Source organism: Streptococcus sanguinis (genome assembly GCF_001078705.1).
GTDB lineage: Bacteria > Bacillota > Bacilli > Lactobacillales > Streptococcaceae > Streptococcus > Streptococcus sanguinis_D.
This window is the reverse complement of record NZ_CDMW01000001.1, coordinates 2,074,626-2,132,296: the sequence shown is the minus strand read 5'-3', so window position 1 is coordinate 2,132,296 and position 57,671 is coordinate 2,074,626. Positions and strand designations below refer to the sequence as shown.

Below are 57,671 nucleotides of genomic sequence, written 5' to 3'. Positions count from 1 at the left end.
TCTCCTGCGGATATGTGGACCTATCTCTTTCAAAATCCTGCCCAAAGCCAGGAAGAATGGTCTCAGTTGCTAGATCAGATGCTGGCGGCACAGGATCGTTTTCACTATGCCATTGTGGACAAGGAGAGCGGCAAGGCTCTAGGAACTTTTGCCTTGATGAGGATTGATCGAAATAACCGCGTTATCGAAGTGGGAGCTGTGACCTATTCGCCTGAGCTGAAGCGCACCAGACTGGCTACTGAAGCCCAGTACTTATTGGCCCGCTATGTCTTTGAAGAGCTGGAGTATCGCCGCTATGAATGGAAATGCGATGCCCTTAATCAGCCGTCGAGGCGGGCAGCAGAGCGGCTTGGTTTCACCTACGAAGGCAGGTTTCGTCAGGCTCTTGTCTATAAGGGGCGCAACCGAGACACTGACTGGCTATCTATGATTGACAAGGATTGGCCGGCCGTCAAGAGTCGTCTAGAAAAATGGCTAAGCCCAGACAATTTCGACGAAAAGGGCCAGCAAATAAAAGCCTTATCTGATTTTTAAAATAAAAAACAATAATACTCTTTGAAAATGAAATTCAAACGGATGCTTAGTTTGCTCTTTGATTTTCATTGAGAAACAACAAAAATCTCCCAAGAATGGAGGAAGATTGTGAGTCAAGGAAAGATTATCAAAGTTTCTGGTCCTCTGGTGCTGGCATCAGGGATGCAGGAAGCGAATATTCAGGATATCTGCCGGGTTGGCGATTTGGGGCTAATCGGTGAAATTATTGAAATGCGGCGGGACCAAGCTTCTATTCAGGTTTATGAAGAAACTTCTGGCTTGGGTCCGGGAGAGCTGGTCATCACGACTGGGAGTCCTCTTTCCGTTGAACTGGGGCCAGGTCTGATTTCCCAGATGTTTGACGGGATTCAGCGGCCTTTGGAGCGTTTCCAGACCATCACGGAGAGCGACTTCCTCGTCCGCGGTGTCCAATTGCCAAATCTAGACCGGGAGACTAAGTGGGATTTTGTTCCAAGTCTGTCTGTCGGAGATGCGGTTGAGGCTGGGGATATTCTGGGAACGGTGCAGGAGACCAATCTGGTGGAGCACCGCATCATGGTGCCGGTCGGTGTCAGTGGACGTTTGACCAATATCTCGGCTGGCAGTTTCACTGTCGAAGAGACTGTTTACGAGATTGAGCAGGCGGACGGGTCTGTCTTTAAAGGGACTCTAATGCAAAAATGGCCGGTCCGTCGTGGGCGTCCTTTTACTCAGAAGCTGATTCCGGTTGAGCCTTTGGTGACAGGTCAGCGGGTTATTGACACCTTCTTCCCCGTGACCAAGGGCGGAGCAGCAGCTGTACCAGGGCCATTTGGAGCTGGTAAGACTGTCGTTCAGCACCAAGTGGCCAAGTTTGCCAATGTTGACATCGTTATCTATGTCGGCTGCGGAGAGCGTGGCAATGAGATGACCGACGTACTTAATGAATTTCCAGAACTGATTGACCCGACGACAGGCCAGTCCATCATGCAACGGACGGTGCTGATTGCCAACACCTCCAATATGCCGGTGGCGGCCCGGGAAGCATCGATTTACACAGGGATTACGATCGCAGAATACTTCCGCGACATGGGTTATTCTGTAGCCATTATGGCGGACTCCACTTCTCGCTGGGCAGAAGCTCTGCGGGAAATGTCCGGCCGTCTGGAAGAAATGCCGGGTGACGAAGGCTATCCAGCCTATCTTGGTAGCCGGATTGCTGAGTATTACGAGCGGGCTGGTCGGGTCAAGACACTTGGTTCAACTGCGCGTGAAGGCTCTATTACTGCTATCGGGGCCGTATCACCTCCGGGTGGAGATATTTCTGAGCCGGTGACGCAAAATACCCTGCGGATTGTCAAGGTTTTCTGGGGCTTAGATGCACAGCTGGCTCAACGCCGGCATTTCCCAGCTATCAACTGGCTGAGCTCTTACTCGCTCTATCTAGACGAAGTGGGAGCATATATCGACCAGCATGAGAAGATTGCTTGGGCAGAAAAGGTCACCAAGGCCATGAATATCCTGCAAAAGGAAAGCGAACTGCAGGAAATCGTGCGTTTGGTGGGCTTGGATTCCTTGTCTGAGAAGGACCGGCTGACTATGAATGCAGCCAAGATGATTCGCGAGGACTATCTGCAACAGAATGCCTTTGATGATGTGGACACCTATACTTCTTTCAAAAAGCAGGTGGCTTTATTGAGCAATATCCTGACCTTCGATGCGGAGGCCAATGGGGCCTTAGAGCTGGGGGCTTATTTCCGGGAAATCATGGAAGGAACGGTGGAGCTGCGTGACCGAATTGCCCGCAGCAAGTTTATCCATGAAGACCAGCTGGAAAAAATTCAAGCTCTCAGTCAGACTATCGAGGAAACCCTGCACCAGATTCTTGCCCAAGGAGGACTAGACAATGAGCGTCATTAAAGAATACCGCACCGTCAGTGAAGTTGTCGGCCCTCTGATGATTGTCGATCAAGTCGCTGGTGTGCATTTCAATGAATTGGTAGAAATCCAGCTGCATGACGGTAGCAAGCGCCAGGGCCAGGTTCTGGAAGTCCAAGAAGACAAGGCTATGGTTCAGCTTTTTGAGGGATCTAGCGGTATCAATCTGGAAAAAGCCAAGGTCCGCTTTACTGGCCGTCCGCTAGAGCTGCCAGTGTCAGAAGACATGGTGGGCCGGATTTTCAATGGCATGGGCAAGCCAATTGATGGCGGCCCAGCTATTTTGCCAGAAAAATATCTGGATATTGACGGTCAAGCTATCAATCCAGTAGCTCGCGACTATCCGGATGAATTTATCCAGACCGGTATTTCGGCCATCGACCACCTCAATACCTTGGTTCGGGGACAAAAATTGCCAGTATTTTCTGGCTCTGGTCTGCCCCACAAGGAATTAGCAGCTCAAATCGCCCGTCAGGCGACCGTGCTTAACTCCGATGAAAACTTCGCCGTGGTCTTTGCTGCCATGGGGATTACCTTTGAAGAAGCCGAGTTCTTCATGAATGACCTCCGGGAGACGGGAGCCATTGATCGCTCAGTGCTCTTTATCAATCTGGCTAATGATCCGGCTATCGAACGGATTGCGACGCCGCGAATTGCCCTGACAGCAGCCGAGTACCTAGCTTATGAAAAGGACATGCACGTTCTGGTCATCATGACCGACATGACCAACTATTGCGAAGCCCTGCGGGAAGTTTCCGCAGCTCGTCGTGAGGTGCCGGGCCGCCGTGGGTATCCGGGCTATCTCTATACTAACCTGTCCACCCTCTATGAGCGGGCTGGTCGTCTGGTCGGAAAGAAAGGCTCGGTGACACAGATTCCAATCCTGTCTATGCCAGAGGATGATATTACCCATCCAATTCCAGACTTGACGGGTTATATTACAGAGGGGCAGATTATCCTTTCACGCGATCTTTACAACAGCGGCTATCGTCCGCCCATCAATGTCCTGCCATCTCTGTCTCGTCTCAAGGACAAGGGATCGGGTGAGGGCAAGACCAGAGGTGACCATGCCGCAACTATGAACCAGCTATTTGCCGCCTATGCGCAAGGCAAGCAGGCTAAGGAGTTGGCTGTCGTTCTGGGGGAATCCGCCCTGTCCGAAACGGACAAGCTCTATGTACGCTTTACCGACCGCTTCGAGCAGGAATACATCAATCAAGGTTTCCAGACCAACCGAACCATCGAGGAAAGCTTGGATCTGGGCTGGGAACTCCTGTCCATCTTGCCAAGAACAGAGCTTAAGCGGATCAAGGACGATATGATTGACCAATACCTGCCGCAGACCAAGGAGGAAGAAAGATGACACGACTCAATGTCAAGCCGACTCGGATGGAGCTGAATAACTTAAAAGCCCGTCTCAAAACGGCTGTCCGTGGGCATAAACTGCTCAAGGACAAGCGGGATGAGCTGATGCGGCGCTTCATTGAGTCTGTCCGTGAGAACAATCAGCTTCGCCAAAAGGTCGAATCCGCTCTGGTCGGTCACCTGCAGGACTTTGTCATGGCCAAGGCGCTGGAAAGCGACCTCATGGTCGAGGAGATTTTCGCTGTGCCCATGCGGGAGGTCAATCTGCATGTGGAAACAGAGAATATCATGAGTGTGCGCGTGCCCAAGATGCACGCCCATATTGACAATCCCTACGGTGATGACGAGGGAGACGTGGTTTATAGCTATGTGGCTTCTAACAGTCAAATGGATGAAACCATTGAAAGTATGAGCGATTTGCTTCCTGACCTGTTGCGACTGGCTGAGATTGAGAAAAGCTGCCAGCTCATGGCAGATGAAATCGAGAAAACCCGCCGTCGGGTCAACGGACTAGAGTATGCTACCATCCCTGACCTCAAAGAAACCATCTACTACATCGAAATGAAGCTGGAAGAAGCCGAACGAGCCAGCCTCGTCCGAATGATGAAGGTGAAGTAAGATACTAAGACCGTTAAGAGCTCCCAGCAAAAATAGAAAAATAGACGAAGAGGCGTTAGCCTCTAGGAGATTTTGTCTTTTTTGCTAAGAGCTTAGGTCGGGTTCAGTTTAGCAAAATACAAAAAAATAAAGAAAACTGAATAAAAAAGTAGGAACTGGACGATGGATTCGATGAATCCTACTCTAGTTCTTTTTTTTTTCGAGTTTTTAGCCGAAGCTCAATTTAGCTGTGCTAACAAGAATAGATATATTTACAGCAAAAATAGACGAAGAAGCGACAGCTTCTAGGAGATTTTCTCTTTTTTGCCAGGAGTTTAGGTCGGGTTTAATGTAGAATACAAAGGGCTTAAATAAGACCAAAATAGAAAGAAATAAGAACCTCTCTAAAGGGGTTCTTTTGCTGATTGCTCATTTTTAAATGTTACAAACAAATCTCCATATTACAGAGGGCAGACAGTTCTGTTAAATAGGTCGAAAAAGGCTTTTTTCTTAGAAGATTTATGGTAAGATGGTTTTTGTATCATGAATGATTAGGAAGGTGCATTTTGCATATGAAAATGAATAAGAAATTACTTTTGGCTTCAACTGTTGCTTTGTCAGCATTGCCTTTGTTGACAACGCGAGCTGAGGAGCAGCCACAAAACTGGACTGCCAGAACAGTTGAGCAAATTAAAGCGGATATTACGAGTAATGAAAACCAACAAACGTACACTGTTCAATATGGAGACACTTTAGGAAATATCGCTCAAGCGATGAACATTGATCTTGTTGACTTGGCTAAAATCAACCAAATTGCCAATGCTGACTTGATTTTCCCAGGTACTGTTTTGACTATTACAACAAATGGGCACAACGAAATTACCTCTGTAGAAATCCAAAGCTACCAAGCAGGAAATAATGCAGGTTTGGTAACGGAAGATTATACAGCAAGTGAGATTTTTGGTACTGAACAAGCCGCTCCAGCGGCACCGGCTCAAGCAGCAGAAACTCCAGCTCCGGCTATTGAGGAAGCTGTTGCAGCTCCAGCAGACCAAACACCAGCGCCTGTTGAAGAAGCTCCTGCACCAGTAGCAGAAGTTGCAAGTGAAGCAGCCCCAGCTGCGGAAGCAAATGCAGCCGCTCCTGTAGAGGCAGCGCCACAGCCAGTAATTGCTGCAAGTCCAGCAGCTCCAGCAGAGGCGGCTCCAGCAGCGACTGAATTAGGCCAAGACCAAGTTAGTCAAGCAACTGCCGCTGTTGAGCCAACAACTTACAATGCTCCAGCTGTAACAGACGCAGCTAGCGTGACAACTAACAATCCTGCTAATGAAGGTCTTCAGCCACAAACTGCAGCTCTGAAAGAAGAAATAGCAGCTAAATATGGAATTACAGAATTCAGTCTCTATCGTCCAGGTGATAGTGGTGACCATGGTAAGGGCTTGGCAGCTGACTTTATCGTTGGTGAGAATACTGAGTTAGGAAATCAGGTTGCAGCTGATGTTACTTCTAACATGACCGGAAGAGGAATTTCTTATGTTATCTGGCAACAGAAATTCTATGCACCATTTGATAGCATTTACGGTCCAGCCAATACTTGGAACCAAATGCCAGACCGTGGTAGTGTGACTGAAAACCATTACGACCACGTGCATGTATCTATGAATGAATAAATAAGACAATTAAAAGCCCAGAAATGGGCTTTTTCTTATATTCTCTGTGAAAAAGCGAGAATTTTCTGATAAATTTTGGTATAATAAAACGAACTACAGATAAAGGAAAAGAAAGAATGACTTTAGTTTATCAATCAACACGCGATGAAAAGAATAGAGTAACAGCTAGCCAGGCTATTTTGCAAGGTTTGGCAACAGACGGAGGCCTTTTTACACCCATTACCTATCCGCAGGTCGATTTGGATTTTGCCAAGCTCAAAGACGCTTCTTATCAGGAAGTAGCCAAGCTAGTTTTATCTGCCTTTTTGGATGATTTTTCTGAAGCGGAGCTGGACCACTGTATCACCCATGCCTACGACAGCAAGTTTGATGATGCAGCGATTGCTCCCTTGGTCAAGCTGGATGGTCAGTATAATCTAGAGCTTTTCCACGGAGCGACCATTGCCTTCAAGGACATGGCTTTGTCCATCCTGCCTCACTTGATGACGACAGCAGCTAAAAAGCACGGCTTGGAAAACAAAATTGTTATTTTGACGGCGACGTCTGGCGACACAGGCAAGGCCGCTATGGCAGGCTTTGCGGATGTTCCAGGAACTGAAATCATCGTCTTTTATCCCAAAGATGGTGTCAGCAAGGTCCAAGAGCTGCAAATGACGACGCAGACGGGTGCCAATACGCATGTGGTTGCCATTGACGGTAACTTTGACGATGCCCAGACCAATGTCAAGCGCATGTTTAACGACCCAGACCTACGAGCTCGTCTCTTGGAGCACAAACTCCAGTTTTCATCAGCTAACTCTATGAATATCGGCCGTTTGGTGCCTCAGATTGTTTACTATGTCTATGCTTATGCTCAGCTGGTGAAGACGGGAGAAATCACAGCAGGAGACAAGGTCAACTTTACCGTTCCGACTGGGAACTTTGGGAATATCCTAGCGGCCTACTATGCCAAGCAAATCGGTCTGCCGGTTGGCAAGCTAATCTGCGCATCAAATGAAAACAATGTCCTGACAGACTTCTTCAAGACTCAGGTTTATGATAAGAAGCGGAGCTTCAAGGTGACGTCTAGTCCGTCCATGGATATTCTGGTTTCCTCTAACCTGGAGCGTCTGATTTTCCATCTGTCTGGTAACAGCTCTGAGAAAACAGCTGCTTTGATGGCGGCTCTGAATGAGCATGGACAGTATGAACTGACGGACTTTGACGCTGAGATTTTAGAGCTCTTTGCGGCTGACTATGCGACAGAAGAAGAAACAGCAGCTGAAATCAAGCGGGTCTATCAGGCCTCTGACTACATCGAAGACCCTCATACGGCTGTCGCGTCTGCTGTCTATCAAAAATATCTGGCAGAGACAGGGGATCAGCGCAAGACTGTTATCGCGTCTACCGCTAGTCCCTATAAATTCCCAGTTGTAGCCGTTGAAGCTGTGACTGGCCAAACAAGCCTTAGTGATTTTGAGGCTTTGGACCAACTGCACGAACTTTCTGGCGTAGCCCTTCCACCAGCTGTGGACGGCTTAGAAACAGCCCCAGTACATCACAAAACGACGGTCGCTGCAGACCAAATGCAGGCAGCAGTCGAAGATTATTTGGGATTATAAAAAACAAAAACATCAGCTTATTCATTGGCTGATGTTTTATAATCTATTTCAACACAATCAATTGCTTGCCAGCTAGGCTATAACTGTCAGCTAGAGGTGCGATTGGTTTTTGGGCATCAATGGCTGGGTATTGGAGATGCAATCTTTGCTTGTTTTTGTTTTCGTAGACAGCCTCTTGGCTGCTAAAGTTGATGACGATGTTCATGCTCGCTTTGCTGTCTTGGATTTTGTACTCCAATAAACTGTCTGTCAGCCAGTTGACCTGACAAGCTTGCTTGATAGCGGCGCTGGTCTTTAGATGCAGCAGCGGATGTGCCCTGCGAAAGGCAATCAGATTTTTAAGAAAAGCAATATCCTCTGTGTAATGCAGGGAGCGCAGCCAGTCTAGTTTATTGATCTCGTCAGGCATATTGTAGGTGTTGTCAATCAGATTCTTAGTCCGGAAAAATTCCTGACCGCTGTGGATAAAGGGAACACCTTGAGCCAGCAGGACGAGTTGGAGAGCCAGCCGCGAATTGGCCAGCCGATCCCGTAGAGTGATAGCAGGGTTGACGATGTCAAAGTAATCAAAAATCGTTGCATTGTCATGGCACTCGACATAATTAATAGCCTGCTGGGGCGCTATGAAGTGAGCCTCGCCTTTTAGACCGATATTGGCTGTCAGGACATTCTCAATCTGACTGGCAGGAGTCTTGCTCTCGATTTGCCTGCCTTGGGCGATGGTCTGCTTGAGACTGTCACGGAAATGATCGCTGAAAAACCCATAATCCGGAAGCTGGGCAGCATTGTACTGATGAGCCAAACGTTCACTTGCCAGCCCAGTATCCATCTGCCAGCCTTCGCCGTAGAGGTAGATATTAGGATAGAGCGTCTTTAGCTCGTTGGCTATCTGCTGCATGGTTTGGATATCTAAAATTCCCATCAGATCAAAGCGGAAACCGTCAAAGCCATAGAGGCTGACCCATTGTTTGACCGACTGCTTGATATAGCGGCGGGCCATGGCCTTCTCACTGGCTACATCATTGCCGCAGAAGGTCCCGTTGGTCCGATAGCCCATGTCATTGAGTCGGAAAAAATAGCCGGGCACAATTTTTTCAAAAGCATAGCTGTTGGCATCATAGACATGATTGTAGACCACGTCCATGATGACGCTGATATCAGCATTGTGGAAGGCAGTAATGGCCGCCTGTAGCTCTAAGATGCGGGCATAAGGGTCTCGCGGATCGCTGGTAAAACTGCCATCTGGGACATTATATTGGACAGGATCGTAGCCCCAGTTGTAGACGAGCTCTGGATGCTTTTCATCAACGCTGCCAAAGTCATAGACAGGCATAAGTTGCACGTGGCTGATGCCTAGCTCTTTCAGATAGTCCAAACCGAACTTCTGGCCGTGGACGACTGGTGATTCGCTCAGCGAGGCAAACTTCCCAGGATAGGAGAAGCCAGCTTCTTTCTGCATAGAGAAATCGCGGACGCTCATTTCATAAATGACGGCTTCTGTCGGATCCAACTGTGTTTTTGCTCGTTTGATTGGCTTTTTAATCTTGTCTAGATCGATGACATAGCTGTTGCCCGAATTGACATCTGAGGCTAGGGCGTAGGGATCGTGGACTTCCACCCACTTGCCATTGATCTTATGGAGATAAGAATAGGAGGCTCCCTCTAAATCTCCTTCAATCCGAGTATGCCAGACTCCCCTATCCAGACGTTTGAGATGGTGAACCTGGTCTTTCAGATGCAGGAGGACTTTTTCGGAAATGGGTGCCCAGAGTCTGAAGTCGGTGGCTTGGGGGCTGTACTGAGCTCCCAAATCGTCGCCTGCATAGTCAAAAATCTCATCGAAAATAGGCTTTTTCACGATATGGCGGTACTGCAGGTCGGTATGGTTGCGGTCTTGATCATAGACCTTGTAGGACTGCGTCAAGTCAATGGGCTCATTAGCTGACACGGTGTAGATAATCCGCTCTTCCTGATTGTTGATATTTTTGATAGTTAAAGGGCTGGAGCTGTGCTTGTCTTCCAGTGTAAAGTGGATGGAATAGGCATCAAAGCTTTTTTCCAGTTCGATGGTGATGATGTTTTCGTCATCTAAATAGGCTTGAAAAATACGAAAGGCCATGTTTTTCCTCTTTCTTTGTCGGTTTCTCTTCGGGTAATTGCTTTTAGTTCAGGCTCTGCCCTGGGTTGGGACAAGGCCGATATGTGAAGCGTTGATAAATGAGCAAAAGCACTCGGATTAGTGAGTGCTGATGCTATGCGGAATCAGCTGTCGATAGCAGATTTGCTTGTCTTCTTTATTGTCCTTGATGATTTGGAAGAGGGTCCGGAAAGACTCTTTACCAAGCTCGAGGGCATTGATATCGATATAGGCATCCACATCAATGCGCGGTTTGATAGAATCAAAGGTGATAATGGGAATCTGGTAGTCCTGATCTTTGAGATAGTGCAGGGCTCCTTCTGCTACCAAGGTATCAGAGGTTACGATAGCTTCAATCTCATCCAGCGGCAGCTCCTCCATAATCTTGTAACTGTTGTCTTCCAGAAGGAAACCGAAAGCAAATTTGATAATGCGATCATCCAAAGGTCGGTCTGCTTCATTTAGGGCTTGCTTGTAGCCTGTGTAACGATCTTGGGAAACGACCAGCTCCTTATTCCCGGCCAGAAAGGCGATTTTCCGATAGCCCTTGTCAAGGAAGTATCTGGTCGCGTCATAGCCGGCCTTAATATTGTCATTGTCCACCAGAGAGATGAAAGGTGAGACAGCTTTCCCAAGGATAAGGAAGGGGAAGTTGTTTCTGACTGCAAAGTCGACCAAAGGATCGTCCTGCTTAGAATAAAGGAAGATCAGTCCGTCTACTCGCTTTCCTAAAATCATCTGCTTCATATTTTCCAAGCGGTGCTCTTCATCTTGCCCGGTGCTGATCTGGATGGCATAGTCATAGTCAGAAGCAATCTGAGAAATCCCCCGCAACACAGTTGGGAAAAAAGGGTTTTGATAGAAGACATCTGAGTCGTCCGGCAGGACCAAGCCGATGACCTGGCTGGACTGGCTGACCAGACTTCTGGCATTGAGGTTGGGATGATAGTCCAGCTCCTTCATAGCAGCACGGACCCGTTTTTTAGTTTCTTCACTGATGGTTGATTTGTTTTGCACGACGCGGGTCACAGTAGAGGGCGACACGCCTGCTAGTTTTGCGACTTCTTTGATAGTAACTCGCATAAAAACCTCCTAAAGGCCTGCATTTGCTGGAAATCCTTGATATATCATCAACTATTTTAAATCTAGTAGTAGAAGCACTTGCTTTCTATGAGTCATGCAAACCTATGCCCAAAATGGTTCTTATAACCAGTGATTTTGCTTAACTATGATGGTCGAAAAAACAAGTATAAAGCAGTTTCTCAGTAAACGCAAACGTTTTCTGTTTGTAAGAACATTTTAACACAAAAAGAGAACGCTTGCAAGAAGAGAAAAACGGCAAATAATTGGGGCTGTAAGAGAGTCCTAAAAGAGCATTATATCCATTAACCAATAAATTGAAAAAAATCTCAAAAACCCCTTGCACTAAAAAAAAAAATAGGTTATAATCAAGTCGACGCAAACGTTTGCATTAAGTAAAAATGAAAAGGCGTAGAGGAAAAAATAACGAGGTGACAAAATGAAAAAACGTCAAAGCGGCGTGCTCATGCACATTTCATCCCTTCCGGGCAAGTACGGTATCGGATCTTTTGGCCAAAGTGCTTATGATTTTGTAGACTTCTTGGTTCGCACCAAGCAGCGCTATTGGCAGATTTTGCCACTGGGAACGACCAGTTATGGTGATTCTCCTTATCAGTCTTTCTCTGCTTTCGCAGGGAACACCTACTTTATCGATTTTGATATTCTGATAGAAGAAGGTTTGCTGAACGAGGCAGATGTCAAGGGAGCTGATTTTGGAGATGATCCTAGAAAAGTGGATTATGCAAAGATTTTCGATGCTCGTCGTCCAATCATGGAAAAAGCAGTTGCTCGCTTCTTGAAAGCAGACGATCTGTCTGACTATGAGAGCTTTGTGGAGCAAAATGCAGCTTGGCTGGAAGTTTTCGCTGAGTACATGGCTATCAAGGAGCATTTTGATAATCTAGCTTGGACAGAGTGGCCGGATGAAGCGATCCGTCGCCGTGACGCTGCTAGTCTCGCTTCTTATCGTGAGAAGCTGGCTGACAAGCTGACCTACCATCGTGTAACTCAGTATCTCTTCTTTAAGCAGTGGTTAAGATTAAAAGCCTATGCTAATGAACATCATATCGAGATTGTCGGTGATATGCCAATCTATGTGGCAGCTGACAGTGCTGATGTGTGGGCGCAGCCTCACTTCTTTAAGACAGATGCTGTTGGCAAGCCAACTTGTGTGGCAGGATGTCCGCCAGATGAATTTTCAGAAACTGGCCAGCTTTGGGGCAATCCTATCTATGACTGGGAAGCTATGGATAAGGATGGTTATGCTTGGTGGATTGAGCGCCTGCGTGAAAGCTTCAAGATTTACGACATTGTCCGTATTGACCACTTCCGCGGCTTTGAGTCTTACTGGGAAGTACCTGCTGGTTCAGAAACTTCTGCTTCTGGTAAGTGGGTCAAAGGTCCTGACTACAAACTTTTTGCAGCGGTTAAGGAAGCCTTGGGTGATTTGAATATCATCGCAGAAGACCTAGGCTTTATGACGGATGAAGTGATCGAGCTGCGTGAGCGCACTGGTTTCCCAGGAATGAAGATCTTGCAATTTGCCTTCAATCCTGATGATGAAAGCATCGATAGCCCGCATCTGGCGCCAAACAACTCAGTCATGTATACCGGAACCCATGATAACAATACTGTTCTGGGCTGGTACAAGGATGAGATTGACGACGCTACTCGCCAGTACATGGCTCAGTACACTAACCGTAAGGAGTACGAAACAGTACCCCATGCAATGCTACGCACAATCTTTGCTTCAGTCAGCTTTATGGCCGTTGCGACCATGCAAGACCTGCTGGAATTAGACAGTGCAGCACGGATGAACTATCCATCCACAATTGGTGGCAACTGGACTTGGCGGATGACAGTTGAAGAGCTGAATCCAATCGTCGAAGGTGAGCTTTACAGCTTGACCAAGACTTACCGTCGGATGAATACCGATTTAATTAACGAATAAAGAACAGCCGAATCAGGCTTGAAGGGATTAATCATGTCAAACTTACAAACTTATATCAAAAATACTTATTCAAAAAATCTTGCTGATTGCAGCAACGAAGAACTCTACCTGGCTCTTTTGAACTACACTAAATTAGCCAGCGCTCAAAAGCCAGTCAACACTGGTAAGAAAAAACTCTACTACATCTCAGCTGAGTTCCTGATTGGTAAACTCTTGTCTAACAACTTGATCAACCTTGGACTTTACGACGATGTGAAGCAAGAGTTGGCAGATGCTGGCAAGGACTTGATCGAGGTAGAAGAAGTTGAGTTGGAGCCGTCTCTGGGTAACGGAGGCTTGGGTCGTTTGGCTGCCTGCTTCTTGGATTCTATTGCGACCTTGGGTCTCAATGGTGATGGTGTAGGACTGAACTACCACTTTGGTCTCTTCCAACAGGTTTTGAAAAACAACGAACAGACAACTATTCCTAACTTCTGGCTGACTGAGCAAAACTGGTTGGTTCGCTCTAGCCGCAGCTACCAAGTGCCATTTGCTCACTTCACTTTGACATCTACTCTTTACGATATTGATGTGCCTGGTTACAAGACAGAAACTAAGAACCGTCTTCGTCTCTTTGATTTGGACTCAGTGGATGCGGATATCATCACAGACGGTATTGACTTTGATAAGACAGATATTGCTCGCAACTTGACCCTCTTCCTCTATCCAGACGATAGTGACAAGCAAGGGGAATTGCTCCGTATCTTCCAGCAGTACTTTATGGTTTCAAATGGTGCTCAGCTGATTATTGACGAAGCCATTGAAAAAGGCAGCAACTTGCATGACTTGGCAGACTATGCTGTCATCCAAATCAATGATACCCACCCATCTCTGGTTATCCCAGAAATGATTCGTCTCTTGACAGAACGTGGTTTGGATCTGGATGAAGCAATTGCCATCGTACAGAAGATGACTGCTTATACGAACCACACGATTCTGGCAGAAGCTCTTGAAAAATGGCCTCTGGAATTCTTGAAAGAAGTAGTACCGCATCTGGTGCCAATCATCAAAGAGCTTGACAAGCGCGTGAAAGCTAAATACGCAGGTCCAGCAGTGCAAATCATTGATGAGGACGATCGTGTGCACATGGCGCACATGGATATCCACTACGGATACAGTGTAAATGGTGTTGCTGCTCTGCATACAGAAATCCTGAAAAATTCTGAGCTTAAAGCCTTCTACGATATCTACCCTGAAAAATTCAATAACAAGACCAACGGTATTACTTTCCGCCGCTGGCTCATGCATGCCAACCCACGCCTGTCTCATTATTTGGATGAGTTGCTGGGCCGAGACTGGCACCATGATGCAACTAAGCTCGAAGGCTTGTTGGAATTCACTGGCGCTGCAAATGTCAAAGAAAAATTGGAAGGTATCAAGGCTCATAACAAGCGTAAATTGGCTCGTCACTTGAAGGAAGCACAAGGCGTGGAAATCAATCCAGAATCTATCTTTGATATCCAAATCAAGCGTCTGCATGAGTACAAGCGCCAACAAATGAACGCTCTCTACGTTATCCACAAGTATCTGGACATCAAGGCTGGTAACATCCCTGCTCGTCCAATCACTGTCTTCTTCGGTGGTAAGGCTGCTCCTGCTTACACAATTGCACAGGACATCATCCACCTCATCCTTTGCTTGTCAGAAGTGATTGCTAATGACCCTCAAGTGGCTCCACACCTGCAAGTAGTTATGGTAGAAAACTACAATGTTACAGCGTCTAGCTTCTTGATTGCAGCTGGTGATATTTCTGAGCAGATTTCCTTGGCTTCTAAGGAAGCATCTGGTACTGGTAACATGAAGTTCATGCTTAACGGTGCTTTGACTCTTGGTACTATGGACGGAGCGAATGTTGAGATTGCAGAGTTGGTCGGCGAAGACAACATCTACATCTTCGGTGAAGATTCTGAGACTGTTATCGACCTCTACGCAAAATCTGCTTACAAGTCTAGTGAGTACTATGCGCGCGAAGCTATCAAGCCATTGGTTGACTTTATCGTCAGCGATGAAGTATTAGCAATCGGTAAAGCTGAACGCTTGGAACGTCTTTACAATGAACTGTTCAGCAAGGACTGGTTCATGACCCTGCTGGATCTGGAAGACTATATCCAAGTGAAAGAGCGCATGCTGGCGGATTACGAAAACCGCGATGCTTGGATGGACAAAGTCATCGTCAATATCGCCAAAGCTGGCTTCTTCTCATCTGACCGTACTATCGCTCAATACGAAGAAGAAGTATGGCACTTGAACAGCTAATATTCTTTGAATTTAAAAAGCCGAGACAGTAGTGTTTCGGCTTTGATTTTTGAATAAAATATGTGGATAGAGAATTAGCTATTGTGTGGGTTTCTGAAAAGGCGAAAGCCTCTTGGTCTTGTCAGCTTTTTCTTTTCGGTGTATAATAAGTGAAAATATTTCTTTACAGGAGGCGTTCATGAAAAAGAAACCAATTTATCTTTATATTTTGCTGGGCTTGTCAACCGTGGGAACCTTGTGGGGGCTTTTGGGGAAGTTCACTTCTTCTGATGCTGGAGTGAAAAGCATTCTTAAGCAGATAGAAGAACCAGCAAAATCGCAGTATGCCACTTATTTTAGCAAGAGTGCAGAAGTGGCGAATTCGCTAGCCAATAATTTCTTTTTTTACGGGCACATCGTTCTCTTAATATTGGCTATTTTCTTCCTTTTTAGGAAAGATATATTTAAGGCCAATCTTATCTACATTGCCGATGTTCTTGTGGGCTTGATTTCGACAGCCTATGCTTATGTGGTATCAAAGGGAATTATAGCTTCTTCTTTCTCGGACTCAACTCTTCTTTCGGCACAGATGACGGGGTTGAATTTCTCCATCCTCCTTTCAGTAGTCATTAGCCTAATCTTCCTTTCCATCGTCGTCTTTAAGCTAATCCAGCAGCAAAAAGAGGCTGAAAAAGCGGAACTAGCTGCAAAGGAATAAGATTTGACAAATAACAGATAAGTGCTTACAATTTTAAGAAGCAATATCTGTTATTTTTTAGAATGGAGAGTAAAATGACAAAGGTTTCCTTGGTTTACATCAGCTTGAGCGGCAATACAGAGAGTTTTGTCCGACGGCTGACAGACTATTTGCTGGAGCAGCATCTAAGCCTAGAGGTAGAGAAGATTCATATCAAAGACTTGGTAAGGGAAGGGCAGCCCTTTTTTGAAATGGACAATCCTTTTATCGCTTTTCTGCCGACTTATCTGGAGGGTGGCAATGGTGTCGACAATGGCGATGTAGAAATTCTGACAACTGATGTTGGAGACTTTATTGCCTATGGTCAGAATGCCAGCAAGTGTCTGGGTGTCATTGGCAGTGGCAATCGTAACTTTAACAACCAATACTGTCTGACAGCCAAGCAATATTCAGAGCGCTTCGGATTTCCGGTTTTGGCTGATTTTGAAATGCGTGGCATGTTGGGAGACATTAAGAAGGTTGCAGGAATTATTGAGGATCTCTATCACATTGAAAAAAACGAAAACCAGTGAGGTTTTCGTTTTTTGATGTTCTAAATCAAGCTTACATCTTTTCTGGGGCTTCTACTCCCAGCAAACGCAGAGCTTCTTTGAGGACAACAGCTGTTGAGTAGCTGAGAGCCAAACGGCTGTCGCGCTCAGGGCTTTCATCCAGAATCCGAGTGTGCGCATAGTATTTGTTAAAGGCTTGAGCCAGACTGATAGCGTATTTGGCAATCAGAGATGGCTCATAGTTATCAGCAGCACGCTTGACAACACGACCGAAGTCTTGGAGCAGCTTGATAATTTCCCAGCTTTCTGGATCGTTTAGGCTGTAAGTAGCCTCTGCATCTGGCTGGAAGTTAGCCTTGCGCAGGATAGACTGGATACGAGCATAGGCATACTGGATGTAAGGACCTGTTTCTCCCTCGAAAGAAACCATAGCTTCCAGATCAAAATCGTAACCATTGCGGCGGTCGGTTTTGAGGTCGTAGAACTTAACTGCTCCTACCCCAACTGCACGAGCAACAGCGTCCTTGTTTTCCAAATCTGGGTTTTTAGCTTCAATCTGACTTTTTGCCCGGCTGATAGCTTCCAGCAGAGTTGGTTCGAGGAGGATGATGTTTCCTTTACGTGTAGACAGTTTTTGACGGTTCTTAGTCACCAGACCGAAGTCAACGTGAATCATGTCATCGCTCCAGTCAAAGCCCATCTTTTTCAGAACGGCCTTGAGCTGTCTGAAGTGGTTGGCCTGCTCTTGACCTACAACATAGACATTTTTGACAAAGTTGTAAGTGCGGGCCCGGTAGATGGCTGTAGCGATATCTCGTGTGATGTAGAGGGTAGCACCGTCTGATTTTTTAATCATAGCAGGCGGAAGGTTGAAGTCTTCCAGGTCTACAATGCTAGCTCCTTTTGACTCCTGTAAAAGCCCTTTTTCTTCGAGGATTTGAATCCCTTCGTCCATCTTGTCATTGTAGAAAGCTTCACCGTTTAGGCTGTCAAATTCGACACCTAGGAGTTCGTAGATACGGTTGAATTCTGTCAGACTTTCATCGCGGAACCATTGCCAGAGCTCAGTTGCTTCTGGGTCGCCATCTTCCAGCTTCTTGAACCAAAGGCGGCCTTCTTCATCCAGAGATGGGTCGTTTTCAATCTCGGCATTGATACGCACGTAAAGTTTGAGGAGCTCGTCGATAGGGTTAGCTTCAACAGCTTCCTGGCTTCCCCACTTCTTATAAGCTACCATCAAGAGGCCAAACTGTTTGCCCCAATCTCCCAAGTGGTTGATTTTGATGGTGTTGTAGCCAATCTTGCGGAAGATGTTGGAAAGAGCGTCACCGATAACAGTAGAGCGCAAGTGGCCGACTGAGAAAGGCTTGGCAATGTTTGGACTGGACAGGTCGATGGTGATATTCTGATTATTTCCTTCGTTTTGCTGGCCATAGTCAGCTCCGTCTTTGATGACTTCTTTGATAACTTGGCCAGAAATTTCAGCTTTGCTGAGGAAAAAGTTGACATAAGGACCAGTCGCAACGACTTTGTCAAAATGCGCCGTGTCAATCTTTTCAGCGATGTCAGCAGCGATGATTTGAGGAGCTTTGCGCTCAGTCTTTGCCAGAGAAAAGGCTGGGAAGGCGATATCGCCAAGTTCAGAGCTCTTTGGCTGCTCCAATAAATTTAAAATAGCGTCTTGATCAAGGCTGTCAATAACCTTGGCCAATTCGCCGGCAATCAACTGTTTGTTATCCATATTTGCTCCTTTGTGTCTTTTGTTATTATTTTATCACATTTTTCAAGGAATCTTCAATTTTTTTGGGAATAATTTTTGGGCTAATAGGAATTTTTCTGATATAATAAGAGGGATAAGAACCTGTATTTATAGATGGGCTTTCCATCTGAATGCTTCCTTGCCTGTCACTCTTCGTTAAAGTTTTTTGTTTATTCTCAGTATTCCTGCAAATCTTTGCCTAGATTGATGGAGAAGCAGTCTTTCATCAGATGGAGTATTCTTATATGAATGCAGCTTCTAATTATTCAATAATGAGGTAAAAATGAGAAAGAATGACCGTCATCAGTTAGTCAAAACGATGATTAAAGAAGAAAAGCTAGGAACGCAAAAGGAGATTCAGGATCGTCTGGAAGCGCAAGGGATTTATGTGACGCAGACTACCCTGTCGCGTGACCTCCGTGAAATTGGCCTGACCAAGGTTAAGAAGAAGGGGCTGACTTATTATGTTTTGGCGCATGAGACCGAAGAGATTGACTTGATAGAGTTTTTAGCCAAGCATGTGGAGAGTGTAGCCAGGGCGGAGTTTAGTCTGGTTCTTCGTACTGAGCTGGGCGAGGCAACAGTGCTGGCCAATGTCGTGGATAGCTCGCTGGATAGCCGTATTCTGGGAACCGTTGCGGGTGCCAATACTCTTTTAGTAGTTTGCCGGGATCAGGCAGCGGCTCAGGAGATTGAGGAGCAAATACAGGAAGTGATGTAAGAATCACAGTTTTTTCAGGAAAAATGGAGAGGTTTGAGACGGAAGTCCTGACCTCGTTTGTTTTTAGAAAGGATAGAGATGGCAGTAGAAAAGTTATCGCCAGGCATGCAGCAGTATTTGGATATTAAAAAGGACTATCCAGATGCTTTCTTGCTCTTTCGGATGGGGGATTTCTATGAGTTGTTTTATGATGATGCGGTCAATGCCGCCCAGATTTTAGAGATTTCTCTCACCAGCCGCAATAAAAATGCTGAAAACTCCATTCCCATGGCCGGAGTTCCCTATCATTCGGCACAGCAGTATATTGATGTTTTGGTCGAATCAGGCTATAAGGTAGCGATTGCAGAGCAGATGGAAGATCCCAAGGAATCCAAGGGCGTTGTTAAGCGGGAGGTCGTTCAGGTTATCACGCCGGGGACTGTAGTGGATTCCAGTAAGCCGGACTCTGCGAATAACTTTCTGGTGGCTCTGGATTACTCAGAGGGCCTCTATGGTCTGGCTTATATGGACTTGGTGACCGGTGAGTTTCAGGTGACTAGTTTAGAGGACTTTAGCTTGGTCTGCGGGGAAATTCGCAATTTGAAAGCTAGGGAAGTGGTGCTGGGCTATGCCTTGCCAGAAGCTGAGGAGCAGGTCTTGGCTGGACAGATGAACCTCTTACTGTCCTATGTACAGACGGCCTTGGATGATGTCCAGCTGCTGGGCGAGGAGCTGTCTCCTATGGAACGTCAGGCAGCAGGGAAATTGCTGGAGTATGTGCACCAGACCCAGATGAGGGAGCTCAGCCATTTGAAGAAGGCTCAGCATTATGAAATCAAGGACTTTCTGCAAATGGACTATGCTACCAAGGCGAGTCTGGATTTGACAGAAAATGCTCGCTCAGGCAAGAAGCACGGCAGTCTTTATTGGCTGATGGACGAGACCAAGACGGCCATGGGGGGTCGCATGCTGCGCTCTTGGATTCAGCGTCCGCTGATTGATGAAGCGCGAATCATCCAGCGGCAGAATGTTGTCGAGGTCTTTCTGGATCATTTCTTTGAGCGGAGTGATTTGACGGAGAGCCTCAAGGGAGTCTATGATATCGAGCGGCTGGCTAGTCGGGTTTCTTTTGGCAAGACCAATCCCAAGGATCTGCTGCAGCTGGCAGCTACATTGGGCAATGTGCCTCAGATTAAGGCTATCTTGCAAGGAATCGGTAGCCCGCATCTAGCTCGTTTGATTGAGGGCTTGGATCCTATTCCAGAGTTGGCAGGCTTGATTAGCTCAGCTATTTCTCCGGATGCACCCCATGTCATCACCGAGGGCAATATCATTCGGACAGGTTTTGATGAGAACTTGGATCAGTATCGTCTTGTGCTGAGGGAGGGGACCGGATGGATTGCAGAGCTGGAGGTCAAAGAGCGTTCCAACAGCGGCATCAGCAATCTAAAGATTGATTATAATAAAAAAGATGGCTACTACTTCCATGTGACCAATTCCCAGCTGGCTCATGTTCCCAGTCATTTCTTCCGCAAGGCGACCCTGAAAAATTCGGAGCGTTTCGGAACGGAGGAGCTGGCCCGAATTGAGGGAGAGATGTTGGAGGCGCGTGAAAAATCTGCTAATCTGGAATACGAAATTTTCATGCGGATTCGAGAGGAAGCTGGCAAATATATCCAGCGCTTGCAGGCCTTGGCACAAACGCTAGCAGCTGTAGATGTATTGCAGAGCTTTGCTGCGGTGGCAGAACAACTGCATTTGGTGCGTCCCGTCTTTACTGCGGAGCGCCGTCTGCAGATTGAAAAAGGCCGCCATGCTGTCGTGGAAAAGGTCATGGGTGCCCAAAGCTACATTCCAAATAGTATTCTGCTGGACCAGGAAACGAACATTCAGCTGATTACCGGGCCAAACATGAGTGGGAAATCGACTTATATGCGCCAACTGGCTATCATTGTCATTATGGCACAGATGGGTTCTTATGTGCCTGCTCAGTCTGCCAGTCTGCCTTTATTCGATGCGATTTTCACTCGTATCGGTGCAGCGGATGATCTGGTGTCCGGCCAGTCCACTTTTATGGTGGAGATGATGGAGGCCAATCGGGCCATTCGACAGGCCAGCGAGCGTTCGCTCATTCTCTTTGATGAGCTGGGTCGCGGGACGGCTACTTATGATGGGATGGCGCTGGCTCAGGCTATTATCGAGCATATTCATCATTATACTGGGGCCAAGACCCTCTTTGCCACCCACTATCATGAGCTGACAGCTTTAGAGAATAGTTTGGAGCATTTGGAAAATGTTCATGTGGCAACCTTGGAAAAGGACGGGCAGGTGACTTTCCTGCATAAGATTGAGCCGGGTCCGGCTGACAAGTCCTACGGAATTCATGTGGCGAAGATTGCCGGACTTCCTGAGAAATTACTGGAGCGGGCGGACAGCATTTTGAGTCATTTGGAGAGTCAGGATACAGCGTTAGGATCAGAGCTTCCTGCTGAATCCAGACCGAAGCAGTCACAAGTGGCTGAGCAGATGTCTCTTTTCGCAGAAGGATCGGAAAATACGGTTCTAACTGAACTCCGAGACTTGGACATCTACAATATGACTCCCCTGGAAGTCATGGCAGCAGTGGCCGATCTCAAGAAGAAGTTGTAAAAGCAAAGAACAGACTTGTTAATGCCTCAAGTCTGTTCTTTTTATTTCTCACGATTTGCTAGACAAGCCGCTATTGATTTTTTGAATGTTGCGGTAGGTGTGGTAATAGATGGCGCCTGAAATGATTAGATAGATAAGGGTGAATTCCCCGACGGCAGTCAGTGTCAGGCTGAATATTTTTTCTCTTGGGAAAAATCCAGCTAGATTAGCCAAAAGTGCAAAACTCAGAATCATCACACCATAGTGGCTGACGATGGAGCGCAGGATGCTCCAGTCTCTTTGGAAGAAGCTTCCGCTCCATCTGAAAACAGCTCCCATGATAAACCAGATAAGCAGGCAGTAGAGCATGATGAGGGAAACATGGACATGCTGGCTCAAAAAGAAGTGGCCGATAGGAGAGCGAGGGTGAAGCGGTAGATAAGCTGGGTTGTAAAAATAAGAAACAATCATGGAGAAGAAGAGACCGATGAAAATCCCTCCAATTCCTCCGAAAAAGAGTTCTTTAAGACGAGTTTTCATAATTGCAACCTTTCTTTGATAGATTTGAGATAGCGGCGGGACGAGTAAGTCTGGTCGCCGTTTTTCAGAAATATTTGAATCAGACCATTTGGAGTCAGCTTGAGGTGGCTGATTTGTCGGCTGTTGATAATTTCCGACTGAGAAATCTGCAGAAAATAGTCCGGAAGGCTCTGCAGCAACTGATAAAGAGCTTGTTGAGCTCGATAGCTGTCTTTTGCTGTTCGGACTCGGAGCTGGCGATTTTCTGTATAGATTCGGTGGATTTCCTTAGCATCCAGCAGATAGATTTCGTTCTCTTTTTTGACATGAATCTTGTCTTCTTTGCCTAGATGTTGAGCAAAGTGGATCAATTCCTGAATGCTTTCGGTCATGAGTCGAGCTTCAATGCTGACGGAGTCTTCGGTGACTTGAGAATCGATTCTTAGCTTAACTTTCATAACTTCCTCCTTTCACCTTTATTAAACCGCAACTTGGCAGCGAAAACAAGCCCTTGTGTCTATGTGGCAGCTATTTGTGTCTATATGGTTTGTCTTGTGAGCAGAGCGGGCAAGATAAGTCTGCCCTCTGATAGAAAGAGCCCAATGTGTTATAATAGATAGCAGAACAAATACGGAGAAAAAGATGTCAAAAATTATCGAACTTCCAGAAATTCTAGCCAATCAGATTGCGGCTGGCGAAGTCATTGAGCGACCTAGCAGTGTGGTCAAGGAGCTGGTGGAGAATTCAATTGATGCGGGTGCCAGCCAGATTACCATCGAAATCGAGGAGGCCGGACTCAAGAGCATTCAGGTGACGGATAATGGTGAGGGCATAGACCACGAAGATGTCCCTCTGGCTCTTCGACGCCATGCTACCAGTAAAATCAAGAAACAAGCGGATCTCTTTCGGATTCGGACACTGGGTTTTCGTGGCGAGGCCATTCCTTCCATTGCTTCTGTCTCGCGTTTTACCATTGAGACTGCAACGGAAGCTGGTCAGCACGGGACTCTGCTGGTTGCCCAAGGCGGTGAGATTGAAGAGCATGAGCCTGCTAGCAGTCCGGTGGGAACGAAAATCAAGATAGAAGATCTCTTCTTTAATACTCCAGCCCGGCTCAAGTATATGAAGAGCCAGCAGGCTGAGCTGTCCCATATCGTTGATGTGATTAATCGGCTCAGCCTAGCCCATCCAGAGGTGGCTTTCACCCTTGTCAGCGACGGCCGCGAAATGACACGGACTGCCGGCAGTGGCAATCTGCGTCAGGCTATTGCAGGCATCTATGGTCTGGCAACAGCCAAGAAAATGGTGGAAATCTCTGCTTCGGATTTGGACTTTGAGGTGAGCGGCTATGTCAGTTTGCCTGAGTTGACTCGTGCGAATCGGAATTATATTACGATCCTCATCAACGGCCGCTACATTAAGAATTTCCTGCTCAATCGCGCTATTTTGGACGGCTACGGCAGCAAGCTGATGGTAGGCCGCTTTCCACTCGCGGTCATCAATATTCAGATTGACCCCTATCTGGCCGATGTCAATGTCCATCCGACCAAGCAAGAGGTGCGGATTTCTAAAGAGCGGGAACTCATGACCTTGATTTCGCAAGCTATTGCGACCAGTCTCAAAGAGCAAGACCTTATCCCGGATGCTTTGGAAAATCTAGCCAAATCAACTGTTAAGCGTGCCAATAAGCCTGAACAGACTAGCCTCCCGCTGAAAGAAAATCGCCTCTACTACGATAAGGAGCAGAATGACTTTTTCCTCAAGCCACAGGTGGCCGAGCAGCAGTTATCCTTTGAAGAATCAGCAGAGCCTGTTCATGAAGCGACAGATGAAAAATCAGAACCGCAACCGACTTCGGTCAAATTTGCAGAGAGAAGGCCAGTTAGTTATGACCAGCTAGACCATCCAGAGCTAGACCAGGCCAGTCTGGAGCGGGCTGTGGATAAGCTAGAACAGGAAGAGAAGTCAAGCTTCCCAGAGTTAGAATATTTTGGTCAGATGCATGGTACCTATCTCTTTGCTCAAGGCAAGGGCGGTCTTTACATTATTGACCAACATGCTGCTCAAGAGCGGGTCAAGTATGAGTATTATCGGGAGAAGATTGGGGATGTGGACAATAGCCAGCAGCAGCTCTTGGTGCCTTATATCTTTGAATTTCCAGCGGACGATATGCTGCGAATCAAGCAGCGGATGGAGCTGTTAGAAGATGCTGGCATCTTTTTAGAAGAGTACGGAGCCAACCAGTTTATCCTCCGTGAGCATCCCATTTGGTTCAAGGAAGAGGAGATTGAAGCCGGCATCTATGAAATGTGTGATATGCTTCTCCTGACCAAGGAAGTTTCTATCAAGAAATATCGAGCAGAGCTGGCCATTATGATGAGCTGCAAACGCTCCATCAAGGCCAATCACAGTCTGGATGACTACTCTGCGCGTGACTTGCTCTTTCAGCTGTCCCAGTGTGACAATCCTTACAACTGCCCACACGGTCGGCCGGTCTTGGTCAACTTTACCAAGTCAGATATGGAAAAAATGTTCCGTCGCATTCAGGAAAATCATACTAGCCTGCGGGAGTTGGGGAAATACTAAACTGTATAGAAGATCAAACAGCCCTAGTTATAGAACTAGAGCTGTTTTAAATTTTTGAGCTGAACCTGTGTTCCAGTAAGCAAATCAGCTGGATGACGTTTGTCCTTGCGAAGCAGTCCCATCAGCAGAAAGATCAAGAAGAGAATCCCTGCTGAAGTTGACAAGAAAATTGACAGGGTATCTGCTTGATAAGCACTACGGATAGCTCCCATATGTCCCAGCTGCCAAGGGAAAAACTTGATAGCAGAGCGCAAAAGGCTGTGGGAAAGGCTCCTATGTTTGTAAACCAACTGTAAACCTGCCCAACGCTTGCCAAAACTGCCTTTTCTATAGTCTAGCCAAGCAAAGATGATAGTTAGAGGCAGGACTGAGGTAGAAAAACCCAGAAGTTGGCTCTGGACTTCAGTGAATGCAGGAATGCCTCCCAAGATCAGACTATAAAATCCCATAGCTAGTAAAAAAAGAGAAATGAGATAGAATGAGATGAAGAGCCAGTCTCCAAGCAGCTCTTTCAGACGAGTTTTGACAGGTATGGGATTGTCAGTTTTTAGTTTCATCTTGAGCACCTTCTTTCTTAGAATCCTCATCAAGGCCGATAACCTTGTCCAGATACTTTTTCTTAATCTTTAGCGCCTTGTTAATAGCCATTGCGGATGCGATTAAGAGGAAAAAGCTCAACCAGACCAGGGCAGTGAATTTTGCTGGAAAGCTAGAACCTGCGAAAAAGAGAAAGATAGCCAGAGCTGATACAAAAATATATAGAACCTGCCAAAAGCCATAAGATTTTACTTCCTTGTAGTAGCGATTTTTTTCGTCTTCTGAGAGGACGGGTTTTATTTCTGGCTTATCGCTGTCTTCTAAAAGCAGATAATCTGTCGTCACTTGGAAAATCTTGCTCAGTTCTACAACTTTTTCGAGTTCTGGCAGTGCTTGGCCAGACTCCCACTTGGAAATGCTCTGGCGAGAGACATTGATTTGTTCAGCTAGCTTTTCTTGTGACCAGCCTTTTTCTTTTCTTAGTTCAAATAATTTATCAGCGAGTTTCATGATTGCAGCCTCCTTTTCTTTGCTAACTCTATCCTAACAGCTTTTAGTTATCTTGAGAATACAGCTTCCTGTACATTTTGTCAACCGCTGGTTGCACTTCTGTTTGCAGTTTCTAGACAGAAAATATGATATACTAGATAGGCAAAATGATACAAAAAGAAGGGAAATTATGTACGAATATTTTAAAGGAATTATCAGCAAAATTACAGCTAAATACATTGTATTGGAAGTCAACTCTATCGGCTATATTCTTCATGTGGCCAACCCCTATGCTTACTCAGGGCATCTTCATCAGGAAGCCAAGGTTTATGTTCACCAAGTGGTGAGAGAAGACGCGGAGCTCCTGTACGGTTTTGCGACCGAGGAGGAGAAGCAACTCTTTCTCAGCTTGATTTCAGTCTCAGGTATTGGGCCAGTATCTGCCCTGGCTATTATTGCGGCGGATGATAATGCTGGCTTGGTGCAGGCTATTGAGCAAAAAAACATCACCTACCTGACCAAGTTTCCTAAAATTGGTAAGAAAACAGCTCAGCAGATGGTGCTGGACTTGGAAGGAAAGGTAGTGGCAGCAGGCAGCCCAGCAGAAAGCAAGGCACCTGTCCAGACTGCGGATAATCAGGAGCTGGAAGAAGCCATGGAAGCCATGCTGGCTCTGGGCTACAAGGCTGCTGAACTCAAGAAAATCAAGAAATTCTTTGAGGGCACAACGGACACAGCTGAAAACTATATCAAGTCAGCCCTCAAGATGTTGGTGAAATAGGAGAAAGTTATGACTAAACGCTGCGTTTGGGTAAAGATGAATAACCCTTTGTATGTAGCTTATCATGATGAGGAGTGGGGCAAACCCCTCCATGATGATCAGAAATTATTTGAATTGCTCTGCATGGAGACCTATCAGGCTGGACTTTCTTGGGAGACTATTCTCAATAAACGCCAGGCTTTTCGGGAATCTTTTCATTTCTATGATGCCCAGAAAATTGCTCAGATGACAGATACAGATCTAGATGGTTTGTTAGGCAATCCTGATATTATCCGTAACAAGATGGAAATTTATGCGACCAGGGCTAATGCCCAAGCTTTTTTGGCTGTTCAAAAGCAGTTTGGCTCTTTTAATGACTATATCTGGTCTTTTGTAGACTTCAAAACGATTGACAATCAAATTACGAACTACAAGGAAGCCCCAACTAAAACGGAGCTGTCAGAAAGCATGTCCAAGGCGCTGAAAAAGCAAGGATTCAAATTTGTCGGTCCTGTTTGTGTCTATTCATTCCTAGAAGCAGCTGACCTTATCAATGATCATGAAAATGATTGTGACTTCAATTTACATAAAATACCGTTTGAGAAAGATTCTCAACGGTATTTTTCAATTTCTTCTTTTAGAGATTTTACTAGCTCTTTTTCATCGGCAAGTTGTAGTAGAGCAATCCCTTTTTTTATTAATTCGTTATCATTTTTGCAAATTCCAAGTCGAATCTGTGAAAGCCCGAGGGAATCATAACGTTTTTCTTTTTTTGACAAATCGTAAATGTACTTAGTAATTTCAGCGCATTCTCTCTTTAATCCATTATAAAGATAGATGGTAGAAAGGTTGACTAAGAGTCCGATTTGTAGATTATTCCCATTGCGAAATGATTGGTATTTTTTTATGCTATTTAAAATCTTTTGGGTAAATTGTTTGATATTTTCTAAAGGGAAGAAATAAAGGATGGTAGAAAGCAGTCGAAAATCACTTTCATACCAAGTGTCCTGTTTTTCTAAATACGCCCAAATTTTATTGGTAGTAGCATTAATTTCTTTTGTCTCAGAAATTCCATTTTGTCTCAGATGAATAGTAATATTGATGCTATCTAAAGCATGTTTAATCGGAATATCGGAATGTTTATATAGATATGCCTCGCATTCTCTCTTTAGTTGTAACAAACCTTCTGTCCCTACAATAGACTCACCTTGGTTGTAAAGAGAATTTAAAATTTTCTGTCTCTGACTAGGTTGATAATAATCACAAATGTATTTAAATTCTTCTAGTGTCATATCTATCTGGCGAAGTAAAAAAATCATGGTATCGAACTTTGGCACGACTTGTCCGCTTTCAATTCGTGCCAAAGTTGAGCGAGCTAAAAAATCTCCACAAATTTCTTCTTGAGTCAACCCTTTTGATTTCCTAATTTCTTTATAGATTTTTCCATAATCCCAGCGCATAAGAACTCCTTTTTAAAATGTTACTAAAAGCTACATTTTGAAAAAATATTTTAAAATAGTATACCATGAAATAAAAAGGAGGGCAAAAATGAAGAAAGTGAAATACAATTCTATTTTATTGGCAATGACGCTAATAATGCTTGTAAATGCACTCCCATGGTGGTGGCCGTGGAGATAAGGTGGATAGGATAGAAGGGGAGTGAGTTCAATGTTCTAAATATTTCAAAAAAGTAGGCAAAGATTAAATATATATATATTTAAAAATTAGAATCTATAAAATTTAAGAATTAAAAATAAAACATTAGCTTTATTAGCTACAGTTTCTTTAGGTTTTGGGCTAACTACTATGACTAGTATCGTTAGTGCAGAAGTAGCATATCCAGCCCCATATCCGATTATTGATGAATGGAATTATGGTGTGAATGATAACTATGGTTATTCTAATTACTATGTTAAATCTCCGAATAATATTGGTTCAAAATCTTCGATAACTAATCTTTGGGGAACTGTTAAGTCATCTGATTCTCAAAAATATGGATGGGCAATGTCAAGTTCAACAAAAAGTTGGAATGATGTTCGATTAAATGCACATTGGAACTACTTTAAATTTTAACAATAGTTTATGAAAGTTGGAAGACCCAATAATATTATAGGGTCTTTTATAATATAGGTAGGAGCTTATGAAATTAAAATTAGGTGTTATAGGACTCTTTTTTTGCTTAATTGCTGCCATTGGTCTGGTTAGTATTAGTGATACTCAAAAACCAATACCTTTACCAATTGATGGTGCCTTCTCCATTCAAGGGAAAAGCAATCTTTCTAATGAAGAAATATATCAAATGATTAGTGGCCTATCAGAAGAGAAAAAAGTTAAAATATACAAGCCGGTGGTTCAGAATTCAGGACAGTTGACTTATATAAATCTTGATGATGCCAGCCATGAACAATTAAAGTCTATACCGATAACAGGGATGTACTATACTCTAGGGGAAATAGATTCAAATGATTTAAAAAAACTTACGTCTACAGGTCTGCAAGTAGTATATATGGCTTACCCTTGGTATATGGGAGGAATGATACAATTTACTGGCTCTTTAAGATTTTTGTTAATGATTTCAATTTACTTAACCTTATCAGTTGTTTTATTTGTTGTTAGAGCGAGAAAGATTAAAGAAGGGACGATAAGACGTTCTTTAGGATTGCCTGTGTATAACCTAAAAAAGGATTATTTAATTTCTGTTACTTTTGAGCTGATTTTAGTTGCTTTATTGATGGTTTTCTATGGCTCTTTTCTGGGGAGTGGTCTCTTCACCTATAGTTCCAAGTTATTCTTCTCTCTACTTCTAACCAATTTTATAATTTTTCAAATCATTGATCTCATCACCTTTGTTTTATTTTGGCTGACGATTCAGGTTGAAAAGCCTATTGAAATTATAAAAAATAAGGCCAAAAACAGCCTCATTTTTATCGTATGGCTTGCGGTTATTTCTAGCATAATAGTTGTTTCAGGAATCTTTTTACGGGAAACAAAGGCTAGTCAATCAAAGATAAATATACAGATAAAGCATTTAGAACCATGGAGTGCAGTAAAAGATTGGAAAAGACTAGAGTTTTTGGGTATTGAAAATGAATCTGTTACTAATGGAGAAGAAGCAAATGACTCAGGAGCTAAGTATATAGAGATTGCTAAAGCCTTAAAAAAACTGGATTTTATATATATCAAATCATCTTCAGCCTATGTTCCAGATTTTATGAAAACTTCTCATGTTACAGAAGATTTTTCTAAGCAATTAAAAAGTGATGGGATAACGAATCCAGAGGTTAATAAAGAGCTGGTTTATATCAATCAAACAGGTGCTAAGGTACAAAATAAAGTTAATGGAACAAACTATCGTATTTTAGATAATAAAATAGCAACCATCTATATTCCTAATAAATTTAAAGAGAATAAGGCATCAATCGAGAATACGGTTGTAGCAGAACAATTTACTGGTACAAACTATACAAAAGATGATCTTACGGTGCAAGTCATTCCTGATGGGCAAGAATTTTTCTATTTCAATGAAAATGGCAGTAGTGTCCCTGAAAATAAAGATAATCTACCCTTGGAAAGTGTGACAAATAGTAAGAGTAATATAGTGGTTGTATTAGATACTGATAAAATGGTAGAAACTAACGATTTTATTTTGGCAAGCAATATCATATATAACTCACTTTTTAGTCCAGAAGCAATTAAGGACATCAACGATTTGAGTGCTAGTTTGAATTTTTCAATCAATCCAGTCGAGGTTTACCAAACTGTGAAACTTAATATTCAATCTTTAGAGCACCAAATTCTCCTTTCAAAAATACTGCAAATAATTATTTGTGGAATTGTATTTCTACTCATTTATCAATATGCTCAAATGTTTGTTGCCTTAAAACAGAATGACTATGTCAAAAAAATCATTTTAGGCCTATCGAAAACAGGTATAGCCATTTCAAGTCTAAAATATTTTATGATAACGATTATAATGGTTATCTTATTGACATTTATCATGACAGGACAAATAGAGTTATTGTATATTGGTCTTGCTTCTTTAACGGTTTTAATGATGTCAATAATAATAAGTTTCAGAAAATTATCTGATAGATACACTCAAATTCTAAAAGGAGATGACTAATGACAATTGAAATTGTGAATGTTACAAAAAAATATGGCTCAAAAGAAATATTTACAGATTTAAATTTAACCTTTGAAGCTGGAAAAAGCTACGCCTTGATTGGCGGTTCGGGTTCAGGTAAAACTACCTTGCTAAACATTATAGGAAGGCTAGAAAAAATTGACAGTGGAAAAGTGTTAGTTGATAAACAGGATATTTGGAAAACAAAAGAAAGAACCTATTTTAAAAATACTATTGGGTATGTATTCCAAAATTATTCTTTGATAGAAAACAAAACAGTATATGATAATTTAAAACTCCTCAATAAAGACAAAAAGATTATATCTGAGATACTTGAAAAAGTAGGCCTTTCTACGGACTATTTAAAACATAAAATATATGAATTGTCTGGGGGACAGGCTCAGCGTGTAGCTATTGCAAGAATGTTAATGAAACCGCGTAAAATTATTTTAGCGGATGAACCTACAGGAGCCTTGGATAGTGAGATTGGGAATGAAATCATCAACTTATTATTGAGTGAAGCAACCAAGGATAATTATGTTATTATAGCAACGCATGATCCAGCTGTATATAGTAAAGTTGATGTTATCATTGATATAAAAGATATAGGAAGTCAGGCATGAAAAAGAAAATTTATATTAGTTTGCTACTAGTCATTGGAATACTCGCAATCGTCTTAATTGGCAAACAAGTGATTAAAAAAGAAAATCCCAATAAACCTTCGGTGGATTTAACAGTCTATACAATCTCTTCGAATGATACCGAAAGATGGGATAAGATAAGGCAAGTAGAAACAGAAGATGCTGTCTATCTAATATCTGTCAAAGAAGTAGCATCTTCAGAAGAAGTATTTTCAAATATTATTGCAGATGGCACTGCTATGGGATTTGGAGTTAGTGAAGAAGAAGTTAAACAATTTAACAATAATTTAGGAACTACTGTAGTAGATGCTAAAAATAATAAATTGATTGGGATAGAATTCTTCACTTTTTCTGATGATGGCAAGGGATTTTCAGTAGCGAATTTTGATTACGGCAAAAAAGAGTTTAATAATCAAAAAAAAGAAAAGAAAGAGTTCTATAAAAAACTATACGAAGCGTTTAAAAAATAATTTATGATGACACGACAAACGCATAAAGGCAAAAGTTCCAATAAATTTTTGAAATACAAATGATTATTTAATTTTTTGACAAGCATTTGTCAAAGGTAGCTGCAGTTTTACTTTCCTCTTTTTTCTTTGCTGTCTTATATGTAAAAAGCGAACGCAATCTTTGCTTGTCTGTTCTCTTTCATAATTTTCATAATAGTGCGACTATATTCCTTGTTTCATAGAAAAAATTCCTTGGTTTTCTAACATCCAAGGAATTTTATTTAGTTATCCTTTCTGCAACCAAATCTTTTCCTTGATAAAGATGCGCAGTTCATAGAATAGCATAAAGAGGGTGGAGATGAGGAAGCCAGCCATAAAGATATGATGCAAATAGGCAAAAATAGCAATCTCAACCAAAACGGAGAAGAGATAGAAAATGACTAAATAATGCCATTTCTTGGCCTTGCTATCTTCTATGACCTTTTTCTCCAAGCGCTCATCCTCCTTGATGAGTGTGTCCAGACTGATATCAAATTCCCGGCTGATAGCGATGAGATTGCCAATATCAGGGATACCTTTTTCGCTTTCCCAACGGGCAATAGCAGAGCGGGAAACCTTGAGTCTTTCCGCCAAAGCCTCCTGAGTGAGTTGATTTTGTTGACGAATATCTTTGAGAACTTGTGAAATTTTCATGGTGTTCTCCTTTCTTCAAATAAAAATATTTAGATGATTTCCTTTTTTCATCTTTATTATAAAAATAATGAAACCATTTGCCAATAGCATTTCCCTAACAATCCAGTTATTCTACATAACATCAGTCATTCTTAAAAGTTTTCCACAGCATGTTGACAAGCTTGTCAAGGAACTTGACAGCTCTTTTTATTTCCTGAAATGAAAATCAACTTTTTTAAGATTTTTTGTGATAAAATAAAGCCAATTCCGAATAGTAAGGTAGGAGGTCCTATGAAAGCAGAAATTATTGCTGTGGGCACTGAGATTCTGACGGGTCAGATTGTCAATACCAATGCCCAATTTTTATCTGAAAAACTTGCGAGTCTGGGGATTGATGTCTATTTTCAGACAGCAGTAGGGGACAATGAAAATCGTCTCCTATCTGTTTTGGAAATTGCTCAAGGGCGCAGTAATCTGATTATCCTAACAGGAGGCTTGGGGCCAACAGAGGATGATTTGACCAAGCAGACCTTGGCTAAGTTCTTAGGACGTGAGCTCATTTTTGACTCACAGGCTGTGGAAAAGCTGGATCGCTTTTTTGCTAGTCGACCAGATTATGCTCGAACTCCCAATAATGAGCGTCAGGCCCAGCTGGTTGAAGGCTCGGCTCCGTTACCAAATGCGACCGGCTTAGCTGTCGGAGGCTTGTTAGAAGCAGACGGAGTGACCTATGTAGTCCTGCCTGGCCCGCCTAGTGAGCTCAAACCCATGGTCAATAACGAGCTGGTTCCCCTCTTATCCACAGGCCAGAAATTGTATTCACGGGTGCTGCGCTTCTTTGGTATCGGCGAGAGTCAGCTAGTGACTATTTTGTCAGAGATGATTGAGCAGCAGAGTGACCCCACCATTGCTCCTTATGCAAAGACAGGGGAAGTTACCCTGCGACTGTCCACCAAGGCTCTGAGTCAGGCAGAAGCCGATACCAAGTTTGAGGCTGTGGAAAAGGAAATTTTGTCCCATAAGACTTTTGAGGGACAGTCACTGTCAGAGATTTTCTATGGTTACGGGGATGACAATTCCTTGGCACAGGTGGCTTTTGACTTGCTGAAGAGTCAAGGAAAGACGATTTCGGCGGCGGAGAGTCTGACAGCAGGGCTCTTTCAGGCGACCTTGGCTGATTTTGCTGGAGCCTCTTCCATTTTTTCAGGTGGCTTTGTCACCTACAGCATGGAGGAAAAGAACCGGATGCTGGATATTCCGTTGGGAGACCTGGAGAAGCACGGTGTCGTTTCCGCTTTTACGGCTGGGAAAATGGCAGAGCAGGCTAGAAAGCTGACCGAAAGTGACCTAGCTGTCAGTCTGACAGGTGTGGCTGGTCCAGATTCACTGGAAGGTCATCCAGCAGGGACCGTTTTTATCGGCTTAGCAAGTGCTTCAGGAACAGAAACTATTAAGGTCAATATTGCTGGACGAAGTCGGCGTGATGTGCGGAAAATTGCTGTTCTACACGCCTTCAACCTAGTACGAAAAACTTTATTAAATAGCTGATTTTTGGTATAATGACGAAGATGGCCAAAAGACATTTTAGAAAAAACAGGAGAAATAAATGGCAAAGAAACAAAAAAAATTAGACGAAATCTCAAAGAAATTCGGCGATGAGCGCCAAAAAGCCTTGGATAATGCTCTTAAAAACATTGAAAAGGATTTTGGTAAGGGAGCCATTATGCGTCTGGGTGAGCGGGCAGAGCAAAAGGTTCAAGTTATGAGTTCAGGCTCTTTGGCCTTGGATATTGCCCTTGGTGCCGGTGGTTATCCTAAGGGACGGATTATTGAAATCTATGGTCCAGAGTCTTCTGGTAAGACAACCGTTGCCCTTCACGCAGTTGCTCAAGCGCAAAAAGAAGGTGGTATCGCAGCTTTTATCGATGCTGAGCATGCTTTGGATCCGTCGTACGCGGCTGCTCTAGGTGTTAATATTGATGAGTTGCTGCTGTCTCAACCTGATTCTGGCGAACAGGGACTGGAAATTGCCGGTAAGCTGATTGACTCAGGTGCGGTGGATTTGGTGGTTGTGGACTCAGTTGCAGCCCTGGTACCACGTGCAGAAATCGATGGCGATATCGGTGACAGTCATGTCGGCTTGCAGGCTCGGATGATGAGCCAGGCTATGCGCAAGCTGTCTGCTTCTATCAACAAAACGAAGACGATTGCGATTTTCATTAACCAGCTGCGTGAAAAAGTTGGCGTTATGTTTGGTAATCCTGAAACAACACCAGGTGGGCGTGCACTGAAGTTCTATGCTTCTGTCCGTTTGGATGTCCGTGGCAATACTCAAATCAAAGGAACTGGTGATGAGAAGGATACCAATGTTGGTAAAGAAACCAAGATCAAGGTCGTTAAAAATAAGGTAGCTCCGCCATTCAAGGAAGCCTTTGTAGAAATCATGTACGGAGAAGGTATTTCTAAGACAGGTGAGCTGATTAAGATTGCGACTGATTTGGATATCATTAAAAAAGCTGGTGCTTGGTACTCCTACAATGATGAAAAGATTGGCCAAGGTTCTGAAAATGCTAAGAAGTACTTGGCTGATCATCCAGAAGTCTTTGACGAAATTGACCGTCAGGTTCGTGTACGCTATGGTTTGATTGAAGGCGATGATTTGGCAAAAGCAGTTGGAAACAAGGCTGAAAGCCCTGTGGAAACTATGGAAGAAGTGACTCTGGATTTGGACGATGCCATCGAAATTGAAGAGTAATTTTGCAAAATAGGTCGCAAGACCGATGGTTTTTGTGATATAATAGACTACGATATTAGTATCGTGTAGCGAAAGGAGTACTTACATGATCACAATCTATACTGTCTCAAGTTGTACTAGTTGTAAAAAAGCAAAAACCTGGCTAAACGCTCATCAATTAACTTATAAAGAACAAAATTTAGGCAAAGAAGGCATCACCAAAGAGGAACTTCTGGATATTTTAACCAAAACAGAAAATGGTATCGCGAGCATTGTTTCATCAAAAAACCGCTATGCTAAAGGCTTGGGTGTTGACATTGAAGAACTGAGTGTCAACGAAGTTCTTGACATCATCATGGAGACCCCGCGTATTTTGAAAAGTCCTATCTTAGTGGATGATAAACGTCTCCAAGTTGGTTACAAAGAAGATGATATCCGTGCTTTTCTGCCACGTTCTGTTCGTAATGTTGAAAATGCAGAAGCTCGTCTGCGGGCAGCTCTCTAATCTTTGAATATAACTGAAAGAGTCGGGAAGAGAATCTCGGCTCTTCTTTTTGTTCGGGTTGACAGCAGTCTTTGCCGACTGGATGGATTGACAAGGAGCAGAACTGTGATACAATATCTCTGAGGAGGATGGAAGATGAAGAAAATTTTAGTAGGACTGGGATTGAGTGTGGCACTGTTAGCAGGCTGTGGACATAAAAAAACAGAGACGAATTCGAATGCGGCTGACAAGAAAGAAATCAGCAATAATCTGCCTATCATTGATAATGCCAAGCAGCAGGAAGTGATTACTCGGACGCTTGTTTTTCCAAAGGATGAACGAGGAAACCAGCAGAGCCAGACAGTGACTTATCAGGGAGAGCATTTCAAACGCTTGGTCGTCGAAAGGCTGACTGCGACTGATGATGAGATGAAAGAAGCCATCAAGCAAATGGGGCTGGAGGAAGCGCAGAAGTCGCTCAATGAGTCACTGGAGCAGGATGCAGACTATGTGCAGGCTCGTGGACTTCAAGGCTTCAGCGGTTCAGTGACAATTTTGAATGCGAACGAGCTGAAAATGACTTCTAGCTATGATTTTGAGAGCCTAGATATCGAAAAAGCGGCGTCTATGCCTTATTTTCAAAATCTCAAGCTCAAAGAAATGATTAAGCTGACGCCAGAAGAATACATCAACAATCTCCTGATGAATGGAGCAGAAGAGCAGAAATAGACTGCTCTTTTTTATTACATTTTAATGACAGAGTGACAATCAGTTTGACAGCGCCGTTTTTATAATGATATGATAAAATCAGCTCAATATTGAAGGAGATAAGACATGAGAAAATTAATTGTCTTTTTGCTGGCAGCTTTGGCAATCTTAACAGCTTGCAGTCAGCAGTCAAATAATAGTTCATCCTCACAGGGAGGAGCTGGAAAAGGAGATATTGTCACTAAGTCCTATAAAACTGAGAAGCAATTAGAACATGGAAAAGAAACCAGAATCTTAACCGTCAGCTACAGCGGACAGAAATATGATAAGGTTATCCTGCATGTCAGCAAGGCTATTCCTGACAACATCAAGGAAGCTCTGTCAAAACAGGATGTTTCCACTGTAAAGAAGGAAATGCTGTCATTGATTGAAGAAGCACTGGGTCTGAAAGAGGCAGTGAATATCACCGGTCTTGACTTGAAAACAGATATGACAGCGGAAGAGATTTCTCTGGAGATGACTATCGATCCTGAGAATCTAGACTACGAAGCAGCCAAAAAGCTTCCAAACTACGCGCAGCTGTTTGAGCAAATCGAGACCCTGAGTCCGGAAGAATTGCTTAACAAGTTTAAGGGAAGCGACGGTGTGGAAGTGCCGTCTTCAAATTAGGAAGTTTCCATCCAGTTCTCTGAAGAGAGCTGGATTTTTGCTGGATTTCAGAGCCAGACTTCGGATAAATATTAGCTAAAGCTTATTGAAAAATTAGGAGAATTCAGGTGAATTAAATTTGTGAAAAGCCTATAATTATGCTATAATAGGGATATTCTAAAGAAAGAGGGTGTAATTGTGGGATTTACAGATGAAACAGTACGTTTTAATCTCGATGATTCAAATAAAAAGGAAATTAGCGAGACTTTGACCGATGTCTACAAGTCGCTCAATGAAAAAGGATACAATCCAATCAATCAAATCGTGGGATACGTACTCAGTGGCGATCCTGCGTACGTACCTCGCTATAACAACGCCCGCAATCAAATCCGCAAATACGAGCGCGATGAGATTGTTGAGGAGTTGGTTCGTTATTATTTGAAAGGACAAGGCGTCGATCTCTAATGAGAATTATGGGATTAGATGTGGGCTCAAAAACGGTTGGGGTTGCTATTAGTGATCCTCTTGGTTTTACGGCTCAAGGACTGGAGATTATTCCGATTCATGAAGATAAGGGCGAATTCGGCCTAGAGCGTTTGGGCGAGCTGGTGAAAGAGTATAAGGTTGATAAGTTTGTTATTGGCCTGCCTAAGAACATGAACAATACCAGCGGACCTCGGGTGGAGGCCAGTCAGGCTTATGGTCAGCGGATTGCTGAGCTTTTTGGTCTACCGGTTGACTACCAGGATGAGCGCCTGACGACGGTGGCTGCTGAGCGCATGCTGGTGGAGCAGGCAGACATTAGCCGCAGCAAGCGCAAGAAAGTCATTGATAAGCTGGCCGCGCAGCTGATTTTGCAGAATTATCTGGATCGAAATTTTTAGAAAAGAAATGAAGGAGACACTAGTATGGCACATGATCATAACCATGACCACGAGCATGAAGAGCGTGAATTAATCACCTTGGTTGACGAGCAAGGAAACGAGACTTTATTTGAAATTCTTTTGACCATTGACGGCAAAGAAGAGTTTGGCAAGAATTATGTTCTTTTGATTCCAGCTAATGCGGAAGAAGATGAGAACGGTGAAGTAGAGATTCAAGCTTATTCCTTTACCGAAAATGAAGATGGCACAGAAGGCGACCTGCAGCCAATCCCAGAAGACTCAGATGCTGAATGGGATATGATTGAAGAAGTCTTCAACAGCTTTATGGAGGAGTAAGACTGGCCTAGCCTCGTTTCTAAAAAAGACAAGCGCAGGCGAGATGCTAGCTGAACTTGACAGATGAAGGAAGTAGCCAAGGATCGGCTATTTTCTATCTCATATCATAAAGATTAGAAAGAGGAGCGAGTTGCAATTCAGATTTGAGTTCTGCTTCGCTGCTCTTTTTTAGGTAAAAAAATGAATGAAATTGAAGAATGGCTGAATAGCCGAATTGGTCTAAACTTTCGTTCGGGTCTAGGGCGGATGCAGCAGGCTGTAGCTCTTTTGGGAAATCCTGAGCAGAGTTTTCCAACGATTCATGTAACTGGTACAAATGGCAAAGGCTCTACTATTGCTTTTATGCGTCAGCTGTTTGCGGGGCATGGTCGCAAGACAGGGAGTTTTACCTCGCCTCATATGATTAGTATTCACGATCGGATTTGTATTAACGGTCAACCGATTGCTCCAGCTGATTTTATCCGTCTGGGTCAAGAGGTGCAAAAGATGGAGCAAGAACTGCTCAAAAGTCATGACCAGCTGTCCTATTTTGAAATTCTGACCTTGATTGCCTTTCTCTATTTCAAGGAGCAGGAAGTGGACATAGCCCTGATTGAGGTGGGAATCGGCGGACTCTTAGACACGACTAATGTCATTACGGGAGATATTGCGGTCATCAGTTCTGTGGGCTTGGACCATCAGGAGACTCTGGGAAGGAGCTTGACGGCGATAGCAGAGCAAAAGGCAGGGATTTTCAAGCCGCGGCGACCAGCGGTCATCGGGCCGCTACCAGAGGAAGCGCGATTGGTTTGTGAACAGCGAGCTCAGGAGCTGGGAATAGAACTCTATCAGTATGGTCGTGATTTTTCTCTGACGAATCAGACTTTTTCCAATTCGACTAGGACCCTATCCAATCTTGAACTGGGACTCAAGGGAGGCTATCAGGAGGAAAATGCAGCGCTGGCTTTGCAGGCATTCTTGCTCTTCATGCAGCAGCAAGGCTGGGAAGTAGATTCTGCTAAGATTCGGATAGCCTTGCAGGAGACTCGTTGGGCAGGGCGTTTGGAAGAAGTCAGTTCAGGTATTTATCTTGATGGGGCCCATAATCTGCCTGCACTGGAAAGGTTAGTGGAGTTTATCCAGAGCCAGAATGACAAAGAGTGCTTGCTTCTTTTCGGTGCTCTCAAGCGTAAGGACTATAGCGCCATGCTGGATTATCTGCGAGAGGCTCTGCCAAATGTTCAGTTGACGGTTACTTCCTTTTCTGATGGAGATTCCCTTGGTCAAGCTGAAGTGGAAGGCTTCTTATACATAGAGGATTATCGGCAGCTTATTCAGAATTTTCAGGAGAGACAAAACGATAATCAACTGCTTTTCATTACGGGCTCCCTCTATTTTATTGCAGAAGTCAGAGCTTATTTGACAAGTTTATAAATTGACCGCCAGAGTCTCGCTTTGGTACAATAAAGACAGAAGAAAAAGGAGAATACTATGGCAATTTCTAAAAAGTTAATGATTTCAGGTCTAACTGCTGCGGCTGTTTTGGCCTTGGCAGCCTGCGGTTCTAATCAGAACCAGACGGCACCTTCCTCTCAGTCTCAGTCAGTCGCTTCCGGTAAGCCAGCAGAGTCTTCGTCAGTAGCTAGCACGTCTAGTGCGGCCAATAATAGCTCATCTGCTTCAGCATCCTCTTCCGAGCCAGCAGCCAATGGCGAGCTGGATGGCAGCTACCAGACAAGTCATGAAGGCGATCAGCTGACCTTGCAGATTTCAGGCACCACTGGCCAGCTGACCAAGGTTGAGGCGGATGGTGAGCAGGAAATTGAACAAGTTCAGATTGATGCTACCAACCAGACTATGATTATTGGGGATGACGTCAAGCGCTATCGCATTGAGGGCAATCAGCTGACAATTGAGGATCTTTCTCAAGAGCCTTATGATGATGACACACTTGTCTTTACAAAACAATGATGAAAGAGCCCTGTCTTGAATAGGGCTTTTCCTTTTATCAGCTGCGGACAGGGAGTGAAGGTCTGAGGCAGAGCAGTTTTCAAAAGCTGTCATAGTTTTTTCATCGGTCAGAAAAACGGTTTGCATCAATATAAACGTTGTTTTAAGGCGACTTTACTGCTATACTAGAATATATGCAATGAGATAGGAGAGTGTATGTCTTTCAGGAAATTCCGCTTATTAATGTCAAAATACGGTTTCAGCATCATTATTATGCTGCTGGAGCTGGTCTTTGTCTTTGTTGCGTTTTTCTATTTTAATGAGATTGCACCTAACTGGCTGTCAGTAGCGATGATTGTCTTTCTGTATATTGGGACCATTTTAGCCATTGTCAACCGCAATATGCCGCCTGAGAGCAAGGTGACTTGGCTCCTGATTGCTGTGGTACCCGTATTTGGCTTCCTGCTCTATCTGATGTTTGGTGAGCGACGGCTGTCTAAAAAAGAAATGATTCAGCTGGAAAATATGGACTCCATGAAATTTCGAGAGGACAACAGCTATGATCTTCGCGTCCAGCTGAAACAGGAAAACAAGTCAGCCTACGGCATTATCAAGTCGCTGCTGAGTATGGACAATAATGCGGATGTCTATGACGGCACCGCTTCTCGCTATTTTCCCATCGGAGAGGAGATATTTGAGGCCATGCTGGCTGACCTGCGAGCTGCTGAGAAATTCATTTTTCTAGAATTTTATATCATCAATGAAGGGCTGATGTGGGACAGTGTTCTGGAAATCTTGGTCGAAAAAGCTGCGCAGGGCGTTGAAGTCAAACTGCTCTACGATGATATCGGCTGCATGGCTACTTTGCCGGGTGATTATACGCGTAAGCTGCGCAAGTTGGGAATCGAGGCTTATAAGTTTAACAAGGTGATTCCGCGAATGACGGTATCCTACAACAATCGTGACCACCGCAAGATTTTGGTTATTGACGGTCAGGTTGGCTATACTGGCGGCATCAATCTGGCTGACGAGTATATTAATCATATCGTTCGTTTTGGCCACTGGAAAGATGGCGGTGTGCGCTTGGAAGGTCGGGCGGTCAAGGCTCTGACGCGACTTTTTCTCATGAACTGGTATATCAACCGTGGGGAAATCACAGACTTTGACAAGTACCATCTGGAAAATAAAGCTGTCGAAGGCAAAGGGCTTTACATTCCCTATGGCAGCGGGCCTAAGCCTATTTATAAGGGTCAGGTTGGTAAAACGGTCTATCAAAATATCATCAGTCAGGCTACGGACTATGTCTACATTACCACGCCTTATCTGATTATTGACTATGACCTGACGGAGGATATCAAGAACGCTGCTATGCGGGGAGTGGATGTCCGCATCGTGACTCCTTTCATTCCGGACAAGAAGCTGATTCAGATTGTTACCCGCGGAGCCTATCCGGATCTGATGGAAGCAGGGGTTAAGATCTTTGAGTACACGCCAGGGTTTATCCACAGTAAGAACGTGGTGGCCGATGATGAATTTGCCGTGGTAGGGACGATTAACTTTGACTACCGCAGTCTGGTGCACCATTATGAAAATGCAGTTCTGATGTACCATACGGAGAGTATCCCAGCTATCAAGGAAGATTTTGAAGCCATTTTTGAGGCTTCTGAGGAAATTCTTCCTGAAAATCTTGATAGCAACTGGTATCGTCGCCTTATCAAAGAAATCATGCAGCTCTTTGCACCTATGCTCTAATGCCAGAGGTGGGCAAGTTCTGCAGAAATATACAGAAAGTCCGAGGCGGAAGTTTCAGATTTTTTGTTTGTGATTTTGCGAATCGTGCTGAGATGTGTTCTTGTTATTTTTGCTTTTATATGGGGCCGGATTTTTGCTCTGTTTTTACGAATGTAAAAAATAAAGGAATTTTTTAAGATGACAATGGAGAAAATTTCCAGTCAGCCGTTTGCTTATGAAACGAGAGAATATCGCTGTTTTCGGGAATTGGAGGAGCTGGCTAGAAGCTATAATGCTCAGAAGAAGGGTCAAGAGAAAGCTGACAGGAGGACAGGAATTTGATATACTAGATGGGACTGATATCAAGGAGAATATTTTATATGCATGATACAACGGAAGAAAAAGTTTTAGAGGTTTCAGAGGAGCAGCTAACTAGGGCTGAAAGGTCTGAGCAAAAAATTACCAAGCCAGAGCCAACGCCCTATTTTTTGACGCTCTGGTGCAGTTTGGCTATCGGCTTGCTGAGTGTGGTCAATCCTTTTTTGACCAATCTAGCAACGAATTTACAAAGTCAGAATCTCTATGCCGGTTGGGCCATGACTCAGGGGCAGGTGCCTTATTCGCAAATATATGGAACTAGTGGCCTGCTTTACTATCTGATGGCTTGGACCAGCAGTCTGGCTTTTGGCCAGCTTTTGTGGATGGTCTTTCAGACGCTGGCTCTGTGGCTGGCTGGACTTTTCCTGCACAAGACCTTGGTGCTCTTACAGCCTAAACAGGATTTATCGCGCAGCCTCCTGCTGCTCTTTTACCTGCTAGTCTTTGCCCTTGGATTTGGCGGTCTTTACTCTAATATTTTTGTTCTGCCCTTTATTTTTTGGGATCTATCTTTCTTGGTGCGCTATCTGCAGGATTCAATCAAGGACGAAAAGTTCATTGTCTATGGAGCATTTGGCGCTCTTGCTTTTATGATTGATCCGGTTTCCAGCCTAGTCTTCTATTCTTTGACTGCTCTGGTGCTTTTGGTCTACAATATCGCGACCAAGCGAGCAGCTCAAGGTTTTTATCAGCTCTTGGCAGGCCTCTTTGGCTTCTCAGTGATTTTTTATCCTATCGGCTACTTTACTGTTGCCAATCAAACCTTTGGCCAGGCTATCAGTCAGGTGACCTATGCTTGGGATTCCATCAGCTTGATTGGCAGTCATAGTATTTCTAATTTGGTTTATTATGGCTTGCTGACGGTTGGTCTAGGTTTCATTTCTGCTTTGGGTGCCAATCTCTTTTCAAGGGAAAAGGGGCAAGCAACCAGCCTGCGCGTCTTGCGCTTTATCGGTCTGCTAGGGCTCTTCATTACTGTCTTTGCGGCTTTTATCCTGCCAGATCAAGGCAGTTATCAACTGCTTCCGGCTCTGCCTTTTGCCATGATTCTTTTTGCTTTGTGGTTCAATAAAGGCAAGCAGCAGGCACCGGGGCGTCACCGCCGGGATCGCCGTCGTCCTACCATGTGGACTTCCTATCTCTCAGGCCAGTTCTTTCTGCCGCTCTTAGCCATCTTTTATCTGATTGGCTATCCTTTGGTGAATGAGTATATCCTTTCCAGCGGTGTATCTGCTGAAAGAAGCGAGGCGGCTCAGTATATTAAGGAAAAGACCAAGGATGGGGATACCATCTATGCCTGGGACACCTCGGCTAGTCTGTATCAAAAGAGCGGCCGCCTATCAGCTGTTTCTCTCTTGTCTCCAACTTTGTATGTGGGAACGGCTGAAAATCGTCTAGGTCTTCAGAAGGGACTTGAAAACAGCCAGCCCAAGTATATCTTGGTTAACAATGATGTCAAATTACTGTCAGATGTGAAGCAGCTAATTTCCCAAAATTACAAGGAAGCTGACCTCAAACTCGACCGTTTCAAGCTTTATCAACTTAAATAGTAAAAAATCAATATGTTGTGTTTAAAATGAAAAAATAACTTTTTCGCCACAACATATTGATTTTTAATTTTAACGTGCTATAATGAGACTTGTATCGACTTATTTAAAAAATACTGTTCTTTGGATGAACTGCTGTCGGAGATTTCTTGGAAATTTCTTGGCAGGTGGGTGGTCTGAAGAGACTTGATTTGTCCTAAGGGCAGGAAAAGGAAGTGTTCATGATGATTTTAAGGGAAGAGAAGTTTGAAACTGCTCCAGCGATTTATGTGGAGAAGCGGGATGGCCGCAGAGTGGCTTTTGATGTGTCAAAGATCTATAAGGCTATGGTGAGGGCGGCCCAGGAAGTTGGACCTCTGAATCCGATGCTGGAAGCTAAGTTAGAAGCTATTACAGACCGCATTGTGGCAGAAATCAGCAGTCGCTTCGCCAAGTATGTCAAAATCTATGAAATCCAGAATATCGTTGAGCATGAGCTGTTGAATGCCAAGGAATATGCCATTGCGGAGAACTACATCACTTACCGCACCCAACGGGATTTTGAGCGCTCAAAAGCGACTGATATCAACTTTACCATCGACAAGCTCCTCAACAAAGACCGGACGGTGGTCAATGAGAATGCCAATAAGGATAGTGATGTTTTCAATACCCAGCGGGATTTGACCGCGGGGATTGTCGGCAAATCCATTGGGCTTAAGATGCTGCCGCCTCATGTGGCCAACGCCCACCAGAAGGGGGACATCCACTACCATGATTTGGACTACAGCCCTTATACACCGATGACTAACTGCTGTCTGATTGACTTTGACGGCATGCTGAGAAATGGCTTCAAGATTGGCAATGCAGAAGTAGAGAGTCCCAAGTCTATCCAGACCGCGACAGCTCAAATCTCGCAAATCATTGCCAATGTAGCTTCTAGTCAGTATGGAGGTTGCTCAGCCGACCGAATTGACGAAGTCTTGGCGCCCTATGCTAAGCTTAATTACCAAAAGCATCTCAAGGATGCGGAGCAATGGGTTTTGCCGGATAAGCAGGAAGAATACGCATGGGCGAAGACCAAGAAGGACATCTACGATGCCATGCAGTCGCTGGAGTATGAGATTAATACTCTCTTTACCTCTAACGGTCAAACTCCTTTTACTTCGCTGGGCTTTGGTTTGGGGACCAATCGTTTTGAGCGGGAAATTCAGAAGGCCATTCTCAATATCCGCATCAAGGGACTGGGAAGCGAGCACCGCACAGCGATTTTCCCTAAGCTGATTTTCACACTTAAGCGTGGGCTCAATCTTGAGCCGGGAACGCCTAACTACGACATCAAAGAACTGGCTCTGGAGTGTGCTACTAAGCGCATGTATCCAGATGTGCTTTCCTATGACAAGATTATCGACTTGACTGGATCGTTCAAGGTACCGATGGGCTGCCGTTCTTTCCTGCAAGGCTGGAAGGATGAAAATGGGCAGGAAGTCAACTCCGGCCGTATGAATCTAGGTGTCGTTACTGTCAATCTGCCGCGGATTGCGCTTGAGTCCGAGGGGGATTTGGATAAATTCTGGGAACTCTTTAATGAGCGGATGAATATAGCTGAGGACGCTTTGGTCTACCGAGTGGAGCGGACCAAGGAAGCCAGTCCAGCCAATGCGCCGATTCTTTATCAGTATGGGGCTTTTGGCCAACGTTTGGGCAAGTATGATCAGGTAGACCAGCTCTTTACTCACCGTCGTGCAACGGTTTCCCTAGGCTATATCGGTCTGTATGAAGTGGCAGCAGTTTTTTACGGTGGTAATTGGGAGACTAATCCAGAAGCCAAGGACTTTACGATTGCCATTGTCAAAGATATGAAGCGCCGGGTGCAAGAGTGGTCAGATCAGTATGACTATCATTTCTCTGTTTACTCGACACCATCTGAAAGTCTGACCGACCGTTTCTGCCGTTTGGACACAGAGAAGTTTGGCGTTGTTCCGGATATTACTGACAAGGAATACTATACTAACTCCTTCCACTACGATGTGCGCAAGAATCCAACGCCTTTTGAAAAGCTGGATTTTGAGAAGATTTATCCTGAAGTGGGAGCCTCAGGTGGCTTTATCCACTACTGTGAATATCCTGTTCTTCAGCAAAATCCAAAGGCACTGGAAGCTGTCTGGGACTATGCCTATGACCGAGTTGGTTACTTAGGTACAAATACGCCGATTGACCGCTGTTACAAGTGTAACTTTGAGGGAGATTTCACGCCGACCGAGCGGGGCTTCACCTGTCCAAACTGCGGCAACAGCGATCCCAAGACGGTTGATGTGGTCAAGCGGACCTGCGGCTACTTAGGAAATCCGCAAGCCCGCCCAATGGTCAATGGCCGTCACAAGGAAATATCAGCTCGGGTTAAGCACATGAACGGCTCGACTATTAAGTACGAAGGAAATTAAGATGGGAAAGTATCAATTGGATGACAAAGGAAAGGCTCAGGTGCAGCGTTTCCATGAAAAACATTCGCAGGGTGGCAGCGGTAAGAAAGAGCGATTAGCCAAACTGCGTCAGCAATTTTTAGAAAAGAACAAGAAACAATAGAAGTCAGAGTGGGGCGCAAGGCGGTCTCACTCTCTTCGTATCAGGAGGAAGTATGGAACTGAGACGACCGAAGCTAGAAGACAAGGAAAAGATTTTAGAGATGCTGGCTGACTTTGAAGCAGCTGGTAGCCGACAGGACGGCTTCTTTGGAGGAGCGGATTTTGTCTACGAGGACTGGTTGGAGACGATTCAGCTAGCTGAGGCAGGTCTAAGCTTGCCAGAAGGGTTTGTGCCTTACATCCAACTAATCTCTTTTGCAGCGGATGGTCAGGCTGTGGGCTTTCTCAATCTGCGCTTGCGGCTCAATGACCATTTGCTCCAAGAAGGCGGGCATATCGGTTACAGCATCCGTCCCTCTGCGCGTGGGAAAGGATTGGCAAAAGAGCAGTTGCGACAAGGTTTGCAAGTAGCCAAAAGTAAAAATATTAAACGAGTCCTAGTGACTTGCGATGGTGACAATGAAGCCAGTCGAGCAGTGATTCTGGCTAATGGCGGAGCTTTAGAGGATATTCGAGGCGGGAAAGAGCGTTATTGGATTGATATAGATTGAGGAAAGCCTATGAAGTTACGACGACCAACTTTGGAAGATAAAGACGCGATTTTAGAGATGATTGCGGAGTTCGATGCAGCAAAATCCTATATGCATGGTGGCATGGGCTCCGCTTGGAAGCGAGCAAAGGATTATGAGGATTGGTTAAAGATTGTAGAGCAGCAGGAGGATGCTGCTAATTTGCCAGCAGGCTGGGTTCCTGCCATTCAATTTTTATCCTTTGATGAGACCGGCTTGCCTCTGGGCTTTTTAGCTCTGCGCTTGTCTTTGAATGACAAATTATTTGTGGAGGGTGGGCATATTGGCTATTCTATCCGGCCCAGTCAACGCAGAAAGGGCTTGGCCAAGTTGCAGCTAAAGCTAGGGCTGGCAAAGGCTAGAAAGCAAGGATTAGAACGAGTGCTGATTACCTGCGATGAAGACAACGAAGCCAGCCGCTGCACCATTCTCTCTGCTGGCGGTGTTTATGAAAATACAATAGACAGAAGTCAGCGCTACTGGATTGATGTCAATTAAGGAGGGAACATGGAGCTAAGAAGACCAACTTTGGAAGATAAAGACGCAATTTTAGAGATGATTGCGGAGTTCGATGCAGCAAAATCCTATATGCATGGTGGCATGGGCTCCGCTTGGAAGCGAGCAAAGGATTATGAGGATTGGTTAAAGATTGTAGAGCAGCAGGAGGATGCTGCTAATTTGCCAGCAGGCTGGGTTCCTGCCATTCAATTTTTATCCTTTGATGAGACCGGCTTGCCTCTGGGCTTTTTAGCTCTGCGCTTGTCTTTGAATGACAAATTATTTGTGGAGGGTGGGCATATTGGCTATTCTATCCGGCCCAGTCAACGCAGAAAGGGCTTGGCCAAGTTGCAGCTAAAGCTAGGGCTGGCAAAGGCTAGAAAGCAAGGATTAGAACGAGTGCTGATTACCTGCGATGAAGACAACGAAGCCAGCCGACGCACGATTCTCTCCGCTGGCGGTGTTTACGAAAATACAATCGACAGAAGTCAGCGCTACTGGATAGAGCTAGATGGGGAGGTGTCATGAACAATCCCAAACCTCAAGAATGGAAAAGTGAGGAGCTGAGCAAGGGGCGAATCATTGACTATAAGGCTTTTAACTTTGTAGATGGCGAAGGTGTCCGCAACTCCCTCTATGTCAGTGGCTGTATGTTTCACTGTGAGGGCTGCTATAATGCAGCAACTTGGTCTTTCAATGCTGGCATTCCTTATACCCAAGAGTTGGAGGAGCAGATTATGAAAGACTTGGCGGAACCCTATGTGCAGGGGCTGACCCTCCTAGGTGGCGAGCCTTTTCTCAATACAGGCATTCTCCTGCCCTTGGTCAAGCGGATTCGGAGAGAGTTTCCAGACAAGGATATCTGGTCTTGGACGGGCTACACCTGGGAGGAGATGATGCTGGAAACGGAGGATAAGCTGGAGCTACTGAGTCTGATTGACATCCTAGTAGATGGCCGTTTTGACCTTACCAAGAAGAATCTCATGTTGCAGTTCCGCGGTTCTTCCAATCAGCGGATCATCGATGTGCAGAAATCCCTTGAGGCAGGCAAGGTTATCATCTGGGAGAAGCTCAATGATGGCTTGCAGGCCTATGAGCAGGTTGATAGAGATAAGATGCTTTGAAAAAAGAGCAAAATGCTGATATAAAAGAGGTTTTACCTCTTTTTTTCTGTTGTCAAAAACAGTATAAAATATCGGTTTTTTGAGAAGGGAGAAGGAATTTGCTGAAAATTAATACAGACTGTCCTTTTTTGTCAACAAATTTTGGAAAAAACTAAAATATTTTTAAATATTTTAGTGTATCATGATGCATTTATGATATAATAAAATGTATTTATATCTCAGGGGAGAAAAAGGGAGAATTATGAATCATCATAGGAGAAATGTGCCTGCTTCTAAAAAGGGGAAGAAGCTTAGGCTCTTTAATGCAGCTTTACTGACATTGGTAAGCTTGGTTTCAGGTTTGCTGGTTTTTTCTATATTTAAAAATAATGTTCTGGCGTTTCATCACCTGAACCTTATTTTGTCTGCTCTTTTGGCGGCTGTTATTTTACTGGCAGCCTTCTTTATATGGAAAAATAAGTTCAAAGTTCTGACCACGGTGCTTTTGTTTGTGACCTTGCTGGTATCTTCAGGAGCCATGTACGGGGTCAAGGAATTGATGGACTTATCTAGAGGTGTGAACTCCACTTCAAATTACTCTGAAATTGAAATGGCCGTTTATGTCCGGGCGGACAGCGATAAATCAGATGTGACTCAGCTGCAGAAGCTGACGGCTCCGACTGAAAATGGGGACAAGGACAATGTAACGGCTCTTCTGGACCACATCAAGAAGACTAAAAAGACAGAACTCACAGTGGAAAACAGCTCGTCTTATATCGCAGCTTACAAGGCCCTCATCAATCAAGAGACCGAGGCCATTGCCCTCAACAACTCGTTTGGAGATATGCTGGCTTCTCACGATGCTGACTATGCTTCAAAGATAAAGAAAATATATACTTATAAAATTACTCGTCAAGTAGAGACCGGCAAGCGCAGGGATGCTGCTGATGCGGATGTCTTTAATATCTATGTCAGCGGTATTGACACCTATGGCTCGATTTCATCTGTCTCACGCTCAGATGTCAATATCATCATGACGGTCAATCGCAAGACCAAGCAAGTCCTCTTGACTACAACTCCTCGTGATTCTTATGTGGCGATTGCAGATGGAGGGGCTGGGCAGATGGACAAGCTGACCCATGCAGGGATTTATGGAGTAGATGCTTCTGTCCACACGCTGGAAAATCTTTACGGCATTCGCATTGACTACTATGTTCGTCTGAACTTCACTTCCTTCCTCAAGCTGGTAGACCTGTTAGGAGGGATTGATGTTGAAAATGACCAAGAATTTACAAGCCGACACGGCAATCATCATTTCCCAGTAGGGAAAGTCCATATGAACTCAGATCAGGCATTAGGCTTTGTTCGCGAGCGTTACTCCCTTCAGGGGGGCGACAATGACCGCGGAAAAAATCAAGAAAAAGTTATCGAAGCAGTCATTAAAAAGCTGACTTCAACCAGTGCTTTGAAGAACTACAACGAGATTATTTCCGGCTTGCAAGATTCTATCCAGACCAATATGGAGCTGCCTGTTCTTATGAATCTGGTCAATACCCAGCTGGAGTCAGGGGGAAGCTATCAAGTTCAGTCACAAGCCATCAGCGGAAACGGTCGTATGGATCTACCATCCTACGCTATGCCAGATTCCAATCTCTACATGATGGAAATCCAGCCAGAAAGCCTTGATAATGCTAAGGCAGCGATTCAGCAGGTAATGGAAGGAAAAACACCATGATTGATATCCATTCTCATATTATCTTTGATGTGGACGATGGTCCTAAGACCTTTGAGGATTCCAAAAAACTGCTGGAAGAAAGTTATCGACAGGGAGTTCGGACCATCATTTCTACCTCTCATCGCAGAAAGGGCATGTTTGAAACGCCTGAGGAGACCATTAGCGCTAACTTTAAAATGGTAAAAGAACTGGCAGAGCTTGTAGCGCCTGACTTGACGGTTCTCTATGGGGCAGAGATTTACTACACCAGTGATGTGGCGGATAAGTTGGAAAAGGGGATTGTCCCCAGTCTAGCTGGCACACGCTATGTGCTGATTGAGTTTAGCATGGCGACGCCTTATAAAGACATCCATAAAGGCTTGGCTCAGATTCTGCGCTTAGGTCTAACACCGGTCGTGGCTCATATTGAGCGCTATCACTGCCTGGAAAATGATGAAAAGAAGGTGCAGGAACTCATTAATATGGGCTGCTATACTCAGATTAACAGCTCCAGTGTTCTGAAGCCTAAGCTACTTGGAGACTCACATAAATTTATGAAAAAACGGGCTCAGTTCTTTTTGGAGAGGGACTTGGTCCACTTTGTTGCCAGCGACATGCACAATCTAAGCCAGAGACCGCCCTTTATGAAGGAGGCCTTTGACATCGTCGCTAAAAAATACGGTTCCCGCCGAGCAGAAGCCCTCTTTGGCGGCAACCAAGCATTATTATTGAAAAATGAATTGATTTAGGGGAAAAATGGAAAAACAAGAAAAGCAAATCGTAGAAATCGATATTTTGTCCTTGCTGAGAGCCTTATGGCTGAAGAAATTTACCATCGTATTGGGAGCTGTGCTCTTTTCTTTGCTGGCTTTTGGCTACAGCGTTTTTATTGCTAAGAAAATGTATCAGAGCACCACACGCATCTATGTGGTCAGCCGTCAAAACGAAACGCAGGCAGCTTTGACTAATCAGGACCTGCAGGCGGGTTCATACCTCGTTAAGGACTTTAAGGAAATCATTCTGTCACAGGCGGTTCTATCACAGGCAATTAGTGAGTTGAAACTGCAAACGTCACCAAGAGAGCTGACGCGTCACATCACCGTTTCCGTTCCGGCGGATACTCGTATCGTTTCGATTACAGTTAAAGATGACAATCCGGAGGAAGCGGCTCGCATTGCCAATGCCTTTCGTAATATCGCCGCTGAGAAAATCATCGAGGTGACAAAAGTTTCTGATGTGACAACTTTGGAAGAAGCAACAGTCCCAGCAGAGCCTTCTTCACCAAATATTCGGCGTAATGTTATCTTAGGATTTTTAGGGGGCAGCGTCCTGATGTCGATCTTTATCATCGCTGTAGAAATCCTGGATGATCGGGTGAAGAAGCCAGAGGACATTGAAGAAGTCATGGGCTTGACGCTATTGGGCGTTATCCCAGATATGAACAGAATGTAAGGGAGAGAAAATGGCAACCTTAGAATTAGTTAGGAAAAAAAGGAACCTTGTCAAACTAACCGAGGAATACTACAATGCTCTAAGTACTAATGTACAGCTGAGCGGTGCCAATATCAAGATGGTCGAAATAAGCTCGGTGACGGCAAATGAAGGAAAGTCTACAACCTCAGTGAATCTCGCGGCCGCCTTTGCCAGAGCTGGTCATAAGACCTTGATGATCGATGCGGATATCCGCAACTCAGTCATGTCTGGTGTGTTTAGCAGTCAGAGAAAAGTATCAGGACTGACGGACTATCTGTCAGGACAGGCTGCCCTGCATGAAGTCATCAACGATACAGATATGGACAACCTGGATGTGATCTTATCTGGTCCAGTATCACCTAATCCGACTGGGCTTTTGCAAAGCAAGCAGTTTGAAGCGCTTTTGACTGACCTGCGTGTCCGCTATGACTATATCATCGTAGATACTTCACCGATTGGTCTGGTCATTGATGCGGCTATCATCGCTCAGAAATGCGATGCTAGCTTCTTGGTGACACAAGCAGGCCATATCAAACGAAAAGCAGTCATGAAAGCTAAAGAGCAGTTGGAACAAACGGGAACTCCTTTTTTGGGTGTTGTCCTCAATAAATATAACATTGATTTGGAGCGCTATGGTGCCTACGGAACTTATGGGGGATATGGCAGCTATGGCAATTATGGGAAATAGGGAATAAAGAGTTTTAGGATAATTGGGAGATTAGGAACATGACAAGAGCGAGAAAAAGAGTCATCTTAATTATTGTTGATATTATTTTGCTCAGTATAAGTCAGGGGATTTCAAAATTCTTCTTAGCAAAATATGTCGGGATAACGGATTTATCTTTTGTCTCTATTTTAATGGGGATTATTGTACTATATTTGACATTTGCAACACTGTCGAATGTCTTTTCTACCATTACAAGGTATACAGATTACAAAACAATGTTTCGAGTTGGGGGCTCAATTTTGGGAGCTTACTCGATTGTATACATTGTAGAGAAAATTTTTTATGAATCTACAAATAGTAGATATATTGTCCTTTCTATGCTGCTATCGTTTTTGTTGGTTATTGCTTCAAGGCTGACTTGGCGGGAGATTCATGAATTCGTGCAGCACCCTTCAGCCTTACTGGGTAAGAAAGTAGATGGGACAAAGACCCTTGTTGTTGGTTCAGGGGATGGTGCTAGTCTTTTTATCAAGACAGCCCAGCAAAAATCAAAAGATTTGAAGATAGTCGCGATTGTAGATGATGATAAGAATAAGCAAAATACGTATCTTCATGGAGTAAAAGTTGTAGGAACAACCGAGCAGATACCTGAAATTGTAGGGAATTATGAAGTTGAACAAATTGTCATTGCCATTCCTTCGTTGGCTCCGGATGATTACGAGCGAATCGTAGAGTACTGCCAACAGACGGAGGTCAAGGTCAATGCCATGCCTAAATATGAACAGGTGATTACGGGGAAACTATCTGTCAGCAAACTTCAGGAAATTGACATTGCAGATTTGTTGGGGCGTAAAGAAGTGAAGCTGGATCAGCAAAGTTTGAAGTCCAATCTTAAATGCAAGACTGTGCTTGTTACGGGGGCCGGTGGGTCTATCGGCTCGGAACTTTGCCGTCAGATTGCTCAATTCTGCCCAGCTAGGCTTCTACTTCTAGGTCATGGAGAAAATTCAATTTATTTGATTCACAAGGAGCTGTCAAGCCGTTATAAAGATGATATTGAGTTGATTCCAATCATTGCAGACATTCAAGATAGAGAGAGGATTTTTCATATTATGAAAACCTATCGTCCTGATCGAGTGTATCATGCAGCGGCTCACAAGCATGTTCCCTTGATGGAGTACAATCCGACAGAAGCGGTCAAAAATAATATCTATGGTACACGAAATGTAGCAGAAGCAGCAAAGGCAGCTGGTGTCGCGAAATTTGTCATGATCTCTACAGATAAGGCGGTCAACCCGCCCAATGTTATGGGGGCAACTAAGCGAGTGGCAGAAATGGTCGTGACCAGTTTAAATGAAGAAGGAAAGACTCTTTTCTCAGCTGTCCGCTTTGGGAATGTTTTGGGCAGCCGAGGTAGTGTGGTTCCTTTATTCAAGGAGCAGATTGCTAAGGGAGGTCCTATCACCGTGACGGACTTTCGAATGACACGCTATTTCATGACCATACCAGAAGCCAGCCGCTTGGTGATTCAGGCTGGAGCCTTGATGCAAGGGGGAGAGGTTTTTGTCTTGGATATGGGCGAGCCTGTGAAAATTTTGGACCTAGCTAAAAAGATGATCACGCTCAGTGGCCATACTGAAGAGGAGATTCAGATTCAGGAAGCAGGCATTCGACCGGGCGAAAAGCTTTATGAAGAGCTCTTGTCTGCCAAGGAAAAGGTCAATGATCAAGTCTATGAAAAGATTTTTGTAGGGAATGTTCAGTCGCTGCCTAAGATAGAGGTGGATTCCTATGTGGACTCTCTTCTGACTCTTGGTGCAAATGACCTCAAGGATAGCCTGGTAAAGTTTGCACAGCAATAAGTTTTTAGGATAATCATGTATAAATTTTTTAAACGAACATTAGATATAGTCTTGTCATTCTTAGGAATGATTGTCTTATCACCGTTTTTTCTGCTTCTAGTACTTGCTATTAAATTGGATTCAAAAGGACCAGTTTTGTTCAAACAGAAGCGGATTGGTCTGCATAAGAAACACTTCTATATTTTGAAATTCAGAACGATGCGAATGGATACACCTAAGGATACCCCAACTCATTTACTTGAAAATCCTGAGCAATGGATTACAAAGGTTGGGAAATTTCTTAGGAAGACATCTCTGGATGAGTTGCCTCAGATTTGGAATATTTTTGTTGGTGACATGAGTATCATAGGTCCAAGACCGGCTCTTTGGAATCAGTATGATTTGATTGAAGAGCGAGACCGATATGGAGCAAATGATGTTTTGCCAGGTCTGACGGGATGGGCTCAGATTCACGGGCGAGATGAGTTGCCGATTGCCAAGAAAGCTGAATTGGACGGCTACTATGTCCAGCATTTGTCTTTTGGATTGGATGTCCGCTGTTTCTTTGGCACCATTAAGAGTGTTGCTAAGAGCGAAGGTGTTGTCGAAGGCGGCACGGGAAATATGGAAAAGAAAGATTAAAGGCTGATGAAAAGAATATTAATTACGGGAGAGGGTAGCTATATCGGCCGGAGCTTTAAGAGGTATGTTTCTTCACGGGAGGATGTCCAGGTTGATGAGTTGGACGTCCGCGGAGAAGCCTGGAAGGAGAAAGATTTTTCGTCTTTTGATGTAATTTTGCATTTGGCGGCGATTGTCCATATCTCCAACCCATCAAAAGAGATGGAGTCGGTATATAATCAAGTCAATACTCAGCTACCTTATGAATTGGCTCAAAAGGCTAAAGGCGAAGGTGTCAAACAGTTTATCTTTATGAGTAGTATGAGCGTCTATGGCGAAGTTTTGGGAGATCGGGTTATCACAAAGGATACACAAGAGCGTCCTGATTCTTTTTATGGCAAAAGCAAACTAGCTGCTGAGCAACTTCTGACGGAATTGGAGAGCGAAGATTTCAAATTGGCAGTTTTACGGCCACCTATGGTTTATGGTCATCAAGCTAAGGGAAATTATAAGCGATTGTCAAAGTTGGCTCAGAAACTACCAGTCTTCCCTTTGATCCAGAATGAACGTAGTATGATTTATATTGATAACCTTTGTGAGTTTATCAGACTGATTGTTCAGAATCAAGACAGCGGTATCTTCTATCCTCAAAATCAGGACTATGTCAATACCTCTCAGCTAGTCAAAGAAATAAAACGGACTCATGGTCAGAGAGTAGTCTTGCTGCCTGCATTTAACTGGATTTTAAAAGGATTGTCTCGCCATGTTTCGACTATGAATAAGTTGTTTTCAGATTTAACTTATGAAAAAGAGATGTCTAGCTATTCTCAGTCTTATCAGGTAGCAAATTTTAGGAGGTCTATTGAGAAGACGGAGAAGGGAAACTAGTTTAGGATGATTGGGGGGATTGTTAGTGAAATTTTCGGTATTGATGTCTGTCTATCAGAAGGAGAATCCGGATTTCTTAAGAAAGAGTCTAAATAGCGTTCTTATAGAGCAGAGCCGCAAGCCAGATGAGCTTGTCCTTGTAGAGGATGGACCGCTGACAGAAGAGCTTTATCAGACGATTCAAGATTTCAAGGAAACATTTCCAGAGATGAAAGTTCTACCCTTAAAGGAAAATGTCGGATTGGGAGAAGCTTTGCATCGGGGAGTTGAGGCTTGCTCTTATGACTGGATTGCTAGAATGGATACAGATGACATTGCGACACCGGACCGTTTTCAGCAACAAGTGGACTATATTGAGCAGAATCCGCAGTTAGATGTTTTGGGTGGCAATATCATAGAATTTGACACGGAACCAGATCAAATAGTGGCAGAGAAACAAATGCCGCTTTCCCATGAAGAGATTATCAAAAGGTTGCAGCGGAGAAATCCTTTCTGTCACATGACAGTATTTTTTAAGAAATCATCTGTTTTAAAAGCTGGTAATTACAAGCCCTTGCCTTTAGTGGAAGACTATTATCTTTGGGCGAGAATGGCTGCTCAGGGCTGTCGTTTCGCCAATCTTAATCGGGTTTTGGTTTATGCTCGTGTCGGAAACGGCATGCATACGAGAAGAAGCCAGACAGAGCAGATTGCCAGCTGGAAAGTAGTCAATACTTTTTTGCTGTCACATGGTATGTTGAACCGAGGGCAATATTATCAAAATATGTTGATGATTCGTGCTTTTGTGGGAACGCCTATTTGGATAAAAGCGTTTATTTATAAGTATCTGCTTAGAAGAAAGTAATCTTCTTCACAGACAGAGCAGTCTAGCTTAGACAGGGAGAAAGCTAGGAGTTAGGGGGGATATAGGATGAAAAGTTTAGGAAGGAGAGAGAAATGATTTCTGTCGTGATGGCGACCTATAATGGGGCGGATTTTGTTTTGGAGCAACTAGACTCTATCCGCACTCAAAAGCTGAAGCCTGATCAGGTCATTATCTGTGATGACTGTTCGACAGATCAAACAGTGGCACTAATCAAGGATTACATCACCAAGCATCAACTAACTGATTGGCAGCTGATTGAAAATCAGGAAAATTTGGGCCATTATCGAACTTTTATAAAATTAGCGAGTTTGGCTGAGCATGATATTGTTTTTTTCTCTGATCAGGATGATAAATGGCTGCCTGATAAAACAGCTGCCTTGCAGAAAGTACTGTTAGAAACAGACTCTGCTATGGTGTATGGCCAGTCTTACTTGATCGATCAAAATGGTCAGGTCATCAAAGAGCCCAAGGTTTCAGGAGAAAGGCAAGAAAGAAATCTAGCTTGGCTTCTGAAAAAATGGCCGTCAGGTTATCAGACAGCTTTTAGAAAGTCGGTACTGGCTGATATTTTGCAGCAGCAGTATACGGATTATCCTGGATTTGATTATCATGATGTTTTATTTGGTATGCTGGTTCCATTGTATGGAAAAGTTGTTTGCTTGGACCAGCTTCTAGATCAGCATCGCATTCATCAGGCGAATGTGACCCAGTCTGCGTCGTCGCTCAGTTTTAATAAAACAAGGTTATCTAGGATAAACTATTTACAGAAGGTCATCAGTCGCTATGAGTCTGTGAAAAAAATCGCAGAGGAGCGACAGATTTCTGAGGCGGATCATCGCCAGGTTGCTAGGGCTTTGGTCTTGACCAATCTTAGACTGAAATTATTACAGTCTAGAAATCCATTTTGGGCTTTGGTCCTAATGTTTCAAATAAGGGAGTATAGAACGATAAAAGATTTCATCAGTGATTTGGTATACACCTATTCACTGAATGGACTTACTAGGAGATTATTGAAAAAGTTTGGGAGGTAAGAAAAATGAGAGGAACCAGTAAGATTGAATGGGAGTTGGCTTTGGGAGAACGCTTCAGCCCCATGTATCAAAAAATTACGGATGATAAATTAAAGGTTTTACAAAAAGCTTATTTAAAAATGTATAAAAAATTTGATGCAGAGTGTCGTCGGCATCATATTCATTCCTATATGGTTGCAGGGACCTTGATTGGTTCTTTGCGACATGGGGGCTACATCCCTTGG

Annotated in this window: 56 protein-coding genes and 1 pseudogene (2 of these 57 cut by a window edge); 48 read left to right on the top strand and 9 right to left on the bottom strand. The window is 44.1% G+C overall.

What is annotated here, in order from left to right; all coding sequences use genetic code 11:
- From SSV_RS10770 to thrC, 6 genes are all read left to right on the top strand, one after another.
- Positions 1-534, top strand: partial view of a GNAT family N-acetyltransferase gene (locus SSV_RS10770; RefSeq protein ID WP_072074768.1) — the 3' portion only. Its footprint begins 162 nt before the window's first position; 534 of the gene's 696 nt are visible here — the last part of the coding sequence; its start codon lies off the left edge, out of view; its stop codon occupies positions 532-534.
- 108 nt (positions 535-642) lie between these two features.
- The gene (locus SSV_RS10765; protein WP_072074767.1) at positions 643-2,433 is read left to right on the top strand and encodes a V-type ATP synthase subunit A; all 1,791 of its coding nucleotides are present in this window, start codon (positions 643-645) and stop codon (positions 2,431-2,433) included.
- The gene (locus SSV_RS10760) at positions 2,420-3,814 is read left to right on the top strand and encodes a V-type ATP synthase subunit B (RefSeq protein ID WP_002902006.1); all 1,395 of its coding nucleotides are present in this window, start codon (positions 2,420-2,422) and stop codon (positions 3,812-3,814) included. Before SSV_RS10765 ends, SSV_RS10760 begins: the two co-directional genes overlap by 14 nt.
- On the top strand, positions 3,811-4,434 hold the full coding sequence (locus tag SSV_RS10755; protein ID WP_004192619.1) for a V-type ATP synthase subunit D: 624 nt from the start codon (positions 3,811-3,813) through the stop codon (positions 4,432-4,434). Before SSV_RS10760 ends, SSV_RS10755 begins: the two co-directional genes overlap by 4 nt.
- Before the next feature lie 551 nt (positions 4,435-4,985).
- Positions 4,986-6,083, top strand: a complete 1,098-nt coding sequence (locus tag SSV_RS10750; RefSeq protein WP_072074766.1) for a LysM peptidoglycan-binding domain-containing protein — start codon at positions 4,986-4,988, stop codon at positions 6,081-6,083.
- A gap of 116 nt (positions 6,084-6,199) precedes the next feature.
- Positions 6,200-7,684, top strand: a complete 1,485-nt coding sequence (thrC, locus tag SSV_RS10745; RefSeq protein ID WP_072074765.1) for a threonine synthase — start codon at positions 6,200-6,202, stop codon at positions 7,682-7,684.
- A gap of 43 nt (positions 7,685-7,727) precedes the next feature.
- Here the strand turns inward: thrC and pulA are convergent, their stop codons facing one another.
- Both pulA and SSV_RS10735 read right to left on the bottom strand, forming a co-directional pair.
- Positions 7,728-9,803: a type I pullulanase gene (pulA, locus tag SSV_RS10740; RefSeq protein ID WP_072074764.1), complete on the bottom strand. Its 2,076-nt coding sequence runs from the start codon at positions 9,801-9,803 to the stop codon at positions 7,728-7,730.
- 117 nt (positions 9,804-9,920) lie between these two features.
- Positions 9,921-10,904 carry a LacI family DNA-binding transcriptional regulator gene (locus tag SSV_RS10735; RefSeq protein ID WP_072074763.1) on the bottom strand — a complete coding sequence of 328 codons (984 nt, stop codon included), beginning with the start codon at positions 10,902-10,904 and terminating at the stop codon, positions 9,921-9,923.
- Positions 10,905-11,340: 436 nt separating this feature from the next.
- On the opposite strand from SSV_RS10735, the gene malQ reads away from it, so the two are divergent.
- From malQ to nrdI, 4 genes are all read left to right on the top strand, one after another.
- On the top strand, positions 11,341-12,852 hold the full coding sequence (gene malQ, locus SSV_RS10730) for a 4-alpha-glucanotransferase (RefSeq protein ID WP_072074762.1): 1,512 nt from the start codon (positions 11,341-11,343) through the stop codon (positions 12,850-12,852).
- Between the two features lie 33 nt (positions 12,853-12,885).
- The gene (gene glgP / locus SSV_RS10725) at positions 12,886-15,147 is read left to right on the top strand and encodes a glycogen/starch/alpha-glucan family phosphorylase (RefSeq protein WP_072074761.1); all 2,262 of its coding nucleotides are present in this window, start codon (positions 12,886-12,888) and stop codon (positions 15,145-15,147) included.
- 178 nt (positions 15,148-15,325) lie between these two features.
- Positions 15,326-15,844, top strand: a complete 519-nt coding sequence (locus tag SSV_RS10720; RefSeq protein ID WP_072074760.1) for an ABC transporter permease — start codon at positions 15,326-15,328, stop codon at positions 15,842-15,844.
- Positions 15,845-15,906: 62 nt separating this feature from the next.
- Positions 15,907-16,395, top strand: coding sequence for a class Ib ribonucleoside-diphosphate reductase assembly flavoprotein NrdI (nrdI, locus tag SSV_RS10715; protein ID WP_072074759.1), 489 nt, complete (start codon positions 15,907-15,909; stop codon positions 16,393-16,395).
- 31 nt (positions 16,396-16,426) lie between these two features.
- On the opposite strand, the gene argS is transcribed toward nrdI, so the two are convergent.
- The gene (gene argS, locus SSV_RS10710; protein ID WP_072074758.1) at positions 16,427-18,115 is read right to left on the bottom strand and encodes an arginine--tRNA ligase; all 1,689 of its coding nucleotides are present in this window, start codon (positions 18,113-18,115) and stop codon (positions 16,427-16,429) included.
- Positions 18,116-18,416: 301 nt separating this feature from the next.
- On the opposite strand from argS, the gene argR reads away from it, so the two are divergent.
- Positions 18,417-18,854, top strand: coding sequence for an arginine repressor (gene argR, locus SSV_RS10705; RefSeq protein WP_072074757.1), 438 nt, complete (start codon positions 18,417-18,419; stop codon positions 18,852-18,854).
- Positions 18,855-18,932: 78 nt separating this feature from the next.
- On the top strand, positions 18,933-21,482 hold the full coding sequence (mutS, locus tag SSV_RS10700; protein WP_072074756.1) for a DNA mismatch repair protein MutS: 2,550 nt from the start codon (positions 18,933-18,935) through the stop codon (positions 21,480-21,482).
- A gap of 48 nt (positions 21,483-21,530) precedes the next feature.
- Here mutS and SSV_RS10695 read toward each other — a convergent pair whose 3' ends face one another.
- Complete coding sequence (locus SSV_RS10695; protein WP_002916728.1) at positions 21,531-22,001, bottom strand: DUF3021 family protein; 471 nt, start codon at positions 21,999-22,001, stop codon at positions 21,531-21,533.
- Positions 21,998-22,438, bottom strand: coding sequence for a LytTR family DNA-binding domain-containing protein (locus SSV_RS10690; RefSeq protein WP_002916727.1), 441 nt, complete (start codon positions 22,436-22,438; stop codon positions 21,998-22,000). Before SSV_RS10690 ends, SSV_RS10695 begins: the two co-directional genes overlap by 4 nt.
- Before the next feature lie 184 nt (positions 22,439-22,622).
- Between SSV_RS10690 and mutL the strand changes: the two genes are divergently transcribed.
- The gene (gene mutL, locus SSV_RS10685; RefSeq protein ID WP_072074755.1) at positions 22,623-24,566 is read left to right on the top strand and encodes a DNA mismatch repair endonuclease MutL; all 1,944 of its coding nucleotides are present in this window, start codon (positions 22,623-22,625) and stop codon (positions 24,564-24,566) included.
- Between the two features lie 35 nt (positions 24,567-24,601).
- Here mutL and SSV_RS10680 read toward each other — a convergent pair whose 3' ends face one another.
- Positions 24,602-25,123, bottom strand: a complete 522-nt coding sequence (locus SSV_RS10680) for an RDD family protein (RefSeq protein ID WP_176693609.1) — start codon at positions 25,121-25,123, stop codon at positions 24,602-24,604.
- Complete coding sequence (locus SSV_RS10675; protein ID WP_072074753.1) at positions 25,107-25,613, bottom strand: helix-turn-helix domain-containing protein; 507 nt, start codon at positions 25,611-25,613, stop codon at positions 25,107-25,109. Before SSV_RS10675 ends, SSV_RS10680 begins: the two co-directional genes overlap by 17 nt.
- Positions 25,614-25,782: 169 nt before the next feature.
- Between SSV_RS10675 and ruvA the strand changes: the two genes are divergently transcribed.
- Together ruvA and SSV_RS10665 are read left to right on the top strand one after the other, a co-directional pair.
- On the top strand, positions 25,783-26,373 hold the full coding sequence (gene ruvA / locus SSV_RS10670; RefSeq protein WP_072074752.1) for a Holliday junction branch migration protein RuvA: 591 nt from the start codon (positions 25,783-25,785) through the stop codon (positions 26,371-26,373).
- A 9-nt stretch (positions 26,374-26,382) separates the two neighbouring features.
- Positions 26,383-26,931 (top strand): annotated as a pseudogene (locus SSV_RS10665) (DNA-3-methyladenine glycosylase I); the annotation flags it as partial.
- 32 nt (positions 26,932-26,963) lie between these two features.
- Here SSV_RS10665 and SSV_RS10660 read toward each other — a convergent pair.
- Positions 26,964-27,812: a helix-turn-helix domain-containing protein gene (locus SSV_RS10660; RefSeq protein ID WP_002916718.1), complete on the bottom strand. Its 849-nt coding sequence runs from the start codon at positions 27,810-27,812 to the stop codon at positions 26,964-26,966.
- A gap of 346 nt (positions 27,813-28,158) precedes the next feature.
- Between SSV_RS10660 and SSV_RS10655 the strand changes: the two genes are divergently transcribed.
- The 4 genes from SSV_RS10655 to SSV_RS10640 all read left to right on the top strand — a co-directional run bounded on the left by SSV_RS10655 (position 28,159) and on the right by SSV_RS10640 (position 31,586).
- Positions 28,159-28,425 (top strand): hypothetical protein, encoded by a 267-nt coding sequence (locus SSV_RS10655; RefSeq protein WP_176693608.1) that lies wholly within the window; start codon positions 28,159-28,161, stop codon positions 28,423-28,425.
- Positions 28,426-28,492: 67 nt separating this feature from the next.
- Positions 28,493-30,475 (top strand): ABC transporter permease, encoded by a 1,983-nt coding sequence (locus SSV_RS10650; RefSeq protein WP_072074750.1) that lies wholly within the window; start codon positions 28,493-28,495, stop codon positions 30,473-30,475.
- Positions 30,475-31,098 (top strand): ATP-binding cassette domain-containing protein, encoded by a 624-nt coding sequence (locus tag SSV_RS10645; RefSeq protein ID WP_060976494.1) that lies wholly within the window; start codon positions 30,475-30,477, stop codon positions 31,096-31,098. Before SSV_RS10650 ends, SSV_RS10645 begins: the two co-directional genes overlap by 1 nt.
- Positions 31,095-31,586 carry a hypothetical protein gene (locus SSV_RS10640; RefSeq protein ID WP_011837641.1) on the top strand — a complete coding sequence of 164 codons (492 nt, stop codon included), beginning with the start codon at positions 31,095-31,097 and terminating at the stop codon, positions 31,584-31,586. The genes SSV_RS10645 and SSV_RS10640 overlap by 4 nt, the downstream gene beginning before the upstream one ends.
- 264 nt (positions 31,587-31,850) lie before the next feature.
- On the opposite strand, the gene SSV_RS10630 is transcribed toward SSV_RS10640, so the two are convergent.
- Entirely contained in the window at positions 31,851-32,258 is a 408-nt protein-coding gene (locus SSV_RS10630; protein ID WP_072074749.1) for a helix-turn-helix domain-containing protein, read from the bottom strand.
- Between the two features lie 270 nt (positions 32,259-32,528).
- On the opposite strand from SSV_RS10630, the gene SSV_RS10620 reads away from it, so the two are divergent.
- The 29 genes from SSV_RS10620 to SSV_RS10480 form a co-directional block, all read left to right on the top strand.
- Positions 32,529-33,785 carry a competence/damage-inducible protein A gene (locus SSV_RS10620; protein ID WP_176693607.1) on the top strand — a complete coding sequence of 419 codons (1,257 nt, stop codon included), beginning with the start codon at positions 32,529-32,531 and terminating at the stop codon, positions 33,783-33,785.
- Positions 33,786-33,843: 58 nt separating this feature from the next.
- A complete protein-coding gene (recA, locus tag SSV_RS10615; RefSeq protein WP_072074746.1) occupies positions 33,844-34,992 on the top strand; it encodes a recombinase RecA in 1,149 nt (382 codons plus the stop codon).
- Between the two features lie 85 nt (positions 34,993-35,077).
- Complete coding sequence (gene spx, locus SSV_RS10610; protein ID WP_002894078.1) at positions 35,078-35,476, top strand: transcriptional regulator Spx; 399 nt, start codon at positions 35,078-35,080, stop codon at positions 35,474-35,476.
- A 135-nt stretch (positions 35,477-35,611) separates the two neighbouring features.
- On the top strand, positions 35,612-36,184 hold the full coding sequence (locus tag SSV_RS10605; RefSeq protein WP_072074745.1) for an SP0191 family lipoprotein: 573 nt from the start codon (positions 35,612-35,614) through the stop codon (positions 36,182-36,184).
- Between the two features lie 105 nt (positions 36,185-36,289).
- Positions 36,290-36,832, top strand: coding sequence for a hypothetical protein (locus tag SSV_RS10600; RefSeq protein ID WP_002928322.1), 543 nt, complete (start codon positions 36,290-36,292; stop codon positions 36,830-36,832).
- A gap of 177 nt (positions 36,833-37,009) precedes the next feature.
- Positions 37,010-37,276 (top strand): IreB family regulatory phosphoprotein, encoded by a 267-nt coding sequence (locus SSV_RS10595; RefSeq protein WP_002894075.1) that lies wholly within the window; start codon positions 37,010-37,012, stop codon positions 37,274-37,276.
- Positions 37,276-37,695, top strand: a complete 420-nt coding sequence (gene ruvX, locus SSV_RS10590) for a Holliday junction resolvase RuvX (protein ID WP_002899275.1) — start codon at positions 37,276-37,278, stop codon at positions 37,693-37,695. The genes SSV_RS10595 and ruvX overlap by 1 nt, the downstream gene beginning before the upstream one ends.
- A gap of 24 nt (positions 37,696-37,719) precedes the next feature.
- Positions 37,720-38,031, top strand: a complete 312-nt coding sequence (locus SSV_RS10585; protein ID WP_037618287.1) for a DUF1292 domain-containing protein — start codon at positions 37,720-37,722, stop codon at positions 38,029-38,031.
- Positions 38,032-38,211: 180 nt separating this feature from the next.
- Positions 38,212-39,444, top strand: coding sequence for a bifunctional folylpolyglutamate synthase/dihydrofolate synthase (locus tag SSV_RS10580; RefSeq protein ID WP_072074744.1), 1,233 nt, complete (start codon positions 38,212-38,214; stop codon positions 39,442-39,444).
- A gap of 57 nt (positions 39,445-39,501) precedes the next feature.
- On the top strand, positions 39,502-39,981 hold the full coding sequence (locus SSV_RS10575; RefSeq protein ID WP_072074743.1) for an SP_0198 family lipoprotein: 480 nt from the start codon (positions 39,502-39,504) through the stop codon (positions 39,979-39,981).
- A 195-nt stretch (positions 39,982-40,176) separates the two neighbouring features.
- Entirely contained in the window at positions 40,177-41,712 is a 1,536-nt protein-coding gene (gene cls / locus SSV_RS10570; RefSeq protein WP_072074742.1) for a cardiolipin synthase, read from the top strand.
- A 177-nt stretch (positions 41,713-41,889) separates the two neighbouring features.
- Positions 41,890-42,033: a hypothetical protein gene (locus SSV_RS10565; protein ID WP_002916703.1), complete on the top strand. Its 144-nt coding sequence runs from the start codon at positions 41,890-41,892 to the stop codon at positions 42,031-42,033.
- A gap of 38 nt (positions 42,034-42,071) precedes the next feature.
- Entirely contained in the window at positions 42,072-43,619 is a 1,548-nt protein-coding gene (locus SSV_RS10560) for a heme transporter CcmD (RefSeq protein ID WP_072074741.1), read from the top strand.
- Between the two features lie 221 nt (positions 43,620-43,840).
- Positions 43,841-46,036, top strand: coding sequence for an anaerobic ribonucleoside-triphosphate reductase (gene nrdD, locus SSV_RS10555; protein ID WP_072074947.1), 2,196 nt, complete (start codon positions 43,841-43,843; stop codon positions 46,034-46,036).
- Position 46,037: 1 nt separating this feature from the next.
- Positions 46,038-46,178 carry a hypothetical protein gene (locus SSV_RS10550; protein ID WP_002894059.1) on the top strand — a complete coding sequence of 47 codons (141 nt, stop codon included), beginning with the start codon at positions 46,038-46,040 and terminating at the stop codon, positions 46,176-46,178.
- A gap of 52 nt (positions 46,179-46,230) precedes the next feature.
- Positions 46,231-46,728 carry a GNAT family N-acetyltransferase gene (locus SSV_RS10545; RefSeq protein WP_072074740.1) on the top strand — a complete coding sequence of 166 codons (498 nt, stop codon included), beginning with the start codon at positions 46,231-46,233 and terminating at the stop codon, positions 46,726-46,728.
- Positions 46,729-46,737: 9 nt separating this feature from the next.
- A complete protein-coding gene (locus tag SSV_RS10540) occupies positions 46,738-47,244 on the top strand; it encodes a GNAT family N-acetyltransferase (protein ID WP_072074739.1) in 507 nt (168 codons plus the stop codon).
- A gap of 9 nt (positions 47,245-47,253) precedes the next feature.
- Entirely contained in the window at positions 47,254-47,772 is a 519-nt protein-coding gene (locus tag SSV_RS10535; protein WP_072074738.1) for a GNAT family N-acetyltransferase, read from the top strand.
- Positions 47,769-48,368, top strand: coding sequence for an anaerobic ribonucleoside-triphosphate reductase activating protein (gene nrdG, locus SSV_RS10530; RefSeq protein WP_072074737.1), 600 nt, complete (start codon positions 47,769-47,771; stop codon positions 48,366-48,368). The genes SSV_RS10535 and nrdG overlap by 4 nt, the downstream gene beginning before the upstream one ends.
- Before the next feature lie 241 nt (positions 48,369-48,609).
- The gene (cpsA, locus tag SSV_RS10525; protein ID WP_441005780.1) at positions 48,610-50,082 is read left to right on the top strand and encodes an LCP family glycopolymer transferase CpsA; all 1,473 of its coding nucleotides are present in this window, start codon (positions 48,610-48,612) and stop codon (positions 50,080-50,082) included.
- A complete protein-coding gene (gene cps4B / locus SSV_RS10520) occupies positions 50,079-50,810 on the top strand; it encodes a capsular polysaccharide biosynthesis protein Cps4B (RefSeq protein WP_072074735.1) in 732 nt (243 codons plus the stop codon). The genes cpsA and cps4B overlap by 4 nt, the downstream gene beginning before the upstream one ends.
- Positions 50,811-50,817: 7 nt before the next feature.
- On the top strand, positions 50,818-51,513 hold the full coding sequence (locus SSV_RS10515) for a Wzz/FepE/Etk N-terminal domain-containing protein (protein WP_002894051.1): 696 nt from the start codon (positions 50,818-50,820) through the stop codon (positions 51,511-51,513).
- Positions 51,514-51,523: 10 nt separating this feature from the next.
- The gene (locus tag SSV_RS10510; RefSeq protein WP_009660129.1) at positions 51,524-52,222 is read left to right on the top strand and encodes a polysaccharide biosynthesis tyrosine autokinase; all 699 of its coding nucleotides are present in this window, start codon (positions 51,524-51,526) and stop codon (positions 52,220-52,222) included.
- Between the two features lie 38 nt (positions 52,223-52,260).
- Positions 52,261-54,063, top strand: a complete 1,803-nt coding sequence (locus SSV_RS10505) for a polysaccharide biosynthesis protein (RefSeq protein WP_072074734.1) — start codon at positions 52,261-52,263, stop codon at positions 54,061-54,063.
- A gap of 15 nt (positions 54,064-54,078) precedes the next feature.
- Positions 54,079-54,684, top strand: a complete 606-nt coding sequence (locus SSV_RS10500) for a sugar transferase (RefSeq protein WP_072074733.1) — start codon at positions 54,079-54,081, stop codon at positions 54,682-54,684.
- A gap of 6 nt (positions 54,685-54,690) precedes the next feature.
- Positions 54,691-55,551, top strand: a complete 861-nt coding sequence (locus SSV_RS10495) for an NAD-dependent epimerase/dehydratase family protein (protein WP_072074732.1) — start codon at positions 54,691-54,693, stop codon at positions 55,549-55,551.
- A gap of 10 nt (positions 55,552-55,561) precedes the next feature.
- Positions 55,562-56,395 (top strand): glycosyltransferase, encoded by an 834-nt coding sequence (locus SSV_RS10490; protein WP_176693606.1) that lies wholly within the window; start codon positions 55,562-55,564, stop codon positions 56,393-56,395.
- 92 nt (positions 56,396-56,487) lie between these two features.
- Positions 56,488-57,447 (top strand): glycosyltransferase family 2 protein, encoded by a 960-nt coding sequence (locus SSV_RS10485; RefSeq protein WP_072074730.1) that lies wholly within the window; start codon positions 56,488-56,490, stop codon positions 57,445-57,447.
- 5 nt (positions 57,448-57,452) lie between these two features.
- A protein-coding gene (locus tag SSV_RS10480; protein ID WP_002914162.1) for a LicD family protein crosses the window boundary here: on the top strand, positions 57,453-57,671 show its 5' end (the start). It continues 705 nt past the right edge of the window; 219 of the gene's 924 nt are visible here — the first part of the coding sequence; the start codon lies at positions 57,453-57,455; its stop codon lies off the right edge, out of view.

Excerpts from the sequence above, each read along its gene's own strand:
- SSV_RS10760 (WP_002902006.1), top strand. The coding sequence starts at position 2,420 with ATGAGCGTCATTAAAGAATACCGCACCGTCAGTGAAGTTGTCGGCCCT.
- SSV_RS10755 (WP_004192619.1), top strand. The coding sequence starts at position 3,811 with ATGACACGACTCAATGTCAAGCCGACTCGGATGGAGCTGAATAACTTA.
- SSV_RS10750 (WP_072074766.1), top strand. The coding sequence starts at position 4,986 with ATGAAAATGAATAAGAAATTACTTTTGGCTTCAACTGTTGCTTTGTCA.
- thrC (WP_072074765.1), top strand. The coding sequence starts at position 6,200 with ATGACTTTAGTTTATCAATCAACACGCGATGAAAAGAATAGAGTAACA.
- pulA (WP_072074764.1), bottom strand. The coding sequence starts at position 9,803 with ATGGCCTTTCGTATTTTTCAAGCCTATTTAGATGACGAAAACATCATC.
- SSV_RS10735 (WP_072074763.1), bottom strand. The coding sequence starts at position 10,904 with ATGCGAGTTACTATCAAAGAAGTCGCAAAACTAGCAGGCGTGTCGCCC.
- malQ (WP_072074762.1), top strand. The coding sequence starts at position 11,341 with ATGAAAAAACGTCAAAGCGGCGTGCTCATGCACATTTCATCCCTTCCG.
- glgP (WP_072074761.1), top strand. The coding sequence starts at position 12,886 with ATGTCAAACTTACAAACTTATATCAAAAATACTTATTCAAAAAATCTT.
- SSV_RS10720 (WP_072074760.1), top strand. The coding sequence starts at position 15,326 with ATGAAAAAGAAACCAATTTATCTTTATATTTTGCTGGGCTTGTCAACC.
- nrdI (WP_072074759.1), top strand. The coding sequence starts at position 15,907 with ATGGAGAGTAAAATGACAAAGGTTTCCTTGGTTTACATCAGCTTGAGC.
- argS (WP_072074758.1), bottom strand. The coding sequence starts at position 18,115 with ATGGATAACAAACAGTTGATTGCCGGCGAATTGGCCAAGGTTATTGAC.
- argR (WP_072074757.1), top strand. The coding sequence starts at position 18,417 with ATGAGAAAGAATGACCGTCATCAGTTAGTCAAAACGATGATTAAAGAA.
- mutS (WP_072074756.1), top strand. The coding sequence starts at position 18,933 with ATGGCAGTAGAAAAGTTATCGCCAGGCATGCAGCAGTATTTGGATATT.
- SSV_RS10695 (WP_002916728.1), bottom strand. The coding sequence starts at position 22,001 with ATGAAAACTCGTCTTAAAGAACTCTTTTTCGGAGGAATTGGAGGGATT.
- SSV_RS10690 (WP_002916727.1), bottom strand. The coding sequence starts at position 22,438 with ATGAAAGTTAAGCTAAGAATCGATTCTCAAGTCACCGAAGACTCCGTC.
- mutL (WP_072074755.1), top strand. The coding sequence starts at position 22,623 with ATGTCAAAAATTATCGAACTTCCAGAAATTCTAGCCAATCAGATTGCG.
- SSV_RS10680 (WP_176693609.1), bottom strand. The coding sequence starts at position 25,123 with ATGAAACTAAAAACTGACAATCCCATACCTGTCAAAACTCGTCTGAAA.
- SSV_RS10675 (WP_072074753.1), bottom strand. The coding sequence starts at position 25,613 with ATGAAACTCGCTGATAAATTATTTGAACTAAGAAAAGAAAAAGGCTGG.
- ruvA (WP_072074752.1), top strand. The coding sequence starts at position 25,783 with ATGTACGAATATTTTAAAGGAATTATCAGCAAAATTACAGCTAAATAC.
- SSV_RS10660 (WP_002916718.1), bottom strand. The coding sequence starts at position 27,812 with ATGCGCTGGGATTATGGAAAAATCTATAAAGAAATTAGGAAATCAAAA.
- SSV_RS10655 (WP_176693608.1), top strand. The coding sequence starts at position 28,159 with ATGACTAGTATCGTTAGTGCAGAAGTAGCATATCCAGCCCCATATCCG.
- SSV_RS10650 (WP_072074750.1), top strand. The coding sequence starts at position 28,493 with ATGAAATTAAAATTAGGTGTTATAGGACTCTTTTTTTGCTTAATTGCT.
- SSV_RS10645 (WP_060976494.1), top strand. The coding sequence starts at position 30,475 with ATGACAATTGAAATTGTGAATGTTACAAAAAAATATGGCTCAAAAGAA.
- SSV_RS10640 (WP_011837641.1), top strand. The coding sequence starts at position 31,095 with ATGAAAAAGAAAATTTATATTAGTTTGCTACTAGTCATTGGAATACTC.
- SSV_RS10630 (WP_072074749.1), bottom strand. The coding sequence starts at position 32,258 with ATGAAAATTTCACAAGTTCTCAAAGATATTCGTCAACAAAATCAACTC.
- SSV_RS10620 (WP_176693607.1), top strand. The coding sequence starts at position 32,529 with ATGAAAGCAGAAATTATTGCTGTGGGCACTGAGATTCTGACGGGTCAG.
- recA (WP_072074746.1), top strand. The coding sequence starts at position 33,844 with ATGGCAAAGAAACAAAAAAAATTAGACGAAATCTCAAAGAAATTCGGC.
- spx (WP_002894078.1), top strand. The coding sequence starts at position 35,078 with ATGATCACAATCTATACTGTCTCAAGTTGTACTAGTTGTAAAAAAGCA.
- SSV_RS10605 (WP_072074745.1), top strand. The coding sequence starts at position 35,612 with ATGAAGAAAATTTTAGTAGGACTGGGATTGAGTGTGGCACTGTTAGCA.
- SSV_RS10600 (WP_002928322.1), top strand. The coding sequence starts at position 36,290 with ATGAGAAAATTAATTGTCTTTTTGCTGGCAGCTTTGGCAATCTTAACA.
- ruvX (WP_002899275.1), top strand. The coding sequence starts at position 37,276 with ATGAGAATTATGGGATTAGATGTGGGCTCAAAAACGGTTGGGGTTGCT.
- SSV_RS10585 (WP_037618287.1), top strand. The coding sequence starts at position 37,720 with ATGGCACATGATCATAACCATGACCACGAGCATGAAGAGCGTGAATTA.
- SSV_RS10580 (WP_072074744.1), top strand. The coding sequence starts at position 38,212 with ATGAATGAAATTGAAGAATGGCTGAATAGCCGAATTGGTCTAAACTTT.
- SSV_RS10575 (WP_072074743.1), top strand. The coding sequence starts at position 39,502 with ATGGCAATTTCTAAAAAGTTAATGATTTCAGGTCTAACTGCTGCGGCT.
- cls (WP_072074742.1), top strand. The coding sequence starts at position 40,177 with ATGTCTTTCAGGAAATTCCGCTTATTAATGTCAAAATACGGTTTCAGC.
- SSV_RS10565 (WP_002916703.1), top strand. The coding sequence starts at position 41,890 with ATGACAATGGAGAAAATTTCCAGTCAGCCGTTTGCTTATGAAACGAGA.
- SSV_RS10560 (WP_072074741.1), top strand. The coding sequence starts at position 42,072 with ATGCATGATACAACGGAAGAAAAAGTTTTAGAGGTTTCAGAGGAGCAG.
- nrdD (WP_072074947.1), top strand. The coding sequence starts at position 43,841 with ATGATTTTAAGGGAAGAGAAGTTTGAAACTGCTCCAGCGATTTATGTG.
- SSV_RS10550 (WP_002894059.1), top strand. The coding sequence starts at position 46,038 with ATGGGAAAGTATCAATTGGATGACAAAGGAAAGGCTCAGGTGCAGCGT.
- SSV_RS10545 (WP_072074740.1), top strand. The coding sequence starts at position 46,231 with ATGGAACTGAGACGACCGAAGCTAGAAGACAAGGAAAAGATTTTAGAG.
- SSV_RS10540 (WP_072074739.1), top strand. The coding sequence starts at position 46,738 with ATGAAGTTACGACGACCAACTTTGGAAGATAAAGACGCGATTTTAGAG.
- SSV_RS10535 (WP_072074738.1), top strand. The coding sequence starts at position 47,254 with ATGGAGCTAAGAAGACCAACTTTGGAAGATAAAGACGCAATTTTAGAG.
- nrdG (WP_072074737.1), top strand. The coding sequence starts at position 47,769 with ATGAACAATCCCAAACCTCAAGAATGGAAAAGTGAGGAGCTGAGCAAG.
- cpsA (WP_441005780.1), top strand. The coding sequence starts at position 48,610 with ATGAATCATCATAGGAGAAATGTGCCTGCTTCTAAAAAGGGGAAGAAG.
- cps4B (WP_072074735.1), top strand. The coding sequence starts at position 50,079 with ATGATTGATATCCATTCTCATATTATCTTTGATGTGGACGATGGTCCT.
- SSV_RS10515 (WP_002894051.1), top strand. The coding sequence starts at position 50,818 with ATGGAAAAACAAGAAAAGCAAATCGTAGAAATCGATATTTTGTCCTTG.
- SSV_RS10510 (WP_009660129.1), top strand. The coding sequence starts at position 51,524 with ATGGCAACCTTAGAATTAGTTAGGAAAAAAAGGAACCTTGTCAAACTA.
- SSV_RS10505 (WP_072074734.1), top strand. The coding sequence starts at position 52,261 with ATGACAAGAGCGAGAAAAAGAGTCATCTTAATTATTGTTGATATTATT.
- SSV_RS10500 (WP_072074733.1), top strand. The coding sequence starts at position 54,079 with ATGTATAAATTTTTTAAACGAACATTAGATATAGTCTTGTCATTCTTA.
- SSV_RS10495 (WP_072074732.1), top strand. The coding sequence starts at position 54,691 with ATGAAAAGAATATTAATTACGGGAGAGGGTAGCTATATCGGCCGGAGC.
- SSV_RS10485 (WP_072074730.1), top strand. The coding sequence starts at position 56,488 with ATGATTTCTGTCGTGATGGCGACCTATAATGGGGCGGATTTTGTTTTG.